This is a genomic window from Streptococcus mitis SK564 (genome assembly GCF_000148525.1).
GTDB lineage: Bacteria > Bacillota > Bacilli > Lactobacillales > Streptococcaceae > Streptococcus > Streptococcus mitis_H.
This window is the reverse complement of record NZ_AEDU01000014.1, coordinates 1-55,137: the sequence shown is the minus strand read 5'-3', so window position 1 is coordinate 55,137 and position 55,137 is coordinate 1. Positions and strand designations below refer to the sequence as shown.

Sequence of the window (55,137 nt, the reverse complement as noted above, 5' to 3'; positions counted from 1 at the left end):
GGGTAAAGCATGGCATATCAGGAACCAAATAAAGATGGATTTTACGGAAAATTCGGCGGACGTTTTGTCCCAGAAACATTGATGACAGCAGTTTTGGAGTTGGAGAAGGCCTACCGTGAAAGTCAGGCAGACCCAAGTTTCCAAGAGGAATTGAACCAACTCTTGCGCCAGTATGTAGGACGTGAAACCCCTCTTTACTACGCAAAAAACTTGACCCAGCATATTGGCGGAGCCAAGATTTATCTTAAACGTGAAGACCTTAACCATACAGGGGCCCACAAGATTAACAATGCCTTGGGACAAGTTCTTCTGGCTAAACGCATGGGTAAAAAGAAAATTATCGCTGAAACAGGTGCTGGTCAGCATGGTGTGGCCACTGCCACTGCTGCAGCCCTCTTTAACATGGAATGTACTATCTACATGGGTGAGGAAGATGTCAAACGCCAAGCCCTCAATGTCTTCCGTATGGAGCTTTTGGGAGCCAAGGTTGAGGCAGTGACAGACGGTTCGCGCGTGCTCAAGGATGCGGTCAATGCAGCCCTTCGTTCATGGGTGGCTAATATCGACGATACCCACTATATCCTTGGTTCTGCCTTGGGACCTCATCCATTCCCAGAAATCGTTCGTGACTTCCAAAGTGTCATTGGTCGAGAGGCTAAACAACAGTACCGTGACTTGACAGGACAAGATCTACCAGATGCCTTAGTAGCCTGTGTTGGTGGTGGGTCTAATGCTATCGGGCTCTTCCATCCCTTTGTAGAAGATGAATCAGTAGCCATGTATGGAGCTGAAGCAGCAGGACTTGGTGTGGATACAGAGCACCACGCAGCTACCTTGACCAAGGGGCGTCCGGGTGTTCTTCACGGTTCCCTCATGGATGTGCTCCAAGATGCCCATGGTCAAATTCTTGAAGCCTTCTCTATCTCAGCAGGTTTGGACTATCCTGGTATCGGTCCAGAACATTCTCACTACCACGATATTAAACGTGCCAGCTATGTTCCTGTGACAGACAAAGAAGCCTTGGAAGGATTCCAACTCCTGTCTCGTGTGGAAGGGATTATCCCAGCATTAGAATCTAGCCATGCTATCGCCTTTGCGGTGAAATTGGCCAAAGAACTCGGTCCAGACAAGTCCATGATTGTCTGTCTATCAGGTCGTGGAGATAAGGATGTGGTTCAAGTCAAAGACCGCTTGGAAGCAGATGCAGCAAAGAAGGGAGAAGCTCATGCCTAAGACACTAACAGAAAAATTAAACGCTATAAAAGCAACTGGAAAAGGAATTTTCGTTCCCTATATCATGGCTGGTGACCACGAAAAAGGTTTGGGTGGTCTCGGTGAAACAATCCACTTTTTAGAAGATTTGGGTGTTTCGGCTATTGAAGTGGGTATTCCCTTTTCAGACCCTGTTGCAGATGGACCTGTTATCGAAGAAGCTGGCTTGCGCAGTCTAGCCCATGGGACTTCGACACAAGCTTTGGTTGAAACCTTGAAAACCATTCAAACAGAGGTTCCGCTGGCCATTATGACCTACTTCAACCCCCTCTTTCAGTACGGTGTAGAGAATTTTGTCAAAGATTTGGCAGATACAGCGGTTAAGGGCTTGATTATCCCAGACCTGCCTCATGAACATGCCAACTTTGTAGAGCCATTTTTGGCAAACACAGACATCGCCTTGATTCCTCTAGTTAGTTTGACAACAGGAATTGAGCGCCAGAAAGAATTGATTGAAGGGGCAGAAGGATTTGTCTATGCCGTTGCCATCAATGGGGTGACAGGGAAATCAGGCAATTACCGCGCAGATTTGGACAAGCACTTGGCACAATTGCATCAAGTTGCCGACATCCCAGTCTTGACAGGATTTGGTGTATCTAGTCAAGCTGATGTAGAACGCTTTAATGCGGTGTCAGATGGGGTTATCGTTGGTTCGAAAATTGTAAAAGCTCTCCACCAAGGAGAGCCAATTCAGGAATTTATCAAACAAGCAGTAGCTTACCAAAAATAATCACACAAGCAGCGAGCAAGAAAAGGAAGTCTTTCCTTTTTCTTTTGCAGGAGAAAGGCTAGAATTCCTGTTGCAGAAAGCTACGAATTAGTTATTGAAATCAGTTTAGAAGATTTAAAATGTGTAACCCCCCTTTAAGAGAACAACAACATGGTGTATTTAAATCGATAAACAAAATACATTAAGATAGAAACAAGGGGGTTATTGTATTTCACTTATATCAATGATTAAATCATCTCCAAGATTAATTCCGTTAGGTGTGAAAACGCTTAGTGCATGATTTGCAATAACTTGTGTAGAAACAGTATCAACTCCTGCACCAATAAGTGCACCTGCAACAGGAATCATTTTTCCTAGATTTACTACTCCCTTTTCTCCAAATTTTGTGACTAATCTGAATCCAACTGCTTGATTGATTTTCTTTAGCACTTCTCCAGGAACTTTTTTAATCATGCCTTGAGCCAATTTTTCAGCAACGACAATTCCAGCTTTTTTTGCAATATCAGCTACAGTAGTTCCTGTAAGCGATGCGTATACAAAGGTCTGCACCTGGTCACTTTTTAAATCATATCCACGCATATAAGCAATAGTAGCAATCATTCTCATTTGAACGAGAATAACAGATGTAATATTTGCAGGAATAGTTACTGGTAGAGTTAGAATTCCTCCAAATCCAGTAATAAATCCAGATAGAGCCGCCTTGCTAGTCTGAAAAGTAATCATTTTTGAAATAGCAGTGTCAACATTATCATACCTAAGATAATCATCTGCTAATTCTTGAATAGTTTTTTGGCCAGGAATTCCATTAATAGTTGTATCGTATGCCCAATCTAGGACTTGCATCATAGAACTTTCATCAATTTTTGGGACATCTAGTTTTGGTAATTCAAAATTGATGTTTGGTAATTCGAATTTCATAATAAGTCTCCTTGTTTTCAGTATAACTAGTATACACTATTGTGTTTCGATTTACAATATTAATTTACCACAAATAATCATGCAAGCAGCCAGTAAGAGGAAAGGCACGAAAGGAAGTCTTTCCTTTTTCTTTTGCAGGAGAAAGGCTAGGATTCCCGTCGCAGAAGCGAACTGAATCAAGATTAGTAGTTCAGTCGCACTAAATACGAGAGCACAAGAAGCTAAAAAGAGAAAATCCCCTGCGCCCATGCGGATATCGATAAAATGAGCTAAAAAGCCAAGAGCAAGGAAGAATACCATGACCAGATTCCAGCCAGAGCAGGCCATGAGGATTAGGTGGAAAGTCATCCAGACCAGTAAGGGATATTCCTGATGGCGAAAGTCGTAGATGCCCAAGGTCAAACCAGCAGTGATTAGGATGACTTGTCCCAAGGAAAGTAATCCCCAAGACCAAGCTAGAAAGAGGAGGCCTAAACCTAGTTCAAAAAGGGCATACCAGACAGGATAAGGTGCCTTGCAGTAGCGACAGCGAAAGCGATTAAAGATTTGAGAGAGGATAGGAATCAAATCTAAGGGACGCAAGCGAGTCTGACAGGAATCGCAGTGACTGGGTGGACTGATAATGGATTGCTCTGGAAAACGGTCAATGACCAAACCAAGAAAGGAAGCGAGAATACTCCCGACAAGAAAAAAATAAATATCAATCATACTTATCTATTCGTAAAAAATAGGAGAAGTAGTATAATGGAGAAATATAGATAAGATAGTGAGGTCAAGATGACAATTCGTTTTGAAGAAAATGTGAGCCCAGAAAATGCTCAATTCGTATGCCAATGGTCCAACTCCCTTGGCAAATCATTTCAAGAACAATGGATGGGAACAATGATTCCTTTTCCCTTGACAATTCAAGTTTTGCAAGATTTGGAAGGAATCTTTTCAATCTTTGAAGGACAAGAGTTTGTGGGGCTCATCCAGAAAATCAGGCAAGAAGACAGTAATCTTCATATTGGAAGATTTTTTATCACCCCCAAGAAACAGGGGCAAGGCTTAGGTAGCCAAGTTTTAAGGAAATTTGTTAGTTTGGCATTTGCAAATGAAGATATAGATAGTATTTCTCTAAATGTCTTCGAGGCAAATCAAAGAGCTCAAAATCTTTACCAAAAAGAAGGATTTGAAATCGTTCAAATTGTTGAAACACCTATACGAAAATACATAATGAAAAAGAGTAGATAGAAAGTAAAAATCCTTGAAATCAATGTTGACTGCGATGATGAACCTGAATCAGCCCCTCAAAAGGGACTGTATATGAATGAACGTTACCAGTGTTTAAAAACTAAAGAATATCAGTCACTTTTATCTTCCAAGGGTAGACAAATTTTCGCTAAACGTAAGATTGATATGAAATCTGTCTTTGGGCAGATAAAGGTTTGCGTGGTTATAAGAGATGTCATCTGAGAGGTAAGCGTCAAGTGAGAATTGACATGGGATTCGTACTAACGGTCAACAACCTGCTGAAATATAATAAGAGAAAGAGGCAAAATTAAAAAGCTAGAGTTCCGCAATTGGAAATCTCTAGCTTTTTGTTTTCTGAGAATCATTTTGACTCAGACTCTTTTGACTAATGTTACTAAAAAGATAAAGTAACTTTTAGCCTTATTTATTGTCGCCACTCAACATGTTTTTAACACCTTCGATAGCGCCTTCTACAGCGTCTTTGGCATCTTCAGCAACTTCTTTTACTTTAGAAACAACTTTTTCAGCTGCTCCTTCTTTTTCCATTTTTTCATCACCGATGACTTTCCCAACACCTTCTTTAATAGAACCTTTAGCTTGATTTAATTTTTCTTCTACTGACATGATAATTTCTCCTGTTATATTTATTTTATCTTAGTTTACACGAGTTTTTTCGTGAGATACTACACCAGTTGCTGCACCTTTAACAGCTTCTACACCTTCGCTAACTTTTTCTTGAACAGTTGAGAAACCAGATCCAAGACCAGATTTAGCTTTTTCGAATTGTTCTGAAGCGAATTCTCCTGTTGATTCAGCAACGTCAGATACGCGATCTTGAAGGCTTACTGAGTCTGCTTCATGTTGTTCTTTAGTTTTGATGTCGACAACGTTTACGTTGATTTCAACAACTTCCAAGTTAGTCATTTTAGCAACTTCTGAAGATACGATTTCTCTGATTTCTGAATATAAAGCTGGAACATTTTTTTGGTACTCAGCAATAATGTTTAAGTCAACTGCAACTTGTGTTTTACCAACTTCTACGTTAACACCACTTGTTACGTCATCGCTGTTAACGATTTTTTCTTTAAGATTTGAGAAGAAACCACCGTCGATTCCCAAAAGACCTGAAACGTTTTCTAGTGACAGACCAATGATTTTTTGGATAACTTTATCTTCGTAAGTAAGTTCCCCTTTGATTTCGTGAGCTACAGCAGTAGCATCTTTCTTTTCTACGTTAGTGTTTGTGTTTTTTTCGTTTGACATATGAAACTCCTTTAATTAAATTAGTAATTTTTATTTTTTTTATTTATCTATATAGTTTTTTTCGATATATAATCCAGCTGCAACTCCCAGTGCTCCTAAAATCAATACAAATATTGTTTTGAAGAAGCCAAAGGAGACAATCAAACAAGCGAGAAATACGCCTATAAGACCTGCGATTATTGGATATCGATATTGTTTAAGCCATTCCATTTTTTACTTCCTTACTTCACACGACTAACAGTCTTTTTGTTTTGAGGTTTTGGTTTAGGCTGGTAGTCTTTTACTAGAACTTCTAGTTTAACCTGACGCTCAATACCAAAAAACTGCTTCAATCCATTAGTTATTTCATTTTGAATTAGTTGGCATCTGTCAGCGATGTTGTCCGAAGGAAGAATTTTACCTTCTACATGAACGAAACATTTATTTTTTCGTAAATTTACATGAACAGTTGGGTTCTTGATCAATCCATGATCACTCACCAAACTTCTAACAAAACCTTCGATTGCTGAATTCTTTAATTTCAATGTATCGTTTTTAGTTTCAAGTTGAATTTCCAAATAACGTTTAGGATAAAACAACACAACTAACATCGATATCAAAACTAAAGTTGATAGAGCCACTATCCCCCAGAATATATATCTAGAGAGATAAAATTCAACGAAATGATTCTGTCTCCAGCTAAATAGCTGAATGCCTAGATCACTAACTTGATGATAATCTATCAAAACAGGAAGGAAAATTGTCAAGATTAAAATACAGAAAATAATGAAACATATTTTCTTTGCTTTTGACATATACAATCCTTTCGATTTAACATTTAAACTATTTTTACCCGTCTAATCTATTTAAAAATAGTTTATTACTACAAGTAATTATTTTTTACCTGTAAAGAATGATACTACAGTAACAACAATTGCTGCTCCTGCAATAGATGGGATCAAAGCCATTCCAGCGATGGATGGGCCTCAACTACCTAAAAGGGATTGTCCTACAGATGACCCGACTAAACCAGCGAATACATTTGCGACGATTCCCATAGAACTACCTTTTTTAGTGATTCTACCTGCTACAAGTCCAATAAGATCTCCAGCAATGATTGACCACAATATTGCTTACCCTCCTTTTTTATTTTAATATCAAAAAATAAATCAATTCCTTTGATTATTGCTATTGTATAATTTTAATATAAAAAAATCAAATTCTTTGATTGTTGCTATTATATAATTTTTAAAATTAAAAATATAATCTTTCGACTTGAATTTGATTCTGTATTCACGCCCTCAATGGACGGTAAAATAAGAAAATTATTTATATATTGCCCCCGTAGTGTTATTATACGAAATAAAGGATCTTAGTAAAAGTCGTTATAGCATGCTATACATATTCTTTGTGGTATAATGCAAGAGGTGAAATCCGATAATTTATAAAGAGAGAAAGACATTCATGAGAGATTTATTATCTAAAGAAAGTCATAGGCAATTAGAATTATTAGAATTATTATTTGAACATAAACGATGGTTTCATCGTTCTGAACTAGCAGAGTTACTAAATTGTACAGAACGTGCAGTCAAAGATGATCTATCCCATGTTAAATCTGCTTTTCCTGACTTGATTTTTCATTCTTCTACTAATGGTATACGCATTATTAATACCGATGATAGTGATATTGAAATGGTTTACCATTATTTCTTTAAGCATTCAACTCATTTTTCGATTTTAGAATTTATCTTCTTTAATGAAGGTTGTCAAGCTGAGAGTATTTGTAAAGAATTTTATATCAGTTCATCTTCGCTCTATCGTATCATTAGCCAAATCAATAAAGTGATTAAAAAGCAATTTCAATTTGAAATCAGTCTGACCCCTGTTCAAATCATTGGAAATGAGAGAGACATTCGTTACTTTTTTGCACAATATTTTTCAGAAAAATATTATTTCCTAGAATGGCCATTTGAAGATTTTTCATCAGAGCCCCTATCTCAATTGTTAGAATTGGTTTATAGGGAAACAAGCTTTCCAATGAATTTGTCAACTCATAGAATGCTAAAGTTACTCCTAGTTACGAACCTATATAGAATAAAGTTTGGTCATTTCATGGAAGTAGAGAAAGACTCTTTTAACGATCAAAGTTTGGATTTTTTGATGCAGACAGAAGGAATAGAAGGTGTTGCTCAGAATTTTGAATTAGAATACAATATCTCTTTAGATGAAGAAGTTGTTTGCCAATTATTTGTGTCTTACTTTCAAAAAATGTTTTTCATAGATGAAAGCCTCTTTTTTAAATGCGTAAAAAAGGATAGCTATGTTGAAAAATCTTACCATCTATTGAGTGATTTTATAGATCAGATTTCAGTCAAGTATCAGATTGAGATTGAGAATAAAGATAATCTGATTTGGCATCTGCATAACACCGCACATCTGCATCGTCAAGAGTTGTCCACTGAGTTTATTCTATTTGATCAAAAAGGGAATACAATCAGGAACTTTCAAAATATTTTTCCAAAATTTGTTTCAGATGTAAAAAAAGAGCTTTATCACTATTTAGAGACTCTTGATGTTTGTTCTAGTTCAATGATGGTAAATCATCTATCTTATACCTTCATCACTCATACCAAACATTTGGTGCTTAATCTACTACAAAATCAGCCAAAGCTGAAGGTTCTGGTTATGAGCAATTTTGATCAGTATCATGCAAAATCAGTAGCGGAAACACTTTCTTATTATTGCAGCAACAATTTTGAACTTGAAGTTTGGACTGAATTAGAATTATCAAAGGAATCTTTAGAAGAATCGCCTTATGATATCATCATTTCTAATTTTATTATTCCTCCGATTGAAAATAAGAGACTGATCTATTCAAATAATATAAACACGGTCTCACTCATATCTTTGTTAAATGCCATGATGTTTATTCGATTAGATTAGTGAGTGAAAGAAGACTCCATCCATCTCTAGGGTAGATTTCCTATAGAGTAGGTGGAGTCTTTTTGAATATTAAAAAATTTCATATCTATCATTAGCAGAGATCCTAGTTCCATTCATTTTGGGACCTGTCTTAAATAGTATATGCCCAGAGGTAAGTATCTGAAGTAGAAAAAGAAAGACCCTTTAATCCTGTATCAAAAAACTTGAAACGGGATGTGTCACAGATTGAATCGAAACCCCTGCCGATCATTGGTTGGATATGCGAACATGGATTAGGATACTATCTGGATCACTAAATTCTAACTCTCTTGAGTTTAGCCATGTGATTGACGCCTCAACTTCAGGTGTACTCTGGTCAATGATGAGGAGTTCCTCTTTACTTGTAATCTCAATGAGATAGTAGGCTAGGCCTGGCAAGCCTTGCTGACGTTTGATTGGACTTTTTCCAGGCCACTCATTCATTGTCAAGTGGTGATGGTATTTCCTGCTTGCTAACCAACTAGCATTCGGTAGGCTAAATTTCTCACTTAATCCCAACACCTTTTGATAAAACTGACTTCTTACTCGACTATCTTTCACGGATAGATGGATGTTCCCCATTCGGGTACCTTCAGCAAGTACAAAGGGATTAGCTTTCTCCCCCAGTTGGTAGATATCTTGAGCAGTTAGTTCTTCGGTGACACTGATAATGCGCCAATCCTCCGAATATCCCATGAGGTTACTGATTTATCACAATAGAGTCAAATCCATTTCATTCCAAATTCTCAAAATAAAGAGCTTCGTTATAAGCGTGATCTGCGCCTCCAACTAGAGGAATCTGCAAGTCAATTAGGTGCTTCAAGATATCGCCCAAGGCTTTTTCTGTCGTATTTAGATGTCTATACATGAATATTTAAGAAATTTTCATATTGAAACTAATCAAAAATGTTGAAATATAAGTGATTTTCAGCAGATACTTGTAGTAATTTTAAATGTGATTATTTCAAAACGTGGCAAAAGTGGGGCACATTATTTAGGAGATAGAAAATAGATAAGTTTTGATATTATCTTTTTCTTGATAGTCGAGTCATAATAAAGTTAAGATATTGTGGACTTATTTTGAAACAACTCAATTTTATCATTACAGTAATTGATTAAATCTTGAGCTTTTTCAAGTGTATAGCCTTTTTCAGAAACTGTTTTGACAGTTTTATCATCAAAATAGTAGCTAGTCAAACCAGTGATTTCTTCTGATAATGTAAGATAGTAGCTTGTTTCAATTCCCTCGTCTAGATTTTTGGAAAATGACTTCATCAAGCGTCCGAAGAGAGACTTTTTCGTCTTTTCATCACTGGAATCATTCCCTAAGTTAGTTGAAATCAAGCCAGGATGGTAGGCATTAATAGTGATATTTGAACCTCTTAAAAAGAACTCTCGGGTTAGATAGCGTGTCATCCAAATGGTGTAAAGTTTGGAATTGTTGTAGGCCAAACCAGGATTGTAGTTTGTTTCAAATCCAAAGTCTAAATCCTTGACCTTGGCAAAATGATGCATATAGGAAGAAGTATTAATGACACGGCCGTCAGCCGCTTTTTCTAACAAGGGACTTAGCTCAGTTGTTAAAATATAGGGAACCAGAACAGATAACATAAAGGTCAACTCGACATTTTCAGAACTCGCTTTTCGTTCTTTTCCAGCATACAGGCCTGCATTGTTAAACAAGACATCAATACTTTGAAAGTCTCGCTTGATTTCCTCTACAAATCGATAAACATCGTCTAATTTGGAAAAATCTGCAAGGTAGCTAGAAACTCTGCCTCTCAAGGAAACAGCCCTAACCTCTTGAAGCGCCAGATCAAGTTTTTGAGGATTTCGACCATGGAGGATGACATGATGGCCTTCACTAGCCAGTTTCTTTGCCAAATGTTTACCAATACCGTCAGTAGCACCTGTAATCAGAATTGTTTTGACCATATTAGTTCTCCAAGAAAGCTTTTAATTCTTTTGAAAATTCGTCTGCATATTGGAAAATCGAACCGTGGCCAGCATTTGGATAGATGATCAGCTTACTATCTTTTATTTTCTCATGCATATCATAAGAATTTTCCGTTGGAACCTGCATATCCTTATCACCATTGACGATTAAGGTTGGTTGGGTGATGAATTGAAGGTCGTCCTGCGAATCTTTTCCCCAACGTTTAATAGCTTTGAGTTGAGTTAGGAATCCTGGTAGGTTCATGTCTTTATCCGCAAATTCCTTTGTTCTCATCCCCATTCGTCCTAGGACTTTCAAAGCTTCAATTTTTCCTTGTTCATCATGATTATAGAAGATATAGCGTTTAGGATCGATGCGCTCGAGTCCAGCTTTAAACATAAAACTAAAAGTTTTCCCAGTTACCTTATCGACATCTTTTCCGCCTCGAGGTCCTGTTCCAGCCAAGATTAAACGATTGACTAGAGTAGGATTTATTCGGATGATTTCTTGGGCAATCATACCTCCCATAGAAAGGCCAAGAAGATTGATTTTATCGTAACCAAGCGCTTTTACAAAGTCAATTGTCTGCTTAGCCATTCCAGGAATCGTCGAAGCAACTTTGCCCTGACTGGCTCCAACTCCAGGAAGATCGACTACAATGACGTGGTGCTTTTCAGCAATCAAGTCTAAGAGTTGAGGATCCCAGTTGTCGAGGGTTGCTGCCAAATGGACCAGCATCAGAAGAGGTAGTTTTGATTTGCCTTTACTGAGTTCGCGATAAGCGATTTTGTTCCCGTCGACTGTGATGTATTGATTTTTTGTAGTAATATATGACATTGTGTTTTCCTTTTTATTTCTTAAAGCTGAGGACTGTTTTTCCACGTGAGCGACCATTAGCGACTTTGTCTAAGGCGCTATTCACTTCTTCAAATGGATAAACTGTATCGATAGAGGGTTTGATTTCTAATTTACTAAAGAGGTCAGCTACCTCTTGTAATTGAGCACCATTGCTTTCTACAAAGATAAAATGGTAGTGAACGCCGTATTTGTCAGCCATCTTATCAAATTTGCGACCTGCTAAGCCTAGAATAATCTCTTTCCATTTTGGTAGATTCATGCGTTTGGCAAAGGTACCGTTTGGCATGGCACGAAGGGAAACAAGCTGTCCACCTTTTTTCATGATAGACATTTGTTTTTCAGTCTCAGCGCCACCAAGGGTATCGAGGACATAATCAACCTGGCTAACAGTTTTTGTATAATCCTCTGTTTTGTAATCGATAAATCTATCTGCTCCTAGTTTCAATACACGCTCAGCACTATCTCCAGAACCGTTGGTAATGACCTTCAAACCTTTGGCCTTGGCAATCGGAATGGCCATTCCACCGACACCTCCAGTACCACCAGAAATAAAGATCGTTTTCCCAGCTTGAGCGCCCATGAGGTCAAGAGCCTGCATGATAGTCAAGGCAGTAAGCGGAACAGCAGCAGCTTCCTCGTCTGATAGATAGTCTGGAACCTTGGCTAAAGCTTGGCTATCGACAGCTACGTATTCTGCAAAGGCGCCAATTTGGTCGAGTGGGAGACGTCCAAAAACTCGGTCTCCGACTTTGAAATTTTTGACTTGTCTACCTGTCGCCTCAACGATACCGACTACTTCATTCCCCGCAGTTTGAGGAAGTTTGTAAGGAACGATCATCCTGACTTCTCCTCTAGAAATCATGTTATCCAGAGGATTAACACCAACTGCGCTTACTTTGATCAAAACTTCTTTGTCTGTGATGCTTGGTTTAGCGACTTCTGTGATGTTCAGTGTGATATTGTTTTTGTTATAAGTAGTATGTTGTGCGGCTTTCATGTGTTTTCTCTTTTCTTTTTTAATACGTCTTAATATACTTGTATCTAATACAAGTATATGTTGTTTTTAGTAAAAACTGACTTGCTATCAAATCAGTTTCGGACTTGTTTGGATTATTTATATAGATTGTCAATGACATCTTCTAAAGTTTGATTTGCTAATTCCTTCTCTAATTGAGATTCGGCACTAGCGAAAAGCGGTGAAACTGCTCCTTGGATATGTTTTCCAACGGGACAATCGGGATTACTATTTTGATGAACAGGAAATAAACTGATATGCTTGATTTCTTGAGTAGCATAGTAGATCTCTAGTAAAGTTATTTTCTTTGGAGACTTACTGAGTTGATAGCCTGTTTTTCCTTGCTGGGAATGAATCAAATCTGCATTTTTCAATAAGGCAATCACCTTTCGAATGTAACTAGCGTTAGTCCCAACACTAATAGCTAGTGCTTGAGAACTTAAGGTTTCCTTACTCTCGCTAATCATTGTTAGGATGTGTAAGGCTACTGAAAATTTTGTATCCATCTGAACTCCTTTTTATAAACTTGTATTAGATACAAGAACAAGTATAGCATAAATTAAAAGAAAAGCAAGACTTTTGTGTTAAATTTTAAAAAATTTTTTTGAAGAATGCCATCAGATTAGATAGATTTGGAAGGGGTGTTCATAAAATGATTACATTCCTATCCATTGGTTGACCAAAAGTAGAACAGATACACAAAAAAGCCTTATTACAAGGCTTTTCCTGTTGTATTTAGATGCCCCCTACAGGGATCGAACCTGTGACCCACGGATTAAGAGTCCGCTGCTCTGCCAGCTGAGCTAAGGAGGCGAATAAAAAGCTGTATTGGTGCCGAAACTTCACGGTTTGTATTGAACCCGCGCAATTAAGCAGGTGGGCAACTCGCTCTAACTGAAGCTGTTTCCGTGTGAGACGGCCTACATGCTGTTAGAAGACTTTTGTTTCCCTAATAATACAAAAAATAGTCGGTCAACACTTAAGTGTGAAGTCGTACACCACAGCGTTTCTATGTTTATATGATACCACTTTTTCAAAAAAAATCAAGAGGAAAGTGCAATTTTTTGAAAAGGATTTCAGATTTTTCGCAAACGGTCGATGGCTTCCTTTCTTTGAGCCAGAGCTCGTTCATATTTACCAGTATCTTCTGCTTGGAAATAGTGATGATTACGAATTTTTTCTGGCAGATAGTATTGCTTGACCCAATTTCCAGGATAGTTGTGTGGATAGAGATAGTCTTGGGCATTCCCCAGTTCCTTGCTTCCACTGTAGTGCCCATCACGCAGGTGTCGCGGAATAGGCAAGTGCCCTGATGTTTTGAGGTCAGCAAGTGCCTTGTCCATAGCTACATAGGCTGAGTTGGATTTTGGAGAAAGGGCCAAATCAATGACGACATTGGCAATGAGAATGCGGGCTTCTGGGAAACCAATCCTTTGTGCAGCATCCAGAGCAGTCACGGTATGAATCTGGGCTTCAGGGTTGGCCAAACCGATATCTTCATAAGCGATAACAGTCAAACGACGAGCGAGACTTGGTAAATCACCAGCCTCAATCAAGCGGGCAGCATAGTGAAGACTGGCATCAACATCTGAGCCACGGATAGACTTTTGCAGGGCTGAGAGAACATCATAGTGGCCATCTCCATCCTTATCCATAGTGATGTAGCTCCGCTGCAGGCTATTTTTCATGACGTCTAGAGTGATATGGCGGATTCCCTTATCATTCTCAGGGGTAGAAAGAACAGCCAAGTCCAGTGAGTTGAAGGCAGAGCGAAGGTCTCCGTTTGTAGAGGTGGCAATGAAGTCCAGCGCATCCTCATCTAGTTCTACTGGAAAATCAAAACCACGTTCAGGGTTGTTTAGAGCTATCTGAAGAGCCTCTTTGACGTCTTGGTTAGACAGAGGTTCCAACTCAAAAATTTGAACACGGCTACGAATGGCAGGAGTGACAGAAAAGAAAGGATTTTCAGTCGTAGCGCCAATCATGATGACCAGTCCACTTTCCAAGAGAGGCAAGAGGAAGTCTTGCTTGGTTTTATCTAGTCTATGAATCTCGTCTAGTAATAGGACGAGACCACCAGAGAATTTAGCCTCTTCCGCAATTTCTTGAAGTCGCTTTTTACTATCAACTGTCGCATTGAAAGTTCGAAAGGCATACTTAGTAGTCCCTGCGATGGCAGAGGCAATACTGGTTTTGCCTATTCCAGGAGGTCCATAAAGAATCATGGAGGACAGGCGGTTGGCTTCCACCATGCGGCGGATGATTTTTCCAGGTCCGACCAGATGCTCCTGACCGATGACCTGGTCAATAGTTTTAGGGCGCATGCGAAGCGCGAGATTATCTGGCATAGCAGTCCTTTCTAATGTGGATTTTAGTGTCATATTTTTTGAGTAGAATGACTCATCTAATATATCTTACTATGTCCATTCTAGCCTATTAGTTGTGATATTTCAATGGTTTTGTAATATTCAGGGTGTGAGATAGAATCTTTTTGACTATTTAATTTAATGAGGAGAGGCATCAGCATGAGAGAATGGATTTCTCTTAAAATTCAAAATATGATAGTTGAGCCTAAAGAAGTGGAATTGCTGAATTGAGAAATAATATTGCTAAATGTTATTGCATGAACTATAATGAAAAGAGAGGTGATAAGAAGAGGTGATAAGAAGAGGTGATAAGAAATGGAAAGAATGGAATTACCAAGTCAGGAAATTTTGATTTTTACAAAACAAATTCGACATTGGATTCTTAGTGATCAAGTTATCTCAGGAAAAAGACAATTTTTCTTCCGGGAAGACACTCCAAAAGAGATTTTAGATTTGTACGAAAACATTAAATCTAAACTTGATTTTGCTTACCAAGAAGTTCATTCTAATAATGGGTTGAAAAAATATGAAAAATAGAATAATTGATGTTTTTAAAGTAGTAAATCGTCTCCTTGTGATAACTGTTGAAAATCCTGATTTCGAAGAGTATCAGTTTGTAAAAACTGGAGATAAAAAATATAGAGTACGCAGTGTTCCTATGATTCATTCAACTCTGCCTCAATCTGTCTTAGATCGAGATACTTTTACAATTGACTATACAGATTATGAATTGCTCGATAAAGAAGCAGTTTTTACTACTCATTAGAAAAATAGGTATGAATAAATTGGCTTCCCTTAGAACCACATCTAGGGGTTTTATATATAAGAGAATAATAAGTATTACTCCTTTACAATACGTGTAGCACGTGTTATAATGGTGTTGTCAGGAGGTAAAAGCGCTATGCCTATGACACAAAAAGAGATGGTTAAACTCCTTACGGCTCATGGTTGGATAAAGACTAGAGGCGGTAAAGGTTCCCATATTAAAATGGAGAAGCAAGGGGAAAGACCTATCACAATCCCTCATGGTGAGCTGAATAAGTACACTGAAAGAGGGATAAGAAAGCAAGCTGGGTTGTAAAATTCAGCCCCTGCTTTTTGATATGGAGGTAGTGAGATGTTAGTGACGTATCCAGCTTTATTTTATTATGACGATACAGACGGAGCAGAAGCGACTTATTTTGTCCATTTCCCGGATTTTGAATACTCAGCTACACAAGGAGAGGGGATTTCTGAGGCTCTGGCTATGGGTTCAGAGTGGTTAGGCATAACTGTTGCAGATTTGATAGAGAATGATGGAGATTTGCCCCAGCCGTCAGATATCAATAGCTTGTCTTTAATTGATAATGATCCTTTTAAAGATGATGAAGATTTCGTGTCAACCTATGACCTTGATAAATCTTTTATTTCTATGGTATCTGTTGATGTATCAGAGTACTTAGGAAGTCAGGAACCCATTAAAAAGACCTTGACCATACCAAGATGGGCAGATAAGTTGGGACGAGAAATGGGACTTAACTTTTCTCAGACTTTGACAGACGCTATTGCAGATAAGAAAATACAAGCATAAGATTAAGTGTGACATCGTGGGAATGGCCAATAAAAAAGCACATCTAATTGTGCTGGTTACTTGTCTATTGATCCTATAGATTTGCTAGCCCTTTCGAGGGCTTTTTATGTTGATTTTTATGAGAAATGAAGAAATCAGACTGTTAAGAAAATCACTAATACCAAGGGTTTAAATGAGGTAATATGGTATAATTAGGACATAAAATAATTTTGTGGTAAGATGGTAGTATCTATTTTAGCATATTTCCGAGCAATCGGGGCGATTTAAGAGTCGCATAGAAAGAGGACAAAATGGCAACATACGGATTTTTAGATGTTTTAGAGGAAGAGTTGGACAAGAATTTTCCCTTTGACTTTGAGATTAGTTGGGACAAGCGCAACCACGCGGTAGAAGTGAGCTTTTTATTGGAAGCGCAAAATGCTGCAGGTGTGGAGATGGTGGATGAAGATGGAGAGGTTTCATCAGACGACATTCTCTTTGAAGAAGCAGTGCTTTTTTACAATCCTGTCAAGTCAACCGTCAATGAGGAAGACTATTTGACGGTCATTCCTTACCTACCTAAAAAAGGATTTTCTCGCGAATTTTTAGCTTATTTTGCCCTTTTCCTCAAAGATACTGCGGAGGTTGGGCTAGATGCCCTTATGGACTTTTTGGAAGACCCAGAAGCAGAAGAATTCGTCATGGAATGGAACCAAGAAGTCTTTGAAGAAGGAAAAGTTGGCTTGGAAGAAGGAGAATTTTATCCTTATCCGAGATATTAGGAGTTTGACATGGAAATAGAGATTTCTGATTTCACAGGCTGTAAGATTGCTTTGTTTTGTGGGGATAAGCTTTTGACTATCTTACGCGATGATAAGGCAAGCATTCCCTGGCCCAATATGTGGGAACTGCCAGGTGGAGGACGAGAGGGGGATGAAAGTCCTTTTGAGTGTGTGGCGCGTGAAGTTTATGAAGAACTGGGCATTCATCTGACTGAGGATTGTCTGCTATGGAGTAAGGTTTATCCAAGTATGCTTTTTACGGATAAACAATCTATATTTCTAGTCGGTCTGTTGACACAGGTCCAGTTTGACAGTATCGTATTTGGTGATGAAGGACAGGGATATCAGCTGATGAATGTTGAGGAATTTCTTAGCTCCAGTCAAGTTGTACCTCAGTTGCAGGGTAGATTGAGGGATTATTTGGAGGAAAGTTTATGATAAGAATTGAACGAGCAGGAGCAGAGGATTTGGAGACCATCATTGCGATTCAAAGAGCTAGCTTTAAGGCTGTTTATGACAAATACCAAGATGAATATGATCCTTATCTGGAGGACCGTGAACGAATCAAGTGGAAACTAGCAGAACGTCCTAATAGCTACTACTACTTTGTGAAAGAAGATGAAGAAAATATTGGTTTTTTACGAATTCAGACCAATGACGAGTTAACGAAAGCTTGGTTGGGAACAGCGGCAATTTTGCCCCAGTATCAAGGAAAAGGTTATGGTTCTGAAGGATTGGAATTGCTGGAAAAGGAATTTCCTACGATTAAGCAGTGGGATTTGTGTACGGTATTACAGGACACGGGGATGGTCGCCTTTTATGAGAAAAATGGTTACCGTCAAACTCATACCGAGCCTGAAAAAGAAGGTATGGATATGATTTACATGAAAAAATTGATTGACAAATAGAAAGGATAGTTCAGTTACATTTCTAAACTGAACTCGCCCTAAACACTGTGCCAAAAAGATAAACTTCTCATAGACACAAGCGTCTTCAGAGAGTTTCCTATTTTGGATTTGTGTTTTACGGGCTTGGTATCTTAAATATGGAAACATGGCAAGAGTTAAAAGTTACAGTTAAGCGTGAGGGGGAGGAGCTGGTCTCCAATCTCTTGATTGAGCTAGGAGCGCAAGGTGTTGCAATCGAAGACAGTATGGACTATGTGGGAAATGTGGACCGCTTCGGCGAGATTTTCCCAGAGGTCGAGCAGCAAGAAGAAATTGTGGTGACCGCCTACTACCCTGATACGGTTGATGTAGCAGTGGTTGAGGCAGACTTGCAGGCTCGCCTAGCAGAATTGACAGATTTTATGGACTTGGGAGAGGTAAAAATGGGAACGACTGCCTTGGCTGAGGAAGACTGGGCAGACAACTGGAAGAAGTACTATGAACCAGCTCGTATTACTCATGATTTGACCATCGTGCCGTCTTGGACAGACTATGAGGCGACTGCTGGAGAAAAGATTATCAAGCTGGATCCTGGTATGGCCTTTGGAACAGGAACCCACCCAACTACCAAGATGAGCCTTTTTGCTTTGGAACAGGTTCTTCGTGGTGGGGAAACAGTGCTAGATGTGGGGACTGGATCAGGCGTCCTCTCTATTGCTAGCTCGCTGCTTGGTGCTAAGGAAATTTTCGCCTACGACCTAGATGATGTGGCAGTTCGTGTCGCTCAGGAAAATATTGAGCTAAACCCTGATATGGAAAATATCCATGTAGCTGCAGGTGATTTGCTTAAGGGTGTTGAGATTGAGGCAGATGTCATCGTGGCTAATATCTTGGCGGATATCCTCGTTCATCTGACGGATGATGCTTATCGCTTGGTCAAGGATGAAGGCTACCTGATCATGAGTGGCATTATCAAGGACAAGTGGGACATGGTGCGCGAGTCGGCTGAGTCAGCTGGATTTTTCCTCGAAACTCACATGCTTCAAGGGGAATGGAATGCCTGTGTCTTTAAGAAAACCAAGGATATTTCCGGTGTGATTGGAGGCTAGCATGCAGCAGTATTTTGTCAAAGGTAGTGCTATCTCTCCTGTCACCATTGAGGACAAGGAAACTAGCAAGCATATGTTTCAGGTTATGCGCTTGAAAGAAGATGATGAGGTGACCTTAGTCTTTGAGGATGGAATTAAGCGCTTGGCGCGTGTGCTGGATGTGGAAACTCGTCAGTTTGAATTGGTAGAAGAACTAGATGATAATGTGGAACTGCCAGTCCAGGTGACCATCGCATCCGGCTTTCCTAAGGGAGACAAGCTGGAGTTCATTACTCAAAAAGTAACCGAACTCGGTGCCAGCCAAATCTGGGCTTTTCCTGCAGTCTGGTCCGTTGCCAAGTGGGATGGCAAGAAATTGGGTAAAAAGGTTGAAAAACTAGAAAAAATCGCCCTTGGAGCAGCAGAGCAAAGTAAGCGTAATATGGTTCCAAGTATCAAACTTTTCGAGAAAAAAGCAGATTTTCTAGCTCAGTTTGACCAGTTTGACTCTATCGTAGTGGCTTATGAAGAGTCGGCAAAAGAAGGAGAAGCCGCTGCGCTTTTACAAGCAGTCGCTGGTCTTGAAAAAGGAGCCAAATTGCTCTTTATCTTTGGTCCAGAAGGCGGTCTGTCACCTGCAGAAATCGAAAGTTTTGAAGCTAAAGGAGCCGTTTTGGCAGGCCTAGGTCCTCGCATTTTGCGAGCAGAAACAGCACCGCTTTACGCCTTATCAGCCCTTAGTGTTTTATTAGAATTAGAGAAATAAGAGGAAGAAAATGGAACAAAAACACCGTTCAGAATTTCCAGAGAAGGAACTTTGGGATTTAACCGCCCTATACCAAGATCGTGAGGATTTCTTACGTGCGATCGAGAAGGCTCGCGAAGACATCAACCAGTTTAGCCGTGATTACAAGGGCAATCTTCATACTTTTGAGGATTTTGAAAAGGCCTTTGCAGAATTGGAACAAATCTACATTCAGATGAGCCACATTGGTAATTATGGTTTTATGCCTCAGACGACAGATTATAGCAATGACGAATTTGCTAACATTGCCCAAGCTGGGATGGAATTTGAAACAGATGCCAGCGTAGCCTTGACCTTTTTTGACGATGCCTTGGTGGCAGCGGACGAGGAAGTCTTGGACCGTTTGGGGGAATTGCCTCACTTAACGGCAGCCATTCGTCAGGCAAAAATCAAAAAAGCCCACTATCTAGGGGCTGATGTGGAAAAAGCCTTGACCAATCTGGGTGAAGTTTTCTACAGTCCACAGGACATTTATACTAAGATGCGAGCTGGGGATTTTGAAATGGCTGACTTTGAGGCCCATGGAGAGACATATAAAAATAGCTTTGTGACCTATGAGAATTTCTACCAAAACCATGAGGACGCTGAGGTTCGTGAGAAATCTTTCCGTTCCTTCTCAGAAGGGCTTCGTAAGCACCAAAATACGGCTGCGGCTGCCTATCTAGCCCAAGTCAAGTCTGAAAAACTATTGGCAGATATGAAGGGATATGACTCCGTCTTTGACTATCTTCTAGCTGAGCAAGAAGTAGACCGTGCCATGTTTGACCGCCAGATTGATCTCATCATGAAGGACTTTGCGCCAGTTGCTCAGAGATACCTCAAGCATGTTGCTAAGGTGAATGGTCTTGAAAAGATGACCTTTGCTGACTGGAAATTGGACTTGGATAGCGCTCTTAATCCTGAAGTGACTATTGACGATGCCTATGATTTGGTCATGAAGTCGGTAGAACCTTTGGGGCAAGAATATTGTCAGGAAGTTGCTCGCTATCAAGAAGAGCGCTGGGTGGATTTTGCTGCCAATAGTGGCAAGGATTCTGGTGGTTATGCGGCGGATCCATATCGCGTACATCCTTATGTTCTCATGAGCTGGACAGGTCGTTTGAGCGATGTCTATACCTTGATTCATGAAATTGGGCATTCTGGTCAATTCATCTTTTCGGATAATCACCAAAGCTACTTCAACGCCCACATGTCGACCTACTATGTCGAAGCGCCTTCGACCTTCAATGAATTGCTACTCAGTGACTACTTGGAGCACCAGTCTGACGACCCTCGTCAAAAACGCTTCGCTCTGGCTCACCGCTTGACAGACACCTACTTCCATAACTTTATTACCCACCTCTTGGAAGCAGCCTTCCAGCGTAAGGTGTATACATTGATTGAAGAAGGAGAAACTTTCGGAGCAAGTAAACTCAACAGTATTATGAAGGAAGTCTTGATGGATTTCTGGGGAGATGCCATTGAAATCGATGATGATGCGGCTTTGACTTGGATGCGCCAAGCTCACTATTACATGGGCTTGTATAGTTACACCTACTCAGCTGGACTAGTCATCTCGACTGCGGGTTACCTTCATCTGAAACATTCAGAAACTGGAGCTGAGGACTGGCTCAATCTCCTTAAGTCAGGTGGTAGCAAGACACCACTTGAGTCAGCCATGATTATCGGAGCGGATATCTCAACAGACAAACCACTCCGTGATACAATCCAATTCTTGTCAGACACAGTTGATCAGATCATCGCCTACAGTGCCCAGTTGGGAGAGTAAATTAAAAGAGTCTGGGACAAAAGTTTAACCTTAAATATAAAAAGCGAACAAAACGAGTTATCTGACACTCAGAATTCTGTCTTGTTCGCTTTTTTTCTAATCTATCGATTTTAAAAATTTATAATAAAGAATTCCTAAAATCAAAATTTTTTGTCCCGGCCTCTTTAATTATCCCCAAAAGCTATCTTCTTCAGCTTGATCTGAAGAGAAGAGCCAAACTTCTTTGATTTTTCCGTCTTCAATGCGGAAGAGGTCAATCCCGTTCATATTGAGTTCAGTACCATCAGCCCGTGTTCCAAGAAAAGTAACATTGGCTGCGATTAAATCCTTATTGTCAGAAACCCAATTTGTTATTACCTTAAAGGTTCCATTAGTTTTCTCAGCAAATGTAGCTAGGTGAGTTCCTAGCTTGTCCTTACCAACAACTGAACCAGATAGACTATGATTACCAGGTTGATGCCAGACAATATCGTCTGCCATCGTTTCAAAGACACCAGGAAAGTCACCAGCAATTAAAGCTTGGTTATAAGCATTGAAAATTTCTAAGTTTGTTGACATATATATTCTCCATTTCTTTTTTATGATATAATTGTAACAGTTACAAACAAAAAAACAAGTAGACACTTTTTTGATAGCTAGTATCAAAAGTGGTACTTTTATTGATACTAAAAGATAAATTTTTTTAAAAAAATAGAAAGAAGATATTTTATGACAAATAAAGTGAGTGAGTATGGTATTTGTCCATTTGCGACAACGCAGAGGGTTTTAACGGGGAAATGGGCACTGGTAATCATTTATCAGTTGAGTACGGGTACCAAACGATTTAAAGAATTGCAGAGATTATTGCCTGGTATTACTCAAACTATTTTGACCCGTCATCTCCGTCAATTAGAAAAGGATAAGATTGTTCAACGAAAGGTCTATGCCGAAGTTCCACCACGAGTTGAGTACAGCTTAACTGAAATGGGGCAGGAATTCAGAGTTGTTTTAGATGCTGTCGAGAAATGGGGGCTAGATTATATCAAGTTGCTAGAAATGTAGAGGTATTGACCATGTATCAAGAGTTACTTAGAAAAATAGCAGAAGAAAAACCAAGTTATCATGAGGAAGAAATCCAGTGGTTATTTGACCATTTGGGAGATTCTTCTCCAGAAATTCGCGATGACCTTGTTTTTACAAGCTTTGCTAGAGGGATTCAGGAAGAGCTATTTACACAGGAACAATTTTATTTCATTGCTGAAGAGATTTCATCTGATGGAGGATTATATAAAGAGATTGATAAGGTAGGCCTGTCAACCCTTGAACGTTCTTTTAGGGCGCTTATTTATGCAAATCTATTGTCTGCAGATGCCAACCAGCAATCGGTTTTTTATCAGGAATTACAATCAAAAATTCGTAATGTCCTTTTAAATCAAGGTTTGCACTATCTTTCAAAAGAAAAGGATACAACTGGTTTTTCAAGTCAGTATGGTTGGGTTCATTCTTTTGCACATGGATCCGATTTACTGACAGAGGTGGTTTGTCATCCAGACTTTCCTAAAAACAGACTTCATGAAGTATTTGATATACTTGGCCAACTATTTAAAAGAATTTCGATTCGCTTTACAGATGATGAGGATTGGCGTTTAGCAAGAGTGATCTATGAACCTATTTTACAAGGGAAGTTGGAGCAAGAGCAAGTAGCTTCTTGGATAAAAACTGTTGATTTTCCGATAGAAGAAAGGGAAGATTTTTATAAATTTTCCAACTTCAGATCCTGTCTGTTGGAAGTCTATGTCCAACTTGATCAGAGAAATAGTTTACAAGATGACTTGAAAGAAGCTATCCAGTCTTTTTAATACTAGGGATAAGCTAATAGTTCTATGATTTTCAAAAAATTTCCAATCAATTTTCTTGAAACCCTTTCCCTCTTTTGATAGACTAGTATCTAGTTTTTGAAAAAAGGAGAAAGAAAATGAAAAAATTTGTTGCTGAGTTAATCGGTACGTTCCTGCTTGTGTTCATCGGGACAGGAGCTGTTGTTTTTGGAAATGGTCTTGATGGCCTTGGTCACCTTGGAATCGCCTTTGCCTTTGGTCTGGCAATCGTAGTCGCAGCCTACTCAATCGGAACTGTTTCAGGTGCTCACTTGAATCCAGCTGTTTCGATCGCTATGTTTGTAAACAAACGTTTGTCATCAAAAGACCTTGTCAACTACATCCTTGGTCAGGTTGTTGGAGCTTTTATTGCTTCTGGCGCTGTCTTCTTCCTCTTGGCTAACTCAGGGATGTCAACTGCTAGTCTTGGTGAAAATGCCTTGGCAAACGGTGTCACTGTCTTTGGTGGTTTCTTGTTTGAAGTCATCGCAACCTTCTTGTTTGTTTTGGTTATCATGACTGTTACTTCAGAAAGCAAGGGAAATGGCGCGATTGCTGGTTTGGTAATCGGTTTGTCCTTGATGGCGATGATTCTTGTGGGGTTGAATATTACTGGACTTTCAGTAAACCCAGCTCGTAGTTTGGCACCAGCTGTCTTGGTAGGTGGCGCAGCCCTTCAACAAGTTTGGATTTTCATCCTTGCACCAATCGTTGGTGGGGTTCTTGCAGCTCTTGTTGCAAAAAACTTCCTTGGAACAGAAGAATGATTGAAACTCAAAAAGCCTTGCTCCTCATCTCGAGGAACAGGGCTTTTTCGTATGATACTCTTCGAAAATCTCTTCAAACCACGTCAGTTTTATCTGCAACCTCAAAACAGTGTTTTGAGCTGACTTCGTCAGTTTCATCTACAACCTCAAAGCAGTGCTTTGAGCTGACTTCGTCAGTCTTATCTACAACTTCAAAGCAGTGCTTTGAGCAACTTGCGGCTAGCTTCCTAGTTTGCTTTTTGATTTTCATTGAGTATGAGTTTAGCGGTTGTCAATTTTCTCTGGATAAAGGTCGTGTTGGAAGAGGCGTTGTTCTGCCAAGCCTTCATACTTAGTTCCTGGCTTACCGTAGTTGTAGTAGGGGTCGATTGAGATGCCACCGCGTGGAGTGAATTTTCCCCAGACTTCTAAATAGCGAGGATCTAGCAAGTTAACCAAGTCTTTCCCAATGGTGTTGATACAGTTTTCGTGGAAATCTCCGTGGTTTCGGTAGCTAAAGAGGTAGAGTTTGAGGGATTTTGACTCGACACAGAGCTTGTCAGGAATGTAGGAAATATAAATCGTCGCAAAGTCTGGCTGAGCGGTAATAGGGCAAAGGGAGGTAAATTCAGGGCAGTTAAATTTGATAAAATAGTCATTTTCCACATGACGATTGTCAAAGGATTCGAGGACTTCTGGTTGATATTCGAAAATGTAGTTGGTTTCTTTGTTGCCTAGTAGGCTTAGGTTTTTCATTTCTTCTTGTTGTGACATGATTTTTTCTTTCTAATTTTAAACACCACGTTGGTTATCGTAGAGGAGGGTATGGAGTTGAGGAAGGACGCGGACATTGCCCCAGCTATCGTCGGCAGCGATACGTTCCCAGAGTTCTTTGAGGCGGTCCAGTTGGTCTTGGATAATATTGCCTGTGGCCTTGGGCTCAGGATTTCCTGCAGATAAGAAGAGGACATCTGGTTGGTAGCGTTCTTGTATTCCTTTAGCAAAGGCTAAATCTGCATCATCAAAGACAGGGATTTTAAAGGTGACCTTATCTGGATCCAGTTGGGAAACGATAAAGTCCAAGGTCTCAAAGTTGACTTCCATCTTGGATGAAGGAGGTTTGGGACTCAGAGTGACCTGGTCGATGTCTTTCAACCAATTTTGCCAGCGGGAGCCTTGAGTTTCAACAGCCAGAGTGACACCGCGTTCCTTGAGTTTGGTGACCAATTCGGCCATGTTGGCTGCTAGGATAGCAGGATTTCCCCCAGATAGGGTGACATAGTCGTAGCTTCCTAGTTTATCCAAGGCAGCAATGACCTCGTCAGCTGTCATGCGAGTTGGTTTTTCTGAGCCATCCCAAGTAAAGGCAGAATCGCACCAATCGCAGTGGTAGTCACAACCAGCAGTGCGGACAAACATGGTTTTCTGCCCGATAGCACGACCTTCACCTTGAAAGGTTGGGCCGAAAATTTCCAGAACTGGTAGTTTAAGGACACGTTCCCTAGTCATCTAACCACTCCCGTCTAAACTCTGCAAAGGCAGTCGGAGTCTCATAGAGGCGAACGTATTCCAAACGGAGACCACGTTCGTCTGGCAACTCTTGGTTCATGGTTTGGAAAATCCAGTAAACCATATTTTCAGCAGTCGTGTTCATATAAGGCAAAGTCTCATTGAGATAGCGATGATCCAGGTGGGGCTCTAAGTAGTTCTTGTAGATAGCTTTGATATCTCCGAAATCGTAGGCCATGCCACGTTCATCTAAAAATCCACTGACAGCAATCTGCAGATGATAGGTGTGACCATGAAGGGATTTGCATTTTCCCTCATAGTGAAAGAGGTGGTGGGCAGCATCGAAGGTAAACTCTTTTGATACCAAGGTTCTGTGAGGATTGTAGACAAGAGACTCCCCGGTTTCCTGTTTGATTTCTTTGGGTGCAAAAAACATTAGTCCTCTCCTTTCTGTGAGAGATAAACATCTAACCCATGTTGACGTAGGTGGCAGGCTGGGCAATCTCCACAGCCGCTCCCGATAATTCCGTTGTAGCAGGTTAAGGTATTTTCACGAACATAGTCAAAGGCACCGAGTTGGTCGGCTAATTCCCAAGTTTCAGCTTTGTCTAGCCACATGAGAGGTGTTTGGATAACGAAGTCGTAATCCATGGCAAGGTTGAGGGTAACATTAAGGGATTTGACAAAGACATCTCGACAATCGGGGTAGCCTGAGAAGTCTGTCTCGCAGACACCTGTCACGATATCTTTAATGCCCCGTTGCTTAGCAAGGACTGCCGCAAAGGATAGAAAGAGGTGATTACGACCATCAACGAAGGTATTGGGAACCTCTCCCTCTTTTTGCTCAATCTCCATATCAGAGGTCAAGGCATTTTCAGTGATTTGCCCCAGCAGAGACATATCTAGGATGTGATGACGAATACCCTGCTCCTTAGCAATTTCTCTAGCGACTTGAATTTCGAGATGATGGCGTTGACCGTAGGCAAAGGTAACGGCTTCGACTGTTTCATAGTGTTCTTTAGCCCAAAAGAGGCAGGTTGTAGAATCTTGACCGCCACTAAAGACGACCAAGGCTGATTGACGTTTCATAGTACTCCTTCCAAAATGGGAAATGTTTAGAGCACGCAAAAAGCTCCCATGAGGGAGCTAAAAAATACCAAATCGAGGTTTTTTTTAGCGATGGCGTGTCCCAAACATCGTAATATTCTACCTATAGTCTAGCATATTTTTTGAAAAATGGCAAAGGGCAAGAAAAAAGAGACCAAAGCAAGTACTTGGTCTCTCGTGTGATTAGCTCAATTCAGCAACGATGGCCTTGATTTGTTCTGCTGTGTGAACACCAGCAACTTGTTTCACCACTTGGCCGTCTTTTTTGAAGAGAAGTGTTGGAATAGACATGATTCCAAAAGCACGAGCTGTGTTTGGATTTTCATCAACGTCCATTTTAACGATTTTCAAAACATCTTCTGAAAGTTCTTCAGACAATTTGTCCAAGATTGGACCTTGCATACGACATGGACCACACCAAGTTGCCCAGAAGTCTACCAAGACCAAACCGTCTTTTGTTTCTTGTTCGAATGTTGCATCTGTAATTGCTTTTGCCATTGTATTTCTCCTTTTTTAGTTATATTGGCTTAAATCTTGTTTCTTGAGATAGAAGAAGATATCTCCGTAAGTTCCATGGTAGTCCAAATCATGACCGTTGTAAGTCAATTTTTGAACAGGGTAGTAGTCTGCGACGCCGATAAGGCAAGCTTGTTGTGAACGATCAAAGTCGTCATAAGATTCGAACGTTATAGTTCTTTCATTCTTGCTGGCATCTAGATAGGTAATTTCAATCATTTAAAAAACTCCTTTGTTTAATGATGACTTTATTTTACTCCTTGTAAAAGAGAATGTCAAGAAAAATGATTGCGCACGCAACTTTTTTTAAAAATCATCTTAAATTAAGAAATCCAAACCAGTTTCCAAGCTTTCTTCGACAGCCTTTTGTAGAGAGGCCAGTGTCTTTTGCCCATCACTTGTCAGGCAGATAAAGCTAGAACGCCTATCTTGATCGCAGCACCTGCGACTAAGTAGACCGCAATTTTTGGCTTCCAAGCGAGCCACCATCCGAGAAACAGCGCTCGGGCTCAGATGAAGTTTATCTGGCAGGTCAATCTGTCGTAGAGATTTTTCTTGGGCCAAGTTCAGATAGTAGAGGAGGTAGAACTCTTTCAAGGTCAGACTTTGCTCGCTCTGCTGGGCAATAGTCTCTTCCAAGAGACTTTCAATTTCTTTCTGACGACGATTGAAGTCAAACCATTTTTCCAAATAGGTCATAGTATCTCCTTTCTTTTTAGAGTTATAGATAGAAGAAGGTCCATTCACGGACAGTCTCTGCATCACAAGATGATTGCGCATGCAATAATTATACTACTTTTCAAGAATGCTGACAAGAAGGACGCTGGAATATTTTATCCTAAATCATGCCTGTTTTCACAAGTCAAGAATTGTTTGTATCCCCTTTCTTTTCTAATTTTCATTATCCCTTGTGTATTTCCTTGAAATTTTCTGAAAAAAGAGTAAACTGGTATGCAAGAAGTCTATTTCGTGGAGTATAGGATGAAATTATATGTTCAATTAATGATTCTCTTTGTGATTTCTCTAATCGGAGAGGGAATTTCCAGTTTCTTTCATTTGCCTATCCCAGGCAGTATTATCGGTTTGATTATTCTCTTTCTAGCCCTACAATTCAAGTGGCTGAGAACTAGGCATGTCAATATGGTGGGGAATTTCTTGCTGGCCAATATGACCATTCTCTTTTTGCCACCAGCAGTGGGAATCATGGAAAAGTTTGATGTGATTGCTCCCTATCTTTTACCCATTGTTTTGATTGTCTTTTTTGCAGCAGTCATCAATATTATCCTCATAGCCTTGGTAGTTCAGTTCATCAAACGACGGTTTGAGGGAGATTATGAGAAAGGAGATGCCAAATGAGTGAATTTGTTTCCAATCCCCTGTTTGGGCTGGCCCTGTCTATCTTAGCCTATCTAGTGGGAATGCTGATTTACAGACGTTTTCCCCATCCATTGACAACGCCCTTGCTTTTGTCAGCTGTTTTTATTATCATCTTTCTAAAGCTGACAGGTATTTCTTACCAAGATTACTACCAAGGTGGAGTTTATCTGAACAACTTGATTGTCCCATCGACCGTGGCTCTAGGGATTCCGCTTTATAAGAGTTTTCACTTGATGAAGCACCATGCTCGGAGTATTCTCTTAGGTAGTTTGCTAGCAGTAGTTGTCAATACCTCTTTCACGGCCCTTGTAGCTAAGATTTTTGGCATGGACTTTTTCCTAGCCATTTCTCTCTTTCCCAAGTCAGTAACAACCGCCATGGCAGTTGGGATTACAGAAAAATTGCAAGGTCTGACGACCGTGACCTTGGTGGTTGTAGTGGCGACTGGGATTTTAACCAGTGTCATCGGTCCAACCCTTTTGAAGTGGTTGAAAATTGACGACCCAGTAGCTGTTGGTCTTTCCCTTGGAGGAACAGGCCACGCAGTTGGAACGGGAACAGCCTTCCGATACGGCTCTGTAGCAGGAGCCATGGGTGGTTTGGCTATCGGTGTTACCGGTATTCTCTATGTCTTTGTCAGCCCTATCGTAGCCAGTTTGATATTGAGTTAAAAAGCAAGGAATTTGGGTTCCTTGCTTTTTAAAATCGTATGTTATAGACTATTACTTTTCTCTGCTTAAGTGAATGACTTGGTCATAGTGTTTTAAGTCTTCTTCTGTGTAGTGGTGAATGACTTCAATGACTGTTTGAGGTAGGGAGAAGAGTAAGTCGCTAATTTTTCTGCTATTTTCCGAGTCAAGATTGGCCTTAATCTCATCTGCTAAGATGAGTTGGCTATCATGGTAGAGGGCGCGAGCGATTTCTAGGCGTTGTTTCTCGCCACCAGATAGACTATCATTTCTGAGCGTTCGATTTTTCAAATGTTCTAATCCTGTTTTTTTGAGGATGTAAGTTAAACGTTCCTCCTTTTTATCCAGTCCTAGAAGGATATTGTCGTCCAGAGATAGCGTGTCAAAGTAATGGCTATCTTGGAGGATATAGGAGCTAATGCCCGTGATATCTTGACGTGATAGGTTTTGACCAGCAAAGCTAATCTGTCCACTTGTTGGTGTCTCTTCTCCATGAATGATATTGAGCAGGGTTGTTTTACCAGAGCAACTTTCCCCGATAATGGCGATTTTTTCTCCTTGCTTGATGTGTATGGAAATCGGAGATAAGAGGATATTCCCATCTTTTTCTAAGGAGATGCTGTTAAGTTGGATAGGAAAAATGTTTTCTATGCTTCTAGGCGAGATGGAGTCAGACTGGTTCAGGAGTTTTTGGTATTTGTTGAGAAGAGTTCGATTCGCTTTTCGGGTGTTGGTAAAGTAAGCCAACTCTTGGAATTGATAGCCGATATTATGGGAAACTAGATAGATGGCCACAAAACTCGCCGCATCTAAATAATTATAGTAGGTCATAAAGCCACCGATGACGATTGGTGTGACAGAACAAAAGGCATCGATGCTATTGATCAAGAGACTGTTTAAAGTGCGTTGTTTTTCATAGTTAATTTCGGTATCTAGACTGGTTTGTAATTGCTTTTGGTAGCGAGCAAAAAAGTAGTCTTGCCCCTGATAATGGCGAATTCGTTGGCTACCACCAATAAAATTTGTCAAGCTTGCTAAGTAGCTATGGTTAACAGTGGACCGCTTTTCAGAAAGTGAATCCAAACGCTTTGATCCGATAGCACTGCAGAGGACAGGAAAGGAGTAGAAGAGGATGAAAATCAAGCCCAGGTAAAAATTGGTCCACAGGGCATAGAGAATAGACACAGTGGTAAAACCCAGAGAAGAAATGATGATGACGGTTGGTTCGATATAGCTTTCTTCTAGTTGCTTGACGTCGTTTTCTAGGTTAGACAAAATATCCTTTTCATCAATCTCATAACTGTTTAAAAATCGCTTGAAAATAGCACTCTTGATTCCATATTTGAAATCAGTAATCAAACGGGCATAGTAATAACGTTTCCCAGCCAAGCCTAGTAAGAGAATGAGGTTTCCAAGGATTCCTAGAATCAAAACTTTCCAAAGAAGGCCTAGCTCTTGATTGGTAAAACTAGCAACAATATTCTGAACAAGGGCTGGCGTGATAATCGCTTCCAGCCAAGTAATGGCAATAGAAAAGAAGTAAAGTAAGAGGTGTTTCTTAGTAACAAATCTTTTCAGCATAAAGAGTTGACCTCCTTATCGATATACATGTAATCAGTTTTAAAGTCATTATACTCCTTTTTATTAAATACTTCATATAGAAATGTAAGTCCTGAGAACGAAAAAAGTCTAGCGAGTTATTGTCGCTAGACTTTAAAACTATTGCAAATTAACCTTGTTTCTCAAGATGTAGTAGGTTCCGAGGTAAAAGATAGCTATGAAAATGAGTTCTTCAACAATGCCTACGCTTGCTCCCATATAGAAATTATCATTAAATCCTGCAAGTGAATTGACATAGAAGTTAGCACTGGTATTGAAGAAAAGTTCAATAAATCCAATGACGATTTTGATACCAATGTAGGCTACAACAGCAAGTGCAGTACGGTATTCGTTGAAAAGTTGTCCAATGGAAATGGCTAAGTAGATGCAGAGGATTTCTGAAATGGTATTTAGTAGGAAGGATACCCCCATAAGAGAGAGTTGAGGAAGGTATGTTCCTGCAAGTGGAATCAAGTCAGAAGTTGCAAACCAATTTGGAGCTGTTAAGGTCAAAATAACAAAAGCACTTAGAGCCAGTATAGCCGAGCTAAGTATAGACCAGATGAAGGCTCCGACTAATTTGGCTGTGATGATATAGTGTTCAGAAACTGGCAAGGTCAAGGTCAGATAGCCTTGTCGGTCATAGACACTACCTTTAAAGCGTTTAATGATTAAGAAAAGAGTTGAAATCCCAAGTGTAATCATCAAGCCACCAAAGACGAGGGCTAGAAAAAGTAGCATAGTAGGTTGACTTTCTTTGACAGGTAGATTGTTATAAGTTTGTGTCTGTAGTCCGATAAGAGCAGAAAGGACTAGCACGGCTGCGTAGAGGGCTAAATACCACTTGTTAACATTTTTAAATTCGTAGCGAATTAAATTCCAAAACATAAATAATCTCCTTTGCTTAAGCCTTAAATTCCTGACGGAAGAGTTGGTCAATGGATTCACCTGACTCATAGCGAATGTCATCTACATTTCCTTGACGAACGACTTTTCCGTCCTTAAGGAAGACAATTTCATCCAAGATTGGCTCGATATCAGAAATCAAGTGGGTAGAAATTAAAACGGTAGAAGTTGGTGAGTAGTTATTGATAATGGTATTGAGGATATACTCACGGGCTGCTGGATCCACCCCACCAATGGGTTCGTCTAAAACGTAGAGGCGGGCATCACGGCTCATAACCAAAATCAGTTGTACCTTTTCCTTGTTTCCTTTTGATAGTTTCTTGAGACGACTATTTTCATCAATGCCCAGGTCTGCAAGTAAATGATGGGCACGTTCAAGATTGAAATCTTTATAGAAGGTCTTGAAGTAGGTTAGGGCTTCTTTGACCTTCATTTGTTCATTGAGATAGGTCGTATCCGGCAAATAAGCCACGATGGCCTTGGTTGCTGGGCTTGGGTCCATGTCGTTGATAAGGACACGTCCTTGATCTGGTTGTAAGAGGCCATTGATTAGTTTAATCAATGTTGTTTTCCCTGAGCCATTTGGCCCAAGAAGACCAACGATTTTTCCAGCTGGGATCTCAAGGGAAACATTTTCAAGGGCTGGTGTTGCTCCATATGATTTGGATACATTTTCAAATGCTAGTAATGACATAGGCTTAAACTCCTTTAATATAATCGCCGACTACGCCTGGTAGTTCTTCTTTTTCATAGCCAAAATGGGTCATGGAGGAAACGAAGTGTTCCAATTCTTCTTCCGATAATTGTTTGCGTGATTGGGCGATTAGCTCCTTATCTTCAGTCACAAATCGTCCAGTTGTGCGCTTGCTGTAGACAAAGCCTTCTCGTTCAAGGTCTGACAAGGCTCTTTGGATGGTGTTTGGATTGACCCCTGCCTCGCTAGCTAGCTCTCTCACGGTCGGAAGTTGTTGATTGGGTTCCAGTGTATGGGAAACAATCTGAAGCTTGATTTTCTCCATAATCTGTAAATAAATGGGTTTTTTATTGTCAAATGTCCAGGACATCTTGGTCTCCTTTCTTTTATCTTTTTGTCTTAATTAAATAATACAACAAAACAAAAAACTTGTCAAGCAAAAAGAAGAATTGTTTTGGGAATCGTTTAAAAAATGGTATAATGAAAAGAAAACGATAAGGAGGGAAAGGATGCGTTGTCCAAAATGTGGGGCTACCAAGTCAAGTGTTATCGATAGTCGCCAAGCAGAAGAAGGGAACACTATTCGTAGAAGACGTGAGTGCGACGAATGCCAACACCGTTTTACAACCTACGAACGGGTAGAAGAAAGAACCTTAGTGGTTGTTAAAAAAGATGGCACACGGGAACAATTCTCTAGAGATAAAATCTTTAATGGGATTATCCGCTCAGCCCAGAAACGTCCTGTGTCAAGTGATGAAATCAACATGGTAGTCAATCGTATCGAACAGAAACTCCGTGGTCGAAATGAAAATGAAATTCAAAGTGAGGACATTGGTTCACTCGTCATGGAGGAGTTGGCTGAGTTAGATGAGATTACCTATGTGCGTTTTGCCAGTGTCTATCGTAGTTTTAAGGATGTCAGTGAGCTAGAGAGCTTGCTCCAACAAATCACCCAGTCCTCTAAAAAGAAAAAGGAAAGATAAATGAAGCCAATTGACCGTTTTTCTTATCTAAAGAATAATCGGGTGTCGCAAGATACCTCATCTCTGGTACAGTGCTACCTCCCGATTATCGGTCAGGAGGCACTGAGCCTTTATCTTTATACAATCAGTTTTTGGGATAATGGTAGAAAGGAATACCTCTTTTCAAGCATTCTCAATCATCTCAATTTTGGGATGGACAGACTTTTAAAATCTTTGAAAATCCTATCTGCTTTCAATCTCTTGACACTCTATCAAAAGGGTGATACCTATCAGCTAGCCATCCATGCTCCTCTTTCGAGTCAGGACTTCTTGGTGCATCCTGTGTATCGTAGACTTTTGGAGAAAAAGATTGGCGATGCAGCTGTGGAGGATTTGAAAGTTGAAAGTGCTGATGGAGAAGAAATACCTGTCTCACTCAATCAAGTCTTTCCAGATTTGGCAGAACTAGGAAGTCAAGAAGACCTTGGTCTCAAGAAGAAAGTGGCCAACGATTTTGACTTAGAACATTTTCGTCAGCTTATGGCCAGAGATGGGCTTCGCTTTGCGGATGAGCAGTCCGATGTCTTAAATCTCTTTGCCATTGCTGAGGAAAAGAAGTGGACTTGGTTTGAAACCTATCAATTGGCCAAGTCAACAGCTGTTTCCCAGGTTATTTCAACCAAACGCATGCGTGAAAAAATTGCTCAAAAACCGATTTCCTCTGACTTTAGTCCTAAGGAAACGACTATTATCAAAGAAGCTAAAAGTAAGACTGCCCTGCAGTTCTTGGCAGAAATCAAGCAAACACGTAAGGGAACCATTACCCAAACAGAAAGAGAACTATTGCAACAGATGGCTGGCTTGGGCTTGCTGGACGAAGTCATCAATATCATTCTCTTGTTGACCTTTAATAAGGTGGATTCGGCAAACATCAATGAGAAATATGCCATGAAAGTAGCCAATGATTACGCCTATCAAAAGATTCATTCGGCAGAAGAAGCAGTCCTGCGCATCCGTGAGAGAGGGCAGAAGAATCAGGCTCAAAAAAGCAGTAACTCCAGTCCTACCAAGTCCAATATACCCAAGTGGAGCAATCCAGATTATAAGAATGAAACCAGTGAGGAAACTCGTCTGGAACTAGAACGTAAGAAACAAGAACTATTAGCTCGATTAGAAAAAGGAGGAGATTAGATGGAAAGTGTCGGAGACGTACTCAAACGTCAACCCAGCCGTTTTCATTATCAAGATTTGGTCCAGAAAATCATGAAGGATCCTGATGTTGCGGCCTTTATCCAGCAAGAATCCCTCAGCCCAGAGGAATTGAATCGCAGTATCTCCAAGTTTAATCAGTACATCACCGAGCGTGATAAGTTTCTTCGTTGTGATACGGATTATATCGCCAAAGGCTACAAGCCGATTTTGGTTATGAATCATGGCTATGCGGATGTTTCTTATGAAGAAACTCCTGAACTAATCGCAGCGGAAAAAGAAGCGGCTATTAAGAACCGTCTCAAGTTAATCAATCTGCCAGCCAGTCTCAGGAAAGCTAGTTTAGCTCAAGTAGACTTGGATGATTTGGGTCGCTTGCCAGTTTTTGAAAAGCTATTAGCATTCGTGGAGCAATATCCAGCTATTCGAAAAGGTCTTTACTTATATGGAGACTTTGGTGTGGGTAAAAGTTTCATGGTGGCTGCCTTAGCCCATGATTTATCAGAAAAACGTGGTGTTTCCTCCACTCTTCTCCACTATCCTAGTTTTGTCATCGATGTCAAAAATGCTATCGGTGATGGTAATGTCAAGACCTTGGTGGATGAGATTAAGCTTTCTGAAGTCCTGATTTTAGATGATATTGGTGCTGAGCAATCAACAGCTTGGGTGCGGGATGAAATCCTACAAGTCATTCTCCAATATCGGATGCAGGAAAATTTACCGACCTTTTTCACCTCCAACTTCAACTTTGAAGAATTGGAGCTGCATTTCGCTAAAGGGAAGCAAGGAAATAATGAAACCTGGGAAGCCAGACGTGTCATGGAACGCATCCGTTATTTGGCTGAGGAGACTCGTTTAGAAGGAGTAAACCGTCGATGACAGAAACAATCAAGTTAATGAAGGCTCATACTTCAGTGCGCAGGTTTAAAGAGCAAGCCCTTCCTCAGGAAGACTTGACTGAAATCCTGACAGCAGCTCAGATGGCCTCGTCTTGGAAGAATTTCCAATCCTACTCTGTGATTGTGGTACGAAGTCAAGAGAAGAAAGATGCCCTGTATGAATTGGTGCCTCAAGAAGCCATTCGCCAGTCAGCTGTTTTCTTTCTCTTTGTCGGAGATTTGAACCGAGCAGAAAAGGGAGTCCGACTTCATACCGACACCTTCCAACCCCAAGGTGTAGAAGGTCTCTTGATTAGTTCAGTCGATGCGGCTCTTGCTGGTCAAAATGCTCTGTTGGCAGCTGAAAGCTTGGGCTATGGTGGTGTCATTATTGGCTTGGTGCGGTACAAGTCGGCAGAAGTGGCAGAGCTCTTTAAACTGCCTGACTATACTTATCCTGTCTTTGGGATGGCACTAGGTGTGCCAAATCAACATCATGATGTGAAACCGAGACTGCCACTAGAGAATGTTGTCTTTGAGGAAGAATATAAAGAACAGTCAACTGAGGCAATCCAAGCTTATGACCGTGTACAGGCTGACTATGCTGGGGCGCGTGCGACCACAAGCTGGAGTCAGCGTCTAGCAGAACAGTTTGGTCAAGCTGAACCAAGCTCAACTAGAAAAAATCTTGAACAGAAGAAGTTATTGTAGAAAGTGAGAAATTATGGCCCTACCAACTATTGCCATTGTAGGACGTCCCAATGTTGGGAAATCAACCCTATTTAATCGGATCGCTGGTGAGCGAATCTCCATTGTAGAAGATGTCGAAGGAGTGACACGTGACCGTATCTATGCGACGGGTGAGTGGCTCAATCGCTCTTTTAGCATGATTGATACAGGAGGAATCGATGATGTCGATGCTCCTTTCATGGAACAAATCAAGCACCAGGCAGAAATTGCTATGGAAGAAGCAGATGTTATCGTCTTTGTCGTGTCTGGTAAGGAAGGAATTACCGATGCAGACGAATACGTAGCCCGTAAGCTTTACAAAACCCACAAACCAGTTATCCTCGCAGTTAACAAGGTGGACAACCCTGAGATGCGAAATGATATCTATGATTTTTATGCCCTCGGTTTGGGTGAACCACTGCCTATCTCATCTGTCCATGGTATCGGTACAGGGGATGTGCTAGATGCCATCGTAGAAAATCTTCCAAATGAATATGAAGAAGAAAATCCAGATGTCATTAAGTTTAGCCTGATTGGTCGTCCTAACGTCGGAAAATCAAGCTTGATTAACGCTATTTTGGGAGAAGACCGTGTCATTGCCAGTCCAGTTGCTGGAACAACGCGTGACGCTATTGATACCCACTTTACAGATACAGATGGTCAAGAGTTTACCATGATTGATACAGCTGGTATGCGTAAGTCTGGTAAGGTTTATGAAAATACCGAGAAATACTCTGTCATGCGTGCCATGCGTGCTATTGACCGTTCAGATGTGGTCTTGATGGTCATCAATGCGGAAGAGGGTATCCGTGAATACGACAAGCGTATCGCTGGATTTGCCCACGAAGCTGGTAAAGGGATGATTATCGTGGTCAATAAGTGGGATACACTTGAAAAGGACAACCACACTATGAAAAACTGGGAAGAAGATATTCGTGAGCAGTTCCAATACCTGCCTTACGCACCGATTATCTTTGTATCCGCTTTGACCAAGCAACGTCTCCACAAACTTCCTGAGATGATTAAGCAAATCAGTGAAAGTCAAAATACACGTATCCCATCAGCTGTCTTGAACGATGTCATCATGGATGCCATTGCCATCAACCCAACACCGACAGACAAAGGGAAACGCCTCAAGATTTTCTACGCGACCCAAGTGGCAACCAAACCACCAACCTTTGTTATCTTTGTCAACGAAGAAGAACTTATGCACTTTTCTTACCTACGTTTTTTGGAAAATCAAATCCGCAAGGCCTTTGTCTTTGAAGGAACACCGATTCATCTCATCGCAAGAAAACGTAAATAAAAAAGCAGAATCTGGAATGACATTTCCAGATTTTTTTGATAGAATGAAGATAAAGAAAGCGCTGTCAAATCGAGAGGGGCTGGTGATGAAACATTTGTTTAAATTGATAATCTTATTTCCCTGGTTTTACTTTTTCAGCTGGATTGAAAAGGCCGATAGAGATAGTAAATTTTTCCCAATTTTTTACTATTTTTACTGGTTTTACATCCCCCTCTATGCTCTTTTTAGCCTTGCTTGGACAGTTATTTCAGTTCTGTTTTTCAATATCGTCTTGAGAAATGTGACAGATATCAAGTTATGGGGCATTTGGTTTCTTTTTATTCTGCTAGCTATTGGTCTGAATAGGTTAACTTATTTCTGTTTCAAAAAAATGCTTCGCTTGAGACGGGAACTCGGGAAGTCAAAAGGTGGAAGGCATTGATTTATACTCTTCGAAAATCTCTTCAAACCACGTCAACGTCGCCTTGCCGTAGGTATGGTTACTGACTTCGTCAGTTCTATCCACAACCTCAAAACAGTGTTTTGAGCTGACTTCGTCAGTCTTATCTACAACTTCAAAGCAGTGCTTTGAGCAACCTGCGGCTAGTTTCCTAGTTTGCTCTTTGATTTTCATTGAGTATTATATTACTTTCTATTTATAGGAGGTGGCTTATGAAGATTCCTCTCTTAAATTTGGCAAGGAATAAATTTGTTTATGTCTTGCTTACTTTGATTTTTCTTGCTTTGGTTTATCGTGATTTTTTGATGACTTATTTCTTTTTTGATATTCATGCGCCTGACCTAGCCAAATTCGATGGACAAGCAATTAAAAATGACTTATTAAAATCAGCTTTAGATTTTCGTATTCTCCAGTTCAATCTAGGCTTTTATCAATCATTTATTATTCCAATCATCATTTCTTTGCTAGGTTTTCAATATATTGAGCTGAAAAATAAAGTTTTACGATTGAGTATTGGAAGAGAAGTGAGTTATCAAGGGTTAAAAAGAAAGTTGACTTTTCAACTTGCAAGTATCCCTTGTGTGATATATTTAGTGACTGTGCTGATAATTGCAATCATAACCTATTTCTTTGGGACTTTTTCTCCTCTGGAATGGAATTCCCTATTTTCTGATGGAAGTAGTTTACAAAGGCTTCTAGATGGAGAAATAAAAAGTTATTTGTTTTTTATGTGTGTCCTTCTAATCGGTATCTTCATCAATACGGTCTATTTTTTAAAAATAGTTGATTATTTAGGGAATGTGACTCGTTCGGCAATTGCCTATTTGATGTTTCTTTGGCTTGGTTCTATGCTACTCTATAGTATCTTGCCATACTATATGGTTCCTATGACGAGTTTGATGCAAGCTAGCTATGGGGATGTAAGTTTGATGAAACTCTTCACTCCTTACATCCTTTATATTGTCCCTTATATGGTGCTTGAAAAATATGAAGATAATGTTTAAGAATTTTAACAATATTTTGCTAAAGAGAAAGATTGTTTTACTACTTCGTATAGTTCTGATGATGATTTTGATTAACTATCTATTGTCAACAGCGGTTCAAAAGCAGGATGCTGTTATCTTTTTCAAGAGGGAATTGATTTCAATCTTTTCCTATAATGACTATTCTGAAGTGAATTTAGAAATCCCCAAACTCTTGTTAAACCTTTCTATTTTCATGTTAGGATGGCTCTCTGTCATTTTGCTTGAAACTGATTTGGCCGATCATTATCATCATTTGATTCGCTATCAATCAAGCTCCTTTTTCGATTATACAAGGAAACGATTGGTTGTCATTTCTAAATTTTTTACTCAAGATTTATTTGTCTGGTTTCTTGGTTTACTTCCGCTAGGAATTCATTTCAAAACAGTTGCTCTCTTCTTTTTACTTGCTCAGTTAATGATGTTGTATTTGTTACTGTCTTATCTGATAGCACTTATTAGTGTAGGCGCTGGTTTTTCATTTTTTCTCTATTTTTTAGCATTTGTGGGACAAGAATGGATGATGGATCATATTGTGATAGTATATTTAGGACTCTTAAGTTTATTAGTTATCTTGATTGTTAGTCGGTTAGAAGAGAAATTTAAGAAAGGATAAACGATGAGACTTGAAATTATAAATGGACAGAAAATTTATGGGAAAAGACCTATTTTAAATCAGTTAAATCTGGTCTTTCAATCAGGAAAAATTTATGGCCTTAAAGGTGATAATGGATCTGGCAAGACAGTTCTTTTAAAGATACTTGCTGGTTATATTAAGCTTGACAAAGGAAAAGTTCTTCAAGATGGCAAAGTTTACGGGGTAAAAAATCATTATATTCAGGATGCAGGGATTTTAATTGAAAAGGTAGAGTTTCTATCTCATTTATCCCTGAGAGAAAATTTGGAACTGTTAAGGTATTTTTCATCTGACATTACTGAAAAAAGAATTGCCTATTGGATTCAATACTATGATTTACAGGAATTTGAAGACGTTGAATACCGTCATTTATCCTTAGGAACGAAACAAAAAATGGCTTTGATTCAAGCCTTTATTGCCGAACCATCTATACTCTTTCTCGATGAACCTATGAATGCTTTAGATGAGAAGAGTGTGAGGTTGACCAAACAGGTTATTTTATCTTATCTGAAAAAAGAAAATGGTTTGGTTATCCTGACTTCGCACATATCGGAAGATATTTCAGACCTTTGTACATATGTATTAGTTGTCGAAAATGGACATATACAATATTTAAAGGATATACAATCCTAGGAGGTGGCTTATGGAACATCTAAAATCATTTATTACACGCTATTCTAAGGTCTATATTGGTTTAGTTCTGTTGATCTGGATTGCTTTCTTCTTTGTTCCTTGGGATAAACCAGTTCTGGGAATATCTATCAATCTCTTAATCATGCAGAAAGTTTTACTAGTTTTTGGAATTCTGTCGATTTTGATGGCCTTGCTGTCCAAGAAAGTCAGTCTCTTTGTTTTTGGATTGATCTGTTGTCTTTCTTTTTGGATAAATCTATTTATCCTATTTGCGATTTTGCCGATTTTTGGCAATTAAAGTATCATAAAAGTCAGAGAGGTAAGCTTGGAAACTAGCCTCTTTTTCCTTTTCAAAATGGGGATTCTTCCTTGAAAATAATCAGTAATTGTGCTAAAATTAAAAGAACATTCTAAAATATTCGGAATTTAAAGTAAGGAAAAACATGGCTAATATTTTAAAAACAATTATCGAAAATGATAAAGGAGAAATCCGTCGTCTGGAAAAGATGGCTGACAAGGTTTTCAAATACGAAGACCAAATGGCTGCTTTGACAGATGACCAACTAAAAGCAAAAACAGTTGAATTTAAAGAACGTTATCAAAATGGAGAATCACTGGATTCATTGCTTTATGAAGCATTTGCGGTTGTCCGTGAGGGTGCCAAACGTGTCCTAGGTCTATTCCCATATAAGGTTCAGGTCATGGGGGGAATCGTTCTTCACCATGGTGACGTGCCAGAAATGCGTACAGGGGAAGGGAAAACCTTGACTGCGACCATGCCCGTATACCTCAATGCCCTTTCAGGTAAAGGGGTTCACGTAGTTACAGTCAATGAATACCTGTCAGAACGTGACGCGACTGAGATGGGTGAGTTGTACTCATGGCTTGGTTTGTCAGTAGGGATTAACTTGGCTGCCAAATCTCCAATGGAGAAAAAAGAAGCCTATGAGTGTGACATTACCTACTCAACCAACTCAGAAATCGGATTTGACTACCTTCGTGATAACATGGTCGTTCGCGCTGAAAACATGGTACAACGTCCGCTTAACTATGCCTTGGTCGATGAGGTTGACTCTATCTTGATTGACGAGGCGCGTACACCTTTGATCGTATCAGGTGCTAACGCAGTTGAAACCAGTCAGCTCTACCACATGGCAGACCACTATGTGAAATCTTTGGACAAAGACGACTACATCATCGATGTGCAGTCTAAAACTATTGGTTTGTCTGATTCAGGGATTGACAAGGCTGAAAGCTACTTCAAGCTTGAAAACCTCTATGACATCGAAAACGTAGCTCTGACTCACTTTATTGATAACGCCCTTCGTGCCAACTACATCATGCTTCTCGATATTGACTATGTGGTGAGCGAAGAACAAGAAATCTTGATCGTTGACCAATTTACAGGTCGTACCATGGAAGGTCGTCGTTATTCTGATGGATTGCACCAAGCCATTGAAGCCAAAGAAGGTGTGCCAATCCAGGATGAAACCAAGACATCTGCCTCCATCACTTACCAAAACCTTTTCCGTATGTACAAGAAATTGTCTGGTATGACAGGTACAGGTAAGACTGAGGAAGAAGAATTCCGTGAGATTTACAACATTCGTGTTATTCCAATTCCAACAAACCGTCCTGTTCAACGTATTGACCACTCAGACCTTCTTTATGCAAGTATTGAGGCTAAGTTTAAGGCGGTTGTCGAAGACGTTAAGGCTCGTTACCAAAAAGGTCAGCCAGTCTTGGTTGGTACAGTTGCAGTTGAAACTAGTGATTACATTTCTAAGAAATTGGTCGCAGCTGGCGTGCCTCACGAAGTCTTGAATGCCAAAAACCACTATAAAGAAGCCCAAATCATTATGAATGCTGGTCAACGTGGTGCTGTTACCATCGCAACCAACATGGCTGGTCGTGGTACTGACATCAAGCTTGGTGAAGGGGTTCGCGAATTGGGTGGACTTTGTGTGATTGGTACAGAACGCCATGAAAGCCGTCGTATCGATAACCAGCTTCGTGGACGTTCAGGTCGTCAAGGAGACCCAGGTGAGTCACAATTCTACCTATCTCTTGAAGATGATTTGATGAAACGTTTTGGTTCTGAACGCTTGAAGGGAATCTTTGAACGCTTGAACATGTCTGAAGAGGCCATCGAGTCTCGTATGTTGACGCGTCAGGTTGAAGCAGCGCAAAAACGTGTCGAAGGAAATAACTACGATACTCGTAAACAAGTCCTTCAATACGACGATGTCATGCGTGAACAACGTGAGATTATCTACGCTCAACGTTACGATGTCATCACTGCAGATCGTGACTTGGCACCTGAAATTCAGGCTATGATTAAACGCACGATTGGTCGTGTCGTTGATGGTCATGCGCGTGCCAAACAAGATGAAAAACTAGAGGCAATTTTGAACTTTGCTAAGTATAACTTGCTTCCAGAAGATTCTATTACGATGGAAGATTTGTCTGGCTTGTCTGATAAGGCTATTAAGGAAGAACTCTTCCAACGTGCCTTGCAAGTTTACGATAGTCAGGTTTCAAAACTACGCGATGAAGAAGCAGTTAAAGAATTCCAAAAAGTTTTGATTCTACGAGTGGTAGATAACAAGTGGACAGATCATATCGATGCCCTCGATCAATTGCGTAATGCGGTTGGACTTCGTGGTTATGCTCAGAACAACCCAGTTGTTGAGTATCAGGCAGAAGGTTTCCGTATGTTTAATGATATGATTGGTTCGATTGAGTTTGATGTGACACGTTTGATGATGAAAGCACAAATTCATGAACAAGAAAGACCACAAGCAGAACACCATATCAGTACAACAGCGACTCGCAATATCGCTGCCCACCAAGCAAGTATGCCGGAAGATTTGGATTTGAGCCAGATTGGACGGAATGAACTTTGCCCATGTGGTTCTGGTAAGAAGTTTAAAAACTGTCACGGTAAAAGACAATAAAATGAGATAGTTTAGAGGCGGATACCTTGTGAAAAGTAAATTTTTACTTGGTATCCGTTTGCTTTATAAGGAGATGAGTTATGGTATTTACAGCAAAAAGTCCTAAAATCAATATTGAAGAAGTTCGTGCTTTATCAAAATTAGAAGGCCAAGCTTTGGAGAGAAAATCACAGCGCGATCAAGAGCTAGAAGCCATTATACGTGGAGAAGACCAGCGAGTTCTCTTGGTAATCGGGCCATGTTCATCTGACAATGAAGAAGCTGTCCTTGAGTACGCTAAGCGTTTGGCCGCTTTGCAAGAAGAAGTAGCAGACCGTATCTTTATGGTTATGCGTGTTTATACTGCAAAACCCCGTACTAATGGAGATGGCTATAAGGGTTTGATTCACCAACCTAATGCGACAGAAGCGCCAAGCCTCATCAACGGAATCAAAGCTGTTCGTCATCTTCACTATCGTGTTATCACAGAAACAGGCATGACAACGGCTGATGAAATGCTTTATCCTGAAAATCTTCCGCTTGTAGATGATTTGATTTCTTATATGGCGGTTGGTGCCCGTTCGGTTGAAGACCAGCAACACCGCTTTGTAGCAAGTGGGGCAGATTTCGCGACTGGTTTTAAAAATCCGACCTCTGGAAATCTCAATGTCATGTTTAATGGGATTTATGCTGCTCAAAACAAACAGAGTTTCCTTTTCCTAGGAAAAGAAGTGGAAACAACTGGGAACCCGCTTTCACACGCCATTCTTCGTGGAGCGACCAATGAGTATGGTAAGAATATTCCCAACTACTACTATGATAATTTGATGGATACCATTGCCCAGTATGAGAAAATGGGCTTGGAAAATCCTTTTATCATCGTGGATACCAATCATGACAATTCTGGTAAGCAATATATGGATCAGATTCGAATTGTCCGCCAGACTTTGATTAACCGTGATTGGAATGAAAAAATCAAGCAGTACGTTCGTGGCTTTATGATTGAGTCTTATCTAGAAGACGGTCGTCAAAACGAACCAGAAGTATTTGGCAAGTCTATCACAGACCCTTGCCTTGGCTGGGAAAATACGGAAGCCCTTGTCAGAGAAATCTACCAAACGCTAGGAGAATAAGATGGCATTTATTGAAAAAGGTCAAGAAATCGATATTGAAGCAATCAAGGCAGAAACCCAATTATCTGCGGAAGCCTTGCGACTAAAGGAGCGTCGTGATAGAGAATTGGCAGACATCATTTCAGGAGAAGATGACCGTATCCTTTTGGTGATTGGTCCGTGCTCTTCTGACAATGAAGAGGCTGTTTTGGAATATGCCCGCCGTTTATCAGCCTTGCAAAAGAAGGTGGTGGACAAGATTTTCATGGTTATGCGTGTTTATACTGCTAAACCTCGCACCAATGGAGACGGCTATAAAGGCTTGGTACATCAGCCAGATACTTCTAAGGCTCCAAGTCTAATCAACGGCTTGCAGGCTGTGCGCCAATTGCATTACCGCGTGATTACAGAGACTGGTTTGACAACGGCAGATGAGATGCTCTATCCGTCAAATCTGGTCTTGGTAGATGATTTAGTCAGCTACCATGCTGTTGGGGCTCGTTCTGTGGAAGACCAAGAGCACCGCTTTGTGGCCTCAGGGATTGATGCACCGGTCGGGATGAAAAATCCAACCTCAGGAAATCTTGGGGTCATGTTTAACGGTATCTATGCCGCTCAAAACAAACAGACCTTCCTCTTCCATGGTCAAGAAGTTGAGACTTCAGGAAATTCTTTGGCCCACGTTATCCTCCGTGGAGCAGTCAATGAATATGGGAAAAATGAGCCTAACTTTTACTATGAAACCTTGCTAAATGCCATTGAACGGTATGAGACAATGGGACTTGAAAATCCTTTTATCCTCATCGACACCAACCATGATAACTCAGGCAAGCAATATATGGAGCAGATTCGAATTGTTCGCCAGACCTTGCAAAATCGTGATTGGAATGAGAAAATCAAAAAGACAGTTCGAGGCTTTATGATTGAATCCTACCTAGCAGATGGTCGTCAAAACCAACCAGAGGTCTTTGGTTGCTCTATTACCGACCCTTGCTTAGGTTGGGAAAATACAGAGGCTTTGGTAGAAGAAATCTATGCTACCTTGACAAAATAAGTGAAAAGGATGGAGTTGGGGAATCTCAACTCCTTTTGATGAGAATGATAGTTGGACACGGAATTGATATCGAGGAATTAGCTTCGATAGAACGCGCAGTTACACGACACGAAGGATTTGCTAAGCGCGTGCTGACAGCTAAGGAAATGGAGCGGTTTACCAGTCTTAAAGGGAGCAGACAGATCGAATATTTGGCTGGTCGCTGGTCGGCTAAAGAAGCCTTTTCCAAGGCTATGGGAACAGGTATTGGAAAGCTGAGTTTTCAGGATTTGGAAGTCTTGAACAATGAACGCGGGGCGCCTTATTTTAGTCAGTCACCGTTTTCAGGAAAGATTTGGCTGTCTATCAGCCATACAGATCAGTTTGTGACAGCCAGTGTCATTTTGGAGGAAAATCATGAAAGCTAGTCTACATAGACCAACCAAGGCTCTGATTCATCTGGGAGCTATTCGACAAAACATTCAACAAATGGGGGCTCATATCCCTCAAGGAACGCTCAAATGGGCGGTGGTCAAGGCCAATGCCTATGGGCATGGAGCTGTTGCCGTTGCGACGGCTATTCAAGATGATGTCGATGGTTTTTGCGTTTCCAATATCGATGAAGCCATTGAACTCAGACAGGCTGGACTCAGCAAGAAAATCCTTATTTTAGGAGTTTCTGACATCGAAGCAGTTGCTCTGGCTAAAGAATATGATATCACCTTGACAGTGGCTGGACTGGAGTGGATTCAAGCACTCTTAGTTAAGGAAGCAGACCTATCAGGTTTGAGAGTCCACCTCAAAATTGACTCAGGGATGGGACGGATTGGTTTTAGAGAGGCTGGTGAGGCTAATAAGGCTCAAGACTTGCTTCAACAACATGGTGCGCATGTTGAAGGGATTTTTACCCACTTTGCGACTGCAGATGAGGAATCAGATGACTACTTTAATATCCAGTTAGAACGGTTTAAAACTATTTTGGCAAGTATGAAGGAAGTGCCAGAGATGGTTCATGCCAGCAACTCGGCAACGACTCTTTGGCATGCAGAGACCATTTTCAATGCAGTCCGTATGGGAGACGCTATGTATGGTCTCAATCCGAGTGGAGAGGTCTTGGACTTACCCTATGACTTGAAACCAGCCTTGACCTTGGAATCTGCTTTAGTCCATGTCAAGACAGTTCCAGCTGGGGCTTGCATGGGCTATGGAGCAACCTATCAGGCAGATAGCGAGCAAGTCATTGCGACCGTACCAATCGGCTATGCGGATGGTTGGACACGAGACATGCAGAATTTCTCTGTCTTGGTAGATGGCCAAGCTTGCCCCATCGTTGGGCGGGTTTCTATGGACCAAATTACCATTCGTCTGCCTAAGCTTTATCCGCTAGGAACAAAAGTCACCCTGATTGGCACCAACGGCGACAAGGAAATCACAGCAACTCAGGTAGCGACCTACCGCGGAACCATTAACTATGAGGTGGTTTGTCTCCTCAGCGACCGTATTCCGAGAGAATATTATTAAAAAGAAAGGAGTGGAGCATGAATCTACATCAACCCTTGCATGTCTTACCTGGTGTGGGACCAAAGTCAGCAGAAAAATACGCCAAACTAGGAATTGAAAACTTGCAAGACCTCTTGCTCTACTTTCCTTTCCGCTATGAAGATTTCAAGACCAAGCAGGTGCTGGAGCTGGAAGACGGCGAAAAGGCGGTTCTGTCTGGTCAAGTCGTGACTCCTGCCAGTGTCCAGTATTATGGTTTTAAGCGAAATCGCCTGCGTTTTAGCCTCAAGCAGGGAGAAATCGTTTTTGCGGTGAATTTCTTTAACCAGCCTTATCTAGCTGATAAGATAGAGTTGGGAGCAACCCTTGCTGTTTTTGGAAAATGGGACCGCGCCAAGGCTAGTCTGACAGGGATGAAAGTTTTGGCTCAGGTGGAAGATGATCTCCAGCCTGTCTATCGTCTGGCTCAGGGAATTAGTCAGGCCAGTCTGGTTAAGGTCATTAAGACAGCCTTTGATCAGGGGCTGGACCTCTTGATAGAGGAAAATCTGCCCCAGTCTTTGCTGGACAAATACAAACTCATGTCCCGTTGTCAGGCTGTTCGCGCCATGCATTTCCCCAAGGATTTGGCAGAATACAAGCAGGCCCTTCGCCGTATCAAGTTTGAGGAACTCTTTTATTTCCAAATGCAATTGCAGACGCTCAAGTATGAAAACAGAGTTCAGGGAAGCGGTCTGGTTCTGGATTGGTCTCAGGAAAAAGTGTCGGCTGTTAAAGAAAGTCTACCTTTTGCCTTGACCCAAGCTCAGGAAAAGAGTTTACAGGAAATTTTAACTGATATGAAGTCTGACCGCCACATGAATCGTCTCCTGCAAGGGGATGTGGGGAGCGGAAAAACGGTGGTCGCTGGTTTGGCAATGTTTGCGGCGGTGACGGCTGTCTATCAGGCAGCCCTCATGGTGCCAACAGAAATCCTAGCAGAGCAACACTTTGAGAGTTTGAAGGGTCTTTTTCCGGACTTGAAACTGGCTCTTTTGACAGGTTCCTTGAAAGTGGCAGAAAAAAGAGAAGTTTTAGAGACTATTGCCAAGGGTGAAGCTGATTTGATTATCGGAACTCACGCTCTGATTCAGGATGGGGTGGATTATGCTCGCCTTGGTTTGATTATTATCGATGAGCAGCACCGTTTTGGTGTGGGGCAAAGAAGAATCCTACGAGAAAAAGGTGACAATCCTGACGTTCTCATGATGACGGCGACTCCCATTCCACGAACCTTGGCCATCACAGCCTTTGGCGATATGGATGTTTCCATTATCGACCAGATGCCAGCAGGTCGGAAACCCATTGTGACACGTTGGATCAAGCATGAGCAACTACCTCAGGTTTTGACTTGGTTAGAGGGGGAAATTCAAAAAGGTTCACAAGCCTATGTCATCTCTCCCTTGATTGAAGAATCAGAAGCTCTGGATTTGAAAAATGCTATTGCCTTATCAGAGGAGTTGACAGCTCATTTTGCTGGTAAGGCAGAGGTGGCTCTTCTACATGGTAAGATGAAGAGTGACGAAAAAGACCAGATTATGCAGGAGTTCAAAGAGCGAAAAACTGATATTCTGGTTTCGACAACGGTTATTGAGGTTGGGGTTAATGTTCCCAATGCGACCGTCATGCTTATCATGGATGCCGATCGGTTCGGGCTCAGCCAGCTTCACCAGCTCAGAGGTCGTGTGGGTCGGGGAGATAAGCAGTCTTATGCAGTTCTCGTTGCCAATCCCAAGACTGATTCTGGGAAAGACCGCATGCGAATCATGACAGAAACCACCAATGGATTTGTCCTGGCCGAAGAAGATTTGAAAATGCGTGGTTCTGGTGAGATTTTTGGAACCAGACAGTCAGGTCTCCCAGAGTTTCAAGTGGCTGATATTATCGAGGATTTTCCGATTTTAGAAGAAGCCAGAAAGGTTGCAAGCTACATTAGTTCTATTGAAGGCTGGCAAGAGGATCCGGAGTGGCGCATGATAGCTCTTCATCTGGAGAAGAAAGAACATTTAGATTAAGCTTTCTCTAAGGAAATCTTAAGCTAGCTTTCAGGTTTGCCCCTTATACTAGAGTCATCAAAAAGAAACGAGGACTCTCATATGACAGTAACGATTAAAGTAAATTACCAAACCACTTTCCAAAAGAAAGAAGCAACAAAATAAGATTGAACAGGAGAAAAGAGCGGAAATGCTCTTTTTTCGTTTCTAAAAGCACAATTTATTGAATCTAAAATAGCACACTGCGGATTCTAAAAAATTTCTAGAAATTATAGTAGATTGAATCCGAAATAGTCCACCGAGTTTTCTAAAACATTGCTAGAAATTAGCTTGAATTCCGCAATCAATTTGTTCAGTTTTTATTTCATTTAACTATAATTTGACTTTCCTAATTTCTTTGTTCATATCTTATTTCAATACACTATATCTTACTATTTCAGAGCCCACATCTAGCATAACTAAAAAAACAGATTCTTCCATCTATTACGAAAAAATCTGTCATTGATTTAATGATTTACAAAAACTCCAACCACGGCTTGCGAACCTTATCTTTGCTGGTTTCTCTGTATTTTTTAGTTCTTATTTATGGTGCTCTTTCAATAGTTCTTCAAACTCAGAGACAGTCATACTCAACTGTTGACTGGCAACTTCAGAAGGCAAAAGACCTTGATGGACTAGATTTAATAGCATAGACAAACTCCCTTCGACTTTCCCACGCTCCAGTCCCTGTTCAATACCACGTTCCAACCCCTGTTCAATCCCTTCTGCCCTAGCAGTTTCCAAGGCATAATCATGAGCCAATAATGCCTGTTCTTCTCGCATACGTAGTTGACTAAACATCTTCCTGTCCTCCTCGGACCAGCTCTTGTAATCTAGCAGTTGGTCTGCTTGGCTGATGGCTCGCTCGGGTTCTTGAGTAAAGGGCTTATTACCAAAAAACTCCAACCACGGTTTACGAACCTCGTCTTTGCTGGTTTCTCTGTATTTTTTTAATTCCAAAAATGCCATCTTGACCAGATGGTTTTCTTGTCCATTATTTGTGATAGTTAAGACCTCACCTGTCGTATCCTCTCGCATGCTAAAGCTATGAAAGGCTAAATCATCTTGGAAATAATTACTATCCACAATTGCGATAGCGTATACTGGTGCGATGTGTTTGTAACTCTGATGAGTATTGCCCTCTTGCTGGCGAATTTTTTCTAGGTTTTGATTGACCTGGCTGCACAAATAAGCCCACAGGCGATTGATGAAAAAATTCTGATGATGGACTTGTATTTCGATGATAACTTGTGTGCCGTTGTCCAACTCCGCCAAGACATCTATGCTAGTATAGAAATCTTGGGCCGAGTAGGGCAGGGAAGGCAAGACGTGAATATTGCTCCCTTCCAAAATGGTTACATTTTTGGCTGGCAAGTCCAGCATATCGCGAATAAATTGACAAGTGATTTCTGGATTACTAAAGATTTTCTTAGCTACCAAGTCATTGGTTGGGCTGATGCCCGGATGACGTAAAGTCATATTTCTTCTCCTTTCATTATATCACATTTTTAAATCTAGGTTTACTAGATTCTCTGGCTCTATCTATTTATTCGGAAAAAAGAGGATAAATGAAATAGTAAATAAAAAATAAGAACAGCGGATAAGCAATAAATTTTAAGATTATCTGTCTTCTCCGCTTATCTGATAATAAATAAGGTTCGCAATATTGCCTTTTCTCTCTACCCCATTTGCAACAGTCTTTAGATAGGACATTCCAGTCTTATCCATAACATGACCTGAAGCTGGATTGAGACTGGCATATCGAGCTCTGACATTTTGAAAACCTGCTTGAATAAAACAGAAGTCCAAGACAGCTTTCACGGCCTCCGTCATTATACCATGACCCCAGTATTTCTTGCCTAGCACATAGCCAATTTCACAAGAAGAATCGTTCTCATCTATTGTAACGATGCTGATATCTCCTATCACTTGCTCTGGGTTTTCTTTGAGGTAAATGGCTCATTTGTAATAGTTGGGATTGGCATAGGAAGCAACCCAATTACGAATTGAGTTTCGAGTGACCTCAACATCAGGATGGGGATTCCAAGTAACATAGGTCAGATTCTCAGCAGACGAAGCCCGATTTTGAAACATGGCTTCCGCATCACTCTCCACAAATCTTCGCAAGATTAAACGATCTGTCTGTAATATTTGCGTACCGATTGCTTTCATGACGCTACCTCGCTTTCTGGTGTGTGATTCTCTATTCAATATCCATTGAAACTATAGTATATCGAGATAAGCTGTAGACAAATCAACTGGGGCATTTACATTAATTTCTAAAAATACTTTAGAAGTTAATTGGTACTATTCTAGATTCAATTTATTAGACTTTCAGTCAGTAGGTTTGAAGAAAAAAATCTAAATTCATTTTCTATTTACCCTTCTTTCTTGCATTGCTTCCCTAGATATGCTACAGTTGTGGTAGCGATTACAAAACAAAAGGAGTATATTATGAAAAATCCAGCTTTATTAGAAGAAATCAAGACTTATAAAGGACGGGATGAGGTTCCAGAAGACTTTGATGCTTTCTGGGATGAGGAAGTGAAAAAAGTTTCAACTCTTCCAGCCTACCAGTTGGAGGAAAGAGATTTCCACCTTCCTCAAGTCAAGTGCTATGAGTTAACCTTTGAAGGGACCAATGAAGGCAAGGTCTATGCACGCGTTGTTCTTCCAAAGAGTGAGGAGAAAGTTCCTCTAATCTTCCATTTTCATGGTTATATGGGACGTGGCTGGGATTGGACCGACATGCTGGCCTATACCGTATCTGGTTACGGTGTTGTCTCCATGGATGTGCGGGGCCAGTCAGGTTACTCACAAGACGGCTTGCGTTCTCCTCTAGGAAATACCGTTAAGGGGCATATTATCCGTGGTGCTATGGAAGGTCGGGAGCATCTCTTTTATAAGGATGTTTATCTGGATATTTACCAGTTGGTTGAGATTATTGCCAGTTTGCCTGAGGTTGATGAGAAGCGACTTTCTAGCTATGGGGCCTCACAAGGAGGGGCTTTAGCTCTGGTTGCAGCAGCGCTCAATCCACGGATTCAGACAACAGTTGCCATCTATCCCTTCTTGTCAGACTTCAGACGAGTGCTTGAGATTGGGAATACTAGCGAGGCTTACGACGAACTTTTCCGATATTTCAAGTTTCACGATCCTTTCCATGAAACTGAGGAGGAAATCATGGCGACTCTTGCCTATATCGATGTGAAAAATCTTGCCCATCGTATCAAGGGTGAGGTCAAAATGATTACGGGCTTGGATGACGATGTTTGCTATCCTATTACTCAGTTTGCAATTTATAATCGTCTGACTTGTGATAAGTCCTATCGTATCATGCCTGAGTATGCTCACGAAGCCATGAATGTATTTGTCAATGACCAAGTCTACAATTGGCTCTGTGGTAGTGAGATTCCTTTTAAATATGTGAAGTAATGAATGAGAGAGCTCGGTAGCTCTCTTTTTGTATACAGTCTAGTCAGTAAATATTCTAGTTCATATATACTTTGAAATTCATACTCTTCGAAAATCTCTTCAAACCACGGCAGCTTTATCTGCAAGCTCAAAACAGTGTCTTGAGCAGCCTGCGGCTAGCTTCCTAGTTTGCTTTTTGATTTTTATTGAGTATGAGTTTTTTCTTGACCTTGGTGTAAAACAATTCATTTTGCTATCTAGTTTGGTATAAGTTCTTTCAAGACATTGGAAAGCGTCTGTAAAATGTGTTATAATTTATAAGAAAATATACAGTTTGGCTACAAATGAACATTTATATATAAGTTTATGTATAACTTAGTTTTCTGATTAGGATAATATCTTATAAAAAACGATATTCCTGTAGATACAGTACTTAAATAGCATTTGTAACGTAGCAAAATAGTCTATGTCTATTTTTATTGTAAGAATCAAAGTAGAGAGTGTTATGCTAATGGAAACTGTAATATTTTATTTTTTAGAATTTACTTGGATAAATTTACTTGGATAAATTAACTTTGAAAGTTAAAGTGAGGTAATATATGTTTATATGTTTAAAGGGTTTAGGGAAATTTCGTAAATCCAAAGCTTATGGTTTGGTTGGTTGTTTGACACTATCAGCGGTGATTGGCTTAGCTGCACCAGAGTTACCAGTTATTGGTGGTGGGGTTGTTTATGCTGATGTCATTCAAGGCGGTAGCGATATTCACGATGTGGATGTTCATAGTAAATCTGCAGAAGGTGTTGCTATGACTTACACAACTTATGACAGTGGAACGAGTGGAAAACAAACCGCATCAGGTAGCGGTGTCTTTGTAGCGCCGAATGTGATGGTAACAGTAGCTCATAACTACTATGATAAAAACCAAGAGGATAAGTCTGCGGTCTTGCGTGGTGGGGAGTCTGCTCGTAGTTATGTTGTAATGAACTCGGAAAAGGAGAAAAGCAATAAAGTACCTACTTCAGGGGTATCAGAAGCTCTTGAAAAAGACTCTATTCACTTGTATAACGGCAAAGACTTTGGTAAAGACTATAGCAATGACTTAGCAGTAGTGGTAACTAAAAAGCCTGTAGAAGCTATGACAGGTGGTGAGGACTCTCCAAGAGAGTTGAGTCATAAAGAGGTTTCTACTGGTGATAAAATCACTATGGTCGGATATCCTAATGATTTTTCGACTCCAAATTTAAGTGAAGAGAATAAAGCTCGCTTGAAAGACGGTAAGGCTTATTCAGTCTCAACAACTGTGAGCAGTATCAATAAAGAGAGTGGTGCAGTCACTTATCATTCCTCAGCTTTAGGAGGTTTTTCAGGTGCTCCTTTGTTTAATGATAAGGGAGAGGTAGTCGGTATCCACCAGCACGGAACAAATACTTCAAACGCTCCTGAGAGTGAGCGTATTGGCGGTGGTACTATCTTTACGGAAAAGCACAGAGCTTGGATTCAGTCAATGGTTGATAAATATGGTATAAAGGGTTGGTATATAGATGGTGCAAACCGTTACTACTATGATGAAAATCATATAGCTTTAAAAGATGTAGAGTCTGAGATTGACGGTGCTTTGTATAGTTTTGATGAAAAAGGTCGAGCTACTTTAGTAAAAGGTGAAGAAAAAGGTCGTGTTCTACTTCGAGTGGAAGATACTAAAGGAACTCGTTTGATTTCAGATAAGGTTGTTCAGGAAGGTCCTGTTGGAAGTGGTTTGAATTTTCATTTAAGACAAAATCCAGATTTCAAACAGTTAATATCAACTTCCCCAACAGCTAAAGTTGTGTCCTATAACGGAGTGCCAATTAACAAACTAGCAAGTGACACAAGTTGGTCTGATGAATATGTCAGTAAGTTAGCTTTAGGTAATACAATTATAAGAGCGGTAGTGTCTGATGTGATACCAAAGTCTAACTCTGACTTTACTAGAACGGAAGTTGGTAAAGTTGATTTAAGTGGTAAATCGAACTTACCTGTGCCTAGTAAAGAGGTGTTACAAGCTCCGAATGGTTCAGAAAATTTCTATGCTACAACGCATATTCAAACACCAGATGGTTCTGGTTCAGGCACTTTAATTGCACCAAATTTGGTGCTAACTGTAGCTCATAATTTCTTAACGACTAAGGGTTCTGAGGTTGTTACGAAATCAGGTCGTACCAATACAGTTTATAAGGCAACTTTACCAAGTGGTGCTTCTATGAACTTTTCAGATGATGATATTGTTTATTGGAATAAGAAAGATTCAGTATTTGGGTTTAAAAATGACTTAGCCTTGGTTCGATTAAAAGAAGAGGTAAAAGGAGCAACTCCTGTAGAGGTGGTATCTGAATCAACTTCTGTTGCTAAAGGTGAAAAAGTTTCGGTTTATGGTTTCCCGGACGGTCGTTTATCTCCTGTATTGGATAGTGAAGTTGTAGATACTACTGACTTTGGTTCTGGTATAGAGGGTATTAGCTATGGAGGTACGAAACCTGGAGCGTCTGGTGGTGGTCTTTATAATGACAAAGGTGCTTTAATTGGAGTTCACCAAAATGGTGTTGTAGGAAGTCGCAGTGGTGGTTTAGTCTTATCAAAAGAGCAGCTGGATTGGGTTCGATCTTATATTGAGGGTCAACCAAAAGATCCTGTCTATGTGGAAGATAAAGAAGTGGAACCTTCTAAGAAGGATTCGGATAAGGATTTAGCTGGGAAATTAGATCCAAAAAAAGATAGCGGAAAAGAAGATTCTGGTATTTTAGGTACATCTGGTGACTTTGCGACTCCTACAGTCTCTAAGCCAGAGTTTACAGGTGGCGTAAATGGG

Annotated in this window: 64 protein-coding genes, 1 tRNA gene and 5 pseudogenes (1 of these 70 only partly in view); 39 read left to right on the top strand and 31 right to left on the bottom strand. The window is 40.4% G+C overall.

Annotation, left to right across the window (positions count from 1 at the left end):
• The 3 genes in view from SMSK564_RS07785 to trpA are tightly spaced (each overlapping or abutting the next) and all read left to right on the top strand, a layout consistent with a single transcriptional unit that may run on beyond the window.
• On the top strand, positions 1–32 hold the final stretch of the coding sequence (locus SMSK564_RS07785; RefSeq protein WP_000169875.1) for a phosphoribosylanthranilate isomerase. It extends 568 nt beyond the left edge of the window; the window shows 32 of its 600 coding nt (coding positions 569–600); its start codon lies beyond the left edge, outside the window; its stop codon occupies positions 30–32.
• A complete protein-coding gene (trpB, locus tag SMSK564_RS07780; RefSeq protein WP_000331272.1) occupies positions 10–1,233 on the top strand; it encodes a tryptophan synthase subunit beta in 1,224 nt (407 codons plus the stop codon). The genes SMSK564_RS07785 and trpB overlap by 23 nt, the downstream gene beginning before the upstream one ends.
• Positions 1,226–2,002, top strand: coding sequence for a tryptophan synthase subunit alpha (trpA, locus tag SMSK564_RS0102430; RefSeq protein ID WP_001127039.1), 777 nt, complete (start codon positions 1,226–1,228; stop codon positions 2,000–2,002). Before trpB ends, trpA begins: the two co-directional genes overlap by 8 nt.
• Here trpA and SMSK564_RS13875 read toward each other — a convergent pair.
• The 3 genes and pseudogenes from SMSK564_RS13875 to SMSK564_RS07770 form a co-directional block, all read right to left on the bottom strand.
• A pseudogene (locus SMSK564_RS13875) lies at positions 1,974–2,079 on the bottom strand (prepilin peptidase); the annotation flags it as partial. The gene trpA and the pseudogene SMSK564_RS13875 overlap by 29 nt on opposite strands.
• A gap of 124 nt (positions 2,080–2,203) precedes the next feature.
• A complete protein-coding gene (locus SMSK564_RS07775) occupies positions 2,204–2,920 on the bottom strand; it encodes an EcsC family protein (RefSeq protein WP_000667338.1) in 717 nt (238 codons plus the stop codon).
• 51 nt (positions 2,921–2,971) lie between these two features.
• Complete coding sequence (locus tag SMSK564_RS07770) at positions 2,972–3,628, bottom strand: prepilin peptidase (protein ID WP_000565603.1); 657 nt, start codon at positions 3,626–3,628, stop codon at positions 2,972–2,974.
• 69 nt (positions 3,629–3,697) lie between these two features.
• Between SMSK564_RS07770 and SMSK564_RS07765 the strand changes: the two genes are divergently transcribed.
• Together SMSK564_RS07765 and SMSK564_RS13930 are read left to right on the top strand one after the other, a co-directional pair.
• Complete coding sequence (locus SMSK564_RS07765) at positions 3,698–4,153, top strand: GNAT family N-acetyltransferase (RefSeq protein ID WP_000155442.1); 456 nt, start codon at positions 3,698–3,700, stop codon at positions 4,151–4,153.
• Between the two features lie 15 nt (positions 4,154–4,168).
• Positions 4,169–4,464, top strand: a pseudogene (locus SMSK564_RS13930) (transposase); the annotation flags it as partial.
• Between the two features lie 109 nt (positions 4,465–4,573).
• Here SMSK564_RS13930 and SMSK564_RS07755 read toward each other — a convergent pair.
• From SMSK564_RS07755 to SMSK564_RS13680, 5 genes and pseudogenes are all read right to left on the bottom strand, one after another.
• Positions 4,574–4,777 (bottom strand): CsbD family protein, encoded by a 204-nt coding sequence (locus SMSK564_RS07755; protein WP_000109962.1) that lies wholly within the window; start codon positions 4,775–4,777, stop codon positions 4,574–4,576.
• Positions 4,778–4,807: 30 nt separating this feature from the next.
• Entirely contained in the window at positions 4,808–5,416 is a 609-nt protein-coding gene (locus SMSK564_RS07750) for an Asp23/Gls24 family envelope stress response protein (RefSeq protein WP_000064113.1), read from the bottom strand.
• A gap of 39 nt (positions 5,417–5,455) precedes the next feature.
• Positions 5,456–5,626, bottom strand: a complete 171-nt coding sequence (locus SMSK564_RS07745; RefSeq protein ID WP_000455066.1) for a DUF2273 domain-containing protein — start codon at positions 5,624–5,626, stop codon at positions 5,456–5,458.
• A gap of 11 nt (positions 5,627–5,637) precedes the next feature.
• Positions 5,638–6,210 (bottom strand): alkaline shock response membrane anchor protein AmaP, encoded by a 573-nt coding sequence (gene amaP, locus SMSK564_RS07740; RefSeq protein WP_000030217.1) that lies wholly within the window; start codon positions 6,208–6,210, stop codon positions 5,638–5,640.
• A 78-nt stretch (positions 6,211–6,288) separates the two neighbouring features.
• Positions 6,289–6,525: pseudogene (locus SMSK564_RS13680) on the bottom strand (GlsB/YeaQ/YmgE family stress response membrane protein).
• A gap of 334 nt (positions 6,526–6,859) precedes the next feature.
• Between SMSK564_RS13680 and mgaSpn the strand changes: the two are divergent.
• The gene (gene mgaSpn / locus SMSK564_RS07730; protein ID WP_001205265.1) at positions 6,860–8,338 is read left to right on the top strand and encodes a virulence factor transcriptional regulator MgaSpn; all 1,479 of its coding nucleotides are present in this window, start codon (positions 6,860–6,862) and stop codon (positions 8,336–8,338) included.
• 246 nt (positions 8,339–8,584) lie between these two features.
• Here mgaSpn and SMSK564_RS13470 read toward each other — a convergent pair.
• The 7 genes and pseudogenes from SMSK564_RS13470 to SMSK564_RS07700 form a co-directional block, all read right to left on the bottom strand.
• Positions 8,585–9,203, bottom strand: a pseudogene (locus SMSK564_RS13470) (VOC family protein); the annotation flags it as partial.
• Positions 9,204–9,415: 212 nt separating this feature from the next.
• Positions 9,416–10,291 (bottom strand): SDR family NAD(P)-dependent oxidoreductase, encoded by an 876-nt coding sequence (locus tag SMSK564_RS07720; protein WP_000241134.1) that lies wholly within the window; start codon positions 10,289–10,291, stop codon positions 9,416–9,418.
• Position 10,292: 1 nt separating this feature from the next.
• A complete protein-coding gene (locus SMSK564_RS07715; RefSeq protein ID WP_000120504.1) occupies positions 10,293–11,129 on the bottom strand; it encodes an alpha/beta fold hydrolase in 837 nt (278 codons plus the stop codon).
• 13 nt (positions 11,130–11,142) lie between these two features.
• Complete coding sequence (locus SMSK564_RS07710) at positions 11,143–12,147, bottom strand: NADP-dependent oxidoreductase (RefSeq protein ID WP_000642299.1); 1,005 nt, start codon at positions 12,145–12,147, stop codon at positions 11,143–11,145.
• A 113-nt stretch (positions 12,148–12,260) separates the two neighbouring features.
• A complete protein-coding gene (locus SMSK564_RS07705; RefSeq protein ID WP_000379853.1) occupies positions 12,261–12,671 on the bottom strand; it encodes an Rrf2 family transcriptional regulator in 411 nt (136 codons plus the stop codon).
• Positions 12,672–12,905: 234 nt separating this feature from the next.
• Positions 12,906–12,978: transfer RNA gene (locus tag SMSK564_RS0102415), tRNA-Lys, on the bottom strand.
• A 263-nt stretch (positions 12,979–13,241) separates the two neighbouring features.
• Entirely contained in the window at positions 13,242–14,513 is a 1,272-nt protein-coding gene (locus SMSK564_RS07700; protein WP_001113192.1) for a replication-associated recombination protein A, read from the bottom strand.
• A 333-nt stretch (positions 14,514–14,846) separates the two neighbouring features.
• Here SMSK564_RS07700 and SMSK564_RS07695 point away from each other — a divergent pair, with 333 nt between their 5' ends.
• The 10 genes from SMSK564_RS07695 to pepF all read left to right on the top strand — a co-directional run bounded on the left by SMSK564_RS07695 (position 14,847) and on the right by pepF (position 21,410).
• Positions 14,847–15,068: a hypothetical protein gene (locus tag SMSK564_RS07695; RefSeq protein WP_000440706.1), complete on the top strand. Its 222-nt coding sequence runs from the start codon at positions 14,847–14,849 to the stop codon at positions 15,066–15,068.
• A 40-nt stretch (positions 15,069–15,108) separates the two neighbouring features.
• Positions 15,109–15,297 (top strand): hypothetical protein, encoded by a 189-nt coding sequence (locus SMSK564_RS0102410; protein WP_029690304.1) that lies wholly within the window; start codon positions 15,109–15,111, stop codon positions 15,295–15,297.
• Positions 15,298–15,432: 135 nt separating this feature from the next.
• Positions 15,433–15,612, top strand: coding sequence for a type II toxin-antitoxin system HicA family toxin (locus SMSK564_RS0102405; protein ID WP_001132287.1), 180 nt, complete (start codon positions 15,433–15,435; stop codon positions 15,610–15,612).
• 36 nt (positions 15,613–15,648) lie between these two features.
• The gene (locus SMSK564_RS07690; protein ID WP_000961806.1) at positions 15,649–16,101 is read left to right on the top strand and encodes a type II toxin-antitoxin system HicB family antitoxin; all 453 of its coding nucleotides are present in this window, start codon (positions 15,649–15,651) and stop codon (positions 16,099–16,101) included.
• A 290-nt stretch (positions 16,102–16,391) separates the two neighbouring features.
• Positions 16,392–16,862 (top strand): DUF3013 family protein, encoded by a 471-nt coding sequence (locus tag SMSK564_RS07685; RefSeq protein ID WP_000257111.1) that lies wholly within the window; start codon positions 16,392–16,394, stop codon positions 16,860–16,862.
• Between the two features lie 9 nt (positions 16,863–16,871).
• On the top strand, positions 16,872–17,300 hold the full coding sequence (locus SMSK564_RS07680; RefSeq protein WP_000401994.1) for an NUDIX hydrolase: 429 nt from the start codon (positions 16,872–16,874) through the stop codon (positions 17,298–17,300).
• Positions 17,297–17,770, top strand: a complete 474-nt coding sequence (locus SMSK564_RS07675) for a GNAT family N-acetyltransferase (protein ID WP_000619185.1) — start codon at positions 17,297–17,299, stop codon at positions 17,768–17,770. The genes SMSK564_RS07680 and SMSK564_RS07675 overlap by 4 nt, the downstream gene beginning before the upstream one ends.
• Before the next feature lie 137 nt (positions 17,771–17,907).
• Positions 17,908–18,858 carry a 50S ribosomal protein L11 methyltransferase gene (gene prmA / locus SMSK564_RS07670; RefSeq protein WP_000451143.1) on the top strand — a complete coding sequence of 317 codons (951 nt, stop codon included), beginning with the start codon at positions 17,908–17,910 and terminating at the stop codon, positions 18,856–18,858.
• A gap of 1 nt (position 18,859) precedes the next feature.
• Entirely contained in the window at positions 18,860–19,603 is a 744-nt protein-coding gene (locus tag SMSK564_RS07665) for a 16S rRNA (uracil(1498)-N(3))-methyltransferase (protein WP_001188195.1), read from the top strand.
• A 10-nt stretch (positions 19,604–19,613) separates the two neighbouring features.
• On the top strand, positions 19,614–21,410 hold the full coding sequence (pepF, locus tag SMSK564_RS07660; protein ID WP_000435566.1) for an oligoendopeptidase F: 1,797 nt from the start codon (positions 19,614–19,616) through the stop codon (positions 21,408–21,410).
• 168 nt (positions 21,411–21,578) lie between these two features.
• Here pepF and SMSK564_RS07655 read toward each other — a convergent pair whose 3' ends face one another.
• Positions 21,579–21,968, bottom strand: coding sequence for a nuclear transport factor 2 family protein (locus SMSK564_RS07655; RefSeq protein ID WP_000106200.1), 390 nt, complete (start codon positions 21,966–21,968; stop codon positions 21,579–21,581).
• 150 nt (positions 21,969–22,118) lie between these two features.
• Between SMSK564_RS07655 and SMSK564_RS07650 the strand changes: the two genes are divergently transcribed.
• The 3 genes from SMSK564_RS07650 (at position 22,119) to SMSK564_RS07640 (ending at position 24,033) form a co-directional block, all read left to right on the top strand.
• On the top strand, positions 22,119–22,451 hold the full coding sequence (locus SMSK564_RS07650; protein WP_000182730.1) for a winged helix-turn-helix transcriptional regulator: 333 nt from the start codon (positions 22,119–22,121) through the stop codon (positions 22,449–22,451).
• 11 nt (positions 22,452–22,462) lie between these two features.
• On the top strand, positions 22,463–23,248 hold the full coding sequence (locus SMSK564_RS07645) for a DUF2785 domain-containing protein (protein WP_000284152.1): 786 nt from the start codon (positions 22,463–22,465) through the stop codon (positions 23,246–23,248).
• A gap of 116 nt (positions 23,249–23,364) precedes the next feature.
• On the top strand, positions 23,365–24,033 hold the full coding sequence (locus tag SMSK564_RS07640) for an MIP/aquaporin family protein (protein ID WP_000714810.1): 669 nt from the start codon (positions 23,365–23,367) through the stop codon (positions 24,031–24,033).
• 73 nt (positions 24,034–24,106) lie between these two features.
• Here SMSK564_RS07640 and SMSK564_RS13675 read toward each other — a convergent pair whose 3' ends face one another.
• The 8 genes from SMSK564_RS13675 to SMSK564_RS07605 form a co-directional block, all read right to left on the bottom strand.
• Entirely contained in the window at positions 24,107–24,283 is a 177-nt protein-coding gene (locus SMSK564_RS13675; RefSeq protein ID WP_025170903.1) for a hypothetical protein, read from the bottom strand.
• A gap of 11 nt (positions 24,284–24,294) precedes the next feature.
• The gene (queF, locus tag SMSK564_RS07635; protein ID WP_000082587.1) at positions 24,295–24,786 is read right to left on the bottom strand and encodes a preQ(1) synthase; all 492 of its coding nucleotides are present in this window, start codon (positions 24,784–24,786) and stop codon (positions 24,295–24,297) included.
• An 18-nt stretch (positions 24,787–24,804) separates the two neighbouring features.
• Positions 24,805–25,521 (bottom strand): 7-carboxy-7-deazaguanine synthase QueE, encoded by a 717-nt coding sequence (gene queE / locus SMSK564_RS07630; RefSeq protein ID WP_000196461.1) that lies wholly within the window; start codon positions 25,519–25,521, stop codon positions 24,805–24,807.
• The gene (gene queD, locus SMSK564_RS07625) at positions 25,514–25,957 is read right to left on the bottom strand and encodes a 6-carboxytetrahydropterin synthase QueD (protein WP_000464567.1); all 444 of its coding nucleotides are present in this window, start codon (positions 25,955–25,957) and stop codon (positions 25,514–25,516) included. Before queD ends, queE begins: the two co-directional genes overlap by 8 nt.
• Positions 25,957–26,610 (bottom strand): 7-cyano-7-deazaguanine synthase QueC, encoded by a 654-nt coding sequence (queC, locus tag SMSK564_RS07620; RefSeq protein WP_000828774.1) that lies wholly within the window; start codon positions 26,608–26,610, stop codon positions 25,957–25,959. Before queC ends, queD begins: the two co-directional genes overlap by 1 nt.
• 201 nt (positions 26,611–26,811) lie before the next feature.
• Complete coding sequence (gene trxA, locus SMSK564_RS07615; protein WP_001029581.1) at positions 26,812–27,126, bottom strand: thioredoxin; 315 nt, start codon at positions 27,124–27,126, stop codon at positions 26,812–26,814.
• A 15-nt stretch (positions 27,127–27,141) separates the two neighbouring features.
• On the bottom strand, positions 27,142–27,363 hold the full coding sequence (locus tag SMSK564_RS07610) for a DUF4649 family protein (protein WP_000570248.1): 222 nt from the start codon (positions 27,361–27,363) through the stop codon (positions 27,142–27,144).
• A gap of 99 nt (positions 27,364–27,462) precedes the next feature.
• The gene (locus tag SMSK564_RS07605) at positions 27,463–27,843 is read right to left on the bottom strand and encodes a MarR family winged helix-turn-helix transcriptional regulator (protein WP_000221635.1); all 381 of its coding nucleotides are present in this window, start codon (positions 27,841–27,843) and stop codon (positions 27,463–27,465) included.
• Between the two features lie 282 nt (positions 27,844–28,125).
• Here SMSK564_RS07605 and SMSK564_RS07600 point away from each other — a divergent pair, with 282 nt between their 5' ends.
• On the top strand, positions 28,126–28,500 hold the full coding sequence (locus SMSK564_RS07600) for a CidA/LrgA family protein (protein WP_000781325.1): 375 nt from the start codon (positions 28,126–28,128) through the stop codon (positions 28,498–28,500).
• A complete protein-coding gene (locus SMSK564_RS07595; protein WP_001288949.1) occupies positions 28,497–29,192 on the top strand; it encodes an LrgB family protein in 696 nt (231 codons plus the stop codon). The genes SMSK564_RS07600 and SMSK564_RS07595 overlap by 4 nt, the downstream gene beginning before the upstream one ends.
• 51 nt (positions 29,193–29,243) lie before the next feature.
• On the opposite strand, the gene gggC is transcribed toward SMSK564_RS07595, so the two are convergent.
• The 4 genes from gggC to SMSK564_RS07575 all read right to left on the bottom strand — a co-directional run bounded on the left by gggC (position 29,244) and on the right by SMSK564_RS07575 (position 32,779).
• A complete protein-coding gene (gene gggC, locus SMSK564_RS07590; protein WP_000919331.1) occupies positions 29,244–30,791 on the bottom strand; it encodes a streptosactin export ABC transporter GggC in 1,548 nt (515 codons plus the stop codon).
• A 138-nt stretch (positions 30,792–30,929) separates the two neighbouring features.
• Positions 30,930–31,697, bottom strand: coding sequence for a hypothetical protein (locus tag SMSK564_RS07585; protein ID WP_000498732.1), 768 nt, complete (start codon positions 31,695–31,697; stop codon positions 30,930–30,932).
• Between the two features lie 16 nt (positions 31,698–31,713).
• A complete protein-coding gene (locus SMSK564_RS07580; protein WP_000054205.1) occupies positions 31,714–32,409 on the bottom strand; it encodes an ABC transporter ATP-binding protein in 696 nt (231 codons plus the stop codon).
• A gap of 4 nt (positions 32,410–32,413) precedes the next feature.
• Positions 32,414–32,779, bottom strand: a complete 366-nt coding sequence (locus SMSK564_RS07575; protein WP_000119149.1) for a GntR family transcriptional regulator — start codon at positions 32,777–32,779, stop codon at positions 32,414–32,416.
• A gap of 139 nt (positions 32,780–32,918) precedes the next feature.
• Here SMSK564_RS07575 and nrdR point away from each other — a divergent pair, with 139 nt between their 5' ends.
• The 6 genes from nrdR (at position 32,919) to SMSK564_RS13670 (ending at position 37,914) form a co-directional block, all read left to right on the top strand.
• The gene (nrdR, locus tag SMSK564_RS07570; protein ID WP_001203672.1) at positions 32,919–33,392 is read left to right on the top strand and encodes a transcriptional regulator NrdR; all 474 of its coding nucleotides are present in this window, start codon (positions 32,919–32,921) and stop codon (positions 33,390–33,392) included.
• Complete coding sequence (locus tag SMSK564_RS07565) at positions 33,393–34,562, top strand: DnaD domain protein (protein WP_000802416.1); 1,170 nt, start codon at positions 33,393–33,395, stop codon at positions 34,560–34,562.
• Positions 34,563–35,459: a primosomal protein DnaI gene (dnaI, locus tag SMSK564_RS07560; protein WP_000446499.1), complete on the top strand. Its 897-nt coding sequence runs from the start codon at positions 34,563–34,565 to the stop codon at positions 35,457–35,459.
• The gene (locus SMSK564_RS0102395; RefSeq protein WP_000140819.1) at positions 35,456–36,169 is read left to right on the top strand and encodes an NADPH-dependent oxidoreductase; all 714 of its coding nucleotides are present in this window, start codon (positions 35,456–35,458) and stop codon (positions 36,167–36,169) included. The genes dnaI and SMSK564_RS0102395 overlap by 4 nt, the downstream gene beginning before the upstream one ends.
• Before the next feature lie 13 nt (positions 36,170–36,182).
• Positions 36,183–37,493, top strand: coding sequence for a ribosome biogenesis GTPase Der (gene der, locus SMSK564_RS07555; RefSeq protein WP_001207696.1), 1,311 nt, complete (start codon positions 36,183–36,185; stop codon positions 37,491–37,493).
• 85 nt (positions 37,494–37,578) lie between these two features.
• Positions 37,579–37,914 carry a hypothetical protein gene (locus SMSK564_RS13670; RefSeq protein ID WP_025170902.1) on the top strand — a complete coding sequence of 112 codons (336 nt, stop codon included), beginning with the start codon at positions 37,579–37,581 and terminating at the stop codon, positions 37,912–37,914.
• Here SMSK564_RS13670 and SMSK564_RS13460 read toward each other — a convergent pair.
• Positions 37,894–38,106, bottom strand: a complete 213-nt coding sequence (locus SMSK564_RS13460; protein ID WP_004236553.1) for a hypothetical protein — start codon at positions 38,104–38,106, stop codon at positions 37,894–37,896. The genes SMSK564_RS13670 and SMSK564_RS13460 overlap by 21 nt on opposite strands.
• Before the next feature lie 38 nt (positions 38,107–38,144).
• On the opposite strand from SMSK564_RS13460, the gene SMSK564_RS07540 reads away from it, so the two are divergent.
• The 10 genes from SMSK564_RS07540 to recG all read left to right on the top strand — a co-directional run bounded on the left by SMSK564_RS07540 (position 38,145) and on the right by recG (position 48,859).
• A complete protein-coding gene (locus SMSK564_RS07540) occupies positions 38,145–38,936 on the top strand; it encodes a hypothetical protein (protein ID WP_000701258.1) in 792 nt (263 codons plus the stop codon).
• Positions 38,929–39,570 (top strand): hypothetical protein, encoded by a 642-nt coding sequence (locus SMSK564_RS0102390; protein ID WP_000475780.1) that lies wholly within the window; start codon positions 38,929–38,931, stop codon positions 39,568–39,570. The genes SMSK564_RS07540 and SMSK564_RS0102390 overlap by 8 nt, the downstream gene beginning before the upstream one ends.
• 3 nt (positions 39,571–39,573) lie before the next feature.
• Complete coding sequence (locus tag SMSK564_RS07535) at positions 39,574–40,224, top strand: ABC transporter ATP-binding protein (RefSeq protein WP_001235277.1); 651 nt, start codon at positions 39,574–39,576, stop codon at positions 40,222–40,224.
• Between the two features lie 10 nt (positions 40,225–40,234).
• Complete coding sequence (locus SMSK564_RS07530; RefSeq protein ID WP_000400607.1) at positions 40,235–40,522, top strand: hypothetical protein; 288 nt, start codon at positions 40,235–40,237, stop codon at positions 40,520–40,522.
• A gap of 145 nt (positions 40,523–40,667) precedes the next feature.
• Positions 40,668–43,181, top strand: a complete 2,514-nt coding sequence (gene secA, locus SMSK564_RS07525; RefSeq protein WP_001274074.1) for a preprotein translocase subunit SecA — start codon at positions 40,668–40,670, stop codon at positions 43,179–43,181.
• Between the two features lie 80 nt (positions 43,182–43,261).
• The gene (locus SMSK564_RS07520; protein ID WP_000232195.1) at positions 43,262–44,293 is read left to right on the top strand and encodes a 3-deoxy-7-phosphoheptulonate synthase; all 1,032 of its coding nucleotides are present in this window, start codon (positions 43,262–43,264) and stop codon (positions 44,291–44,293) included.
• A 1-nt stretch (position 44,294) separates the two neighbouring features.
• Positions 44,295–45,326, top strand: coding sequence for a 3-deoxy-7-phosphoheptulonate synthase (locus SMSK564_RS07515; protein WP_000864044.1), 1,032 nt, complete (start codon positions 44,295–44,297; stop codon positions 45,324–45,326).
• Between the two features lie 44 nt (positions 45,327–45,370).
• Positions 45,371–45,733 carry a holo-ACP synthase gene (acpS, locus tag SMSK564_RS07510; RefSeq protein ID WP_000634998.1) on the top strand — a complete coding sequence of 121 codons (363 nt, stop codon included), beginning with the start codon at positions 45,371–45,373 and terminating at the stop codon, positions 45,731–45,733.
• Entirely contained in the window at positions 45,723–46,826 is a 1,104-nt protein-coding gene (gene alr / locus SMSK564_RS07505) for an alanine racemase (protein WP_000647927.1), read from the top strand. Before acpS ends, alr begins: the two co-directional genes overlap by 11 nt.
• 17 nt (positions 46,827–46,843) lie before the next feature.
• Positions 46,844–48,859, top strand: a complete 2,016-nt coding sequence (gene recG, locus SMSK564_RS07500; RefSeq protein WP_001048730.1) for an ATP-dependent DNA helicase RecG — start codon at positions 46,844–46,846, stop codon at positions 48,857–48,859.
• Positions 48,860–49,417: 558 nt separating this feature from the next.
• Here the strand turns inward: recG and SMSK564_RS07495 are convergent.
• Positions 49,418–50,356 carry an Rpn family recombination-promoting nuclease/putative transposase gene (locus SMSK564_RS07495; protein WP_000175242.1) on the bottom strand — a complete coding sequence of 313 codons (939 nt, stop codon included), beginning with the start codon at positions 50,354–50,356 and terminating at the stop codon, positions 49,418–49,420.
• 141 nt (positions 50,357–50,497) lie between these two features.
• A pseudogene (locus SMSK564_RS07490) lies at positions 50,498–51,049 on the bottom strand (GNAT family N-acetyltransferase).
• A 282-nt stretch (positions 51,050–51,331) separates the two neighbouring features.
• Between SMSK564_RS07490 and SMSK564_RS07485 the strand changes: the two are divergent.
• Together SMSK564_RS07485 and SMSK564_RS0102380 are read left to right on the top strand one after the other, a co-directional pair.
• Positions 51,332–52,312, top strand: coding sequence for an acetylxylan esterase (locus SMSK564_RS07485; RefSeq protein ID WP_000795096.1), 981 nt, complete (start codon positions 51,332–51,334; stop codon positions 52,310–52,312).
• Positions 52,313–52,890: 578 nt separating this feature from the next.
• Positions 52,891–55,137 (top strand): trypsin-like serine peptidase (locus tag SMSK564_RS0102380; RefSeq protein ID WP_000469276.1); only part of this gene is annotated, 2,247 nt, incomplete at its 3' end.

Bases quoted from the DNA above. Each gene is read 5' to 3' on its own strand.
- queF (WP_000082587.1), bottom strand. From the start codon at position 24,786: ATGTCACAACAAGAAGAAATGAAAAACCTAAGCCTACTAGGCAACAAA.
- secA (WP_001274074.1), top strand. From the start codon at position 40,668: ATGGCTAATATTTTAAAAACAATTATCGAAAATGATAAAGGAGAAATC.
- prmA (WP_000451143.1), top strand. From the start codon at position 17,908: ATGGAAACATGGCAAGAGTTAAAAGTTACAGTTAAGCGTGAGGGGGAG.
- der (WP_001207696.1), top strand. From the start codon at position 36,183: ATGGCCCTACCAACTATTGCCATTGTAGGACGTCCCAATGTTGGGAAA.
- SMSK564_RS07680 (WP_000401994.1), top strand. From the start codon at position 16,872: ATGGAAATAGAGATTTCTGATTTCACAGGCTGTAAGATTGCTTTGTTT.
- acpS (WP_000634998.1), top strand. From the start codon at position 45,371: ATGATAGTTGGACACGGAATTGATATCGAGGAATTAGCTTCGATAGAA.
- SMSK564_RS13460 (WP_004236553.1), bottom strand. From the start codon at position 38,106: ATGAAAATCAAAGAGCAAACTAGGAAACTAGCCGCAGGTTGCTCAAAG.
- queD (WP_000464567.1), bottom strand. From the start codon at position 25,957: ATGTTTTTTGCACCCAAAGAAATCAAACAGGAAACCGGGGAGTCTCTT.
- SMSK564_RS07650 (WP_000182730.1), top strand. From the start codon at position 22,119: ATGACAAATAAAGTGAGTGAGTATGGTATTTGTCCATTTGCGACAACG.
- SMSK564_RS0102395 (WP_000140819.1), top strand. From the start codon at position 35,456: ATGACAGAAACAATCAAGTTAATGAAGGCTCATACTTCAGTGCGCAGG.
- pepF (WP_000435566.1), top strand. From the start codon at position 19,614: ATGGAACAAAAACACCGTTCAGAATTTCCAGAGAAGGAACTTTGGGAT.
- queE (WP_000196461.1), bottom strand. From the start codon at position 25,521: ATGACTAGGGAACGTGTCCTTAAACTACCAGTTCTGGAAATTTTCGGC.
- SMSK564_RS07655 (WP_000106200.1), bottom strand. From the start codon at position 21,968: ATGTCAACAAACTTAGAAATTTTCAATGCTTATAACCAAGCTTTAATT.
- recG (WP_001048730.1), top strand. From the start codon at position 46,844: ATGAATCTACATCAACCCTTGCATGTCTTACCTGGTGTGGGACCAAAG.
- SMSK564_RS07585 (WP_000498732.1), bottom strand. From the start codon at position 31,697: ATGTTTTGGAATTTAATTCGCTACGAATTTAAAAATGTTAACAAGTGG.
- alr (WP_000647927.1), top strand. From the start codon at position 45,723: ATGAAAGCTAGTCTACATAGACCAACCAAGGCTCTGATTCATCTGGGA.
- SMSK564_RS07775 (WP_000667338.1), bottom strand. From the start codon at position 2,920: ATGAAATTCGAATTACCAAACATCAATTTTGAATTACCAAAACTAGAT.
- SMSK564_RS07750 (WP_000064113.1), bottom strand. From the start codon at position 5,416: ATGTCAAACGAAAAAAACACAAACACTAACGTAGAAAAGAAAGATGCT.
- SMSK564_RS0102405 (WP_001132287.1), top strand. From the start codon at position 15,433: ATGCCTATGACACAAAAAGAGATGGTTAAACTCCTTACGGCTCATGGT.
- amaP (WP_000030217.1), bottom strand. From the start codon at position 6,210: ATGTCAAAAGCAAAGAAAATATGTTTCATTATTTTCTGTATTTTAATC.
- SMSK564_RS07565 (WP_000802416.1), top strand. From the start codon at position 33,393: ATGAAGCCAATTGACCGTTTTTCTTATCTAAAGAATAATCGGGTGTCG.
- SMSK564_RS07515 (WP_000864044.1), top strand. From the start codon at position 44,295: ATGGCATTTATTGAAAAAGGTCAAGAAATCGATATTGAAGCAATCAAG.
- SMSK564_RS07575 (WP_000119149.1), bottom strand. From the start codon at position 32,779: ATGTCCTGGACATTTGACAATAAAAAACCCATTTATTTACAGATTATG.
- nrdR (WP_001203672.1), top strand. From the start codon at position 32,919: ATGCGTTGTCCAAAATGTGGGGCTACCAAGTCAAGTGTTATCGATAGT.
- SMSK564_RS07665 (WP_001188195.1), top strand. From the start codon at position 18,860: ATGCAGCAGTATTTTGTCAAAGGTAGTGCTATCTCTCCTGTCACCATT.
- SMSK564_RS07645 (WP_000284152.1), top strand. From the start codon at position 22,463: ATGTATCAAGAGTTACTTAGAAAAATAGCAGAAGAAAAACCAAGTTAT.
- SMSK564_RS07715 (WP_000120504.1), bottom strand. From the start codon at position 11,129: ATGTCATATATTACTACAAAAAATCAATACATCACAGTCGACGGGAAC.
- SMSK564_RS07705 (WP_000379853.1), bottom strand. From the start codon at position 12,671: ATGGATACAAAATTTTCAGTAGCCTTACACATCCTAACAATGATTAGC.
- SMSK564_RS07595 (WP_001288949.1), top strand. From the start codon at position 28,497: ATGAGTGAATTTGTTTCCAATCCCCTGTTTGGGCTGGCCCTGTCTATC.
- dnaI (WP_000446499.1), top strand. From the start codon at position 34,563: ATGGAAAGTGTCGGAGACGTACTCAAACGTCAACCCAGCCGTTTTCAT.
- SMSK564_RS0102390 (WP_000475780.1), top strand. From the start codon at position 38,929: ATGTTTAAGAATTTTAACAATATTTTGCTAAAGAGAAAGATTGTTTTA.
- SMSK564_RS07690 (WP_000961806.1), top strand. From the start codon at position 15,649: ATGTTAGTGACGTATCCAGCTTTATTTTATTATGACGATACAGACGGA.
- SMSK564_RS07535 (WP_001235277.1), top strand. From the start codon at position 39,574: ATGAGACTTGAAATTATAAATGGACAGAAAATTTATGGGAAAAGACCT.
- SMSK564_RS07530 (WP_000400607.1), top strand. From the start codon at position 40,235: ATGGAACATCTAAAATCATTTATTACACGCTATTCTAAGGTCTATATT.
- SMSK564_RS07495 (WP_000175242.1), bottom strand. From the start codon at position 50,356: ATGACTTTACGTCATCCGGGCATCAGCCCAACCAATGACTTGGTAGCT.
- SMSK564_RS07600 (WP_000781325.1), top strand. From the start codon at position 28,126: ATGAAATTATATGTTCAATTAATGATTCTCTTTGTGATTTCTCTAATC.
- trxA (WP_001029581.1), bottom strand. From the start codon at position 27,126: ATGGCAAAAGCAATTACAGATGCAACATTCGAACAAGAAACAAAAGAC.
- SMSK564_RS07675 (WP_000619185.1), top strand. From the start codon at position 17,297: ATGATAAGAATTGAACGAGCAGGAGCAGAGGATTTGGAGACCATCATT.
- SMSK564_RS07610 (WP_000570248.1), bottom strand. From the start codon at position 27,363: ATGATTGAAATTACCTATCTAGATGCCAGCAAGAATGAAAGAACTATA.
- SMSK564_RS07580 (WP_000054205.1), bottom strand. From the start codon at position 32,409: ATGTCATTACTAGCATTTGAAAATGTATCCAAATCATATGGAGCAACA.
- SMSK564_RS07540 (WP_000701258.1), top strand. From the start codon at position 38,145: ATGAAGATTCCTCTCTTAAATTTGGCAAGGAATAAATTTGTTTATGTC.
- SMSK564_RS07770 (WP_000565603.1), bottom strand. From the start codon at position 3,628: ATGATTGATATTTATTTTTTTCTTGTCGGGAGTATTCTCGCTTCCTTT.
- SMSK564_RS07485 (WP_000795096.1), top strand. From the start codon at position 51,332: ATGAAAAATCCAGCTTTATTAGAAGAAATCAAGACTTATAAAGGACGG.
- SMSK564_RS07745 (WP_000455066.1), bottom strand. From the start codon at position 5,626: ATGGAATGGCTTAAACAATATCGATATCCAATAATCGCAGGTCTTATA.
- trpB (WP_000331272.1), top strand. From the start codon at position 10: ATGGCATATCAGGAACCAAATAAAGATGGATTTTACGGAAAATTCGGC.
- SMSK564_RS07700 (WP_001113192.1), bottom strand. From the start codon at position 14,513: ATGCCAGATAATCTCGCGCTTCGCATGCGCCCTAAAACTATTGACCAG.
- SMSK564_RS07685 (WP_000257111.1), top strand. From the start codon at position 16,392: ATGGCAACATACGGATTTTTAGATGTTTTAGAGGAAGAGTTGGACAAG.
- SMSK564_RS07695 (WP_000440706.1), top strand. From the start codon at position 14,847: ATGGAAAGAATGGAATTACCAAGTCAGGAAATTTTGATTTTTACAAAA.
- SMSK564_RS07710 (WP_000642299.1), bottom strand. From the start codon at position 12,147: ATGAAAGCCGCACAACATACTACTTATAACAAAAACAATATCACACTG.
- SMSK564_RS07755 (WP_000109962.1), bottom strand. From the start codon at position 4,777: ATGTCAGTAGAAGAAAAATTAAATCAAGCTAAAGGTTCTATTAAAGAA.
- SMSK564_RS07640 (WP_000714810.1), top strand. From the start codon at position 23,365: ATGAAAAAATTTGTTGCTGAGTTAATCGGTACGTTCCTGCTTGTGTTC.
- SMSK564_RS07720 (WP_000241134.1), bottom strand. From the start codon at position 10,291: ATGGTCAAAACAATTCTGATTACAGGTGCTACTGACGGTATTGGTAAA.
- mgaSpn (WP_001205265.1), top strand. From the start codon at position 6,860: ATGAGAGATTTATTATCTAAAGAAAGTCATAGGCAATTAGAATTATTA.
- SMSK564_RS07765 (WP_000155442.1), top strand. From the start codon at position 3,698: ATGACAATTCGTTTTGAAGAAAATGTGAGCCCAGAAAATGCTCAATTC.
- SMSK564_RS07605 (WP_000221635.1), bottom strand. From the start codon at position 27,843: ATGACCTATTTGGAAAAATGGTTTGACTTCAATCGTCGTCAGAAAGAA.
- SMSK564_RS13670 (WP_025170902.1), top strand. From the start codon at position 37,579: ATGAAACATTTGTTTAAATTGATAATCTTATTTCCCTGGTTTTACTTT.
- queC (WP_000828774.1), bottom strand. From the start codon at position 26,610: ATGAAACGTCAATCAGCCTTGGTCGTCTTTAGTGGCGGTCAAGATTCT.
- SMSK564_RS13675 (WP_025170903.1), bottom strand. From the start codon at position 24,283: ATGAAAATCAAAAAGCAAACTAGGAAGCTAGCCGCAAGTTGCTCAAAG.
- SMSK564_RS07520 (WP_000232195.1), top strand. From the start codon at position 43,262: ATGGTATTTACAGCAAAAAGTCCTAAAATCAATATTGAAGAAGTTCGT.
- gggC (WP_000919331.1), bottom strand. From the start codon at position 30,791: ATGCTGAAAAGATTTGTTACTAAGAAACACCTCTTACTTTACTTCTTT.
- trpA (WP_001127039.1), top strand. From the start codon at position 1,226: ATGCCTAAGACACTAACAGAAAAATTAAACGCTATAAAAGCAACTGGA.